This window comes from Streptomyces sp. NPDC126499, assembly GCF_040302485.1.
In the GTDB taxonomy this organism is placed as follows: domain Bacteria; phylum Actinomycetota; class Actinomycetes; order Streptomycetales; family Streptomycetaceae; genus Streptomyces.
Map to the genome: position 1 here is coordinate 57,672 of NZ_JBEOUO010000017.1, position 55,888 is coordinate 113,559.

Sequence of the window (55,888 nt, forward strand, 5' to 3'; positions counted from 1 at the left end):
TGCCGGCCGAGCGCATGATCGAGGCGATCGAGCGTCCCCACGGCACACCGGCGGCGCCGGTCGTCGTCAGCATGCAGCCCACCGAGGTGCCCGTCTCCGTCAAGCACGGCGGCGTCGTCGTGGAGCTGCTCGGCGAGCTGCGCAGCGGCGGCTCCTTCAGCGACCTCGCGCTCTTCGTCAACCGGACCGTCGACGGTCCCGAACTGGTCCTGGAGTACAACGCCGACCGTTTCACCGAGGACGACGCGAGGCGCTTCACGGACCGCCTCGTCGGCGTGCTGCGCACCGCCGTCGAGGACCCGGAGCGCCCGGTGAGCGGCTTCGACGTCCTGGAGGCCGGCGAGAAGCGGTCGCTGCTCGAGGCGGGCACCGGCGAGGTCCACGACGGGGCCGTCGGCACCCTGGTGCCCACCGTCCTGGAGCCTGCCCGCACCTCGCCCGACGCCATCGCCGTGACCGGTCCGGAGGGACAGCTCACGTACCGGGAGCTCGACGACGTCTCGGCACGGCTCGCCGCCTTCCTGACCGCCGAGGGCTTCGGCCGCGGCCACGTCGTGGCCGTCTGCATGGAACCCGGGCACCGGCTGCCCGCCGCCCTGCTCGGCGTCGCCCGCTCCGGCGCCGCCTATCTGCCGCTCGACCTCGAACACCCCGCGGACCGTCTGGTCTACCAGCTCACCGACAGCGGCGCCCGCCTCGTCGTGGCCGCCGGCGCCGGTCTGGCCGCCGCCCGGGCGCTCGCCTCCGGCGAGGACGGCATACGGATCGTCGACCTCGACGAGATCGTCGCCACGGCGAACCCCGACGGCGCCCCGCGGCAGGACCCCGCCCCGGAGGACACCGCCTACCTGCTCTACACCTCCGGTTCCACCGGCCGTCCCAAGGGCGTGGAGGTCACCCACGGCAACCTCGCCGTCCATCTGGACGCGATGCGGCGGGAGTTCGGACTGGCGCCCGCCGACGTGATGCTCACCGTCGCCGGCGTCTCCTTCGACGTCGCCCACCTCGGCATCTGGTTCCCGCTGACCACCGGGGCACGCTGCGTCATGGTCGAGCAGGCCTGCGCCGTCGACGGCTACCTGCTCGCCGACCGGATCGCCGCTACCGGCGTCACCGTCCTCCAGGGCACGCCCACGCTGCTGCGGACCCTCGCGGCCGTCGAGTGGCCCGGCGGCGCGCACCTGAGGGTGATGAGCGGCGGGGAGGCCCTCGACCCGTCCCTCGCCGGGCGCCTGCTGCCCCGCGTGGCCGAGCTGTGGAACATGTACGGCCCGACCGAGGCCACCATCTGGGCCACCGCCCATCGCATCACCGACGCCGACGTCGCCTCCGGGACCATCCCGCTCGGCCGACCGCTGCCCCACTACCGCGTCCACGTCCTCGACGACAGCGGCCGGCTCACGCCGTACGGCGTCACCGGTGAGCTGTGGATCGCCGGCCCCGGTGTCGCGGTCGGCTACCGCAACCGGCCCGACCTGACCGAGGCCGCCTTCCAGGCCGACCCCCTGTGCCCGGGGGAGCGGCGCTACCGTACCGGCGACCTCGCCCGGTGGCTCCCCGACGGCCGGCTGGAGATCCTGGGCCGCCGCGACCACCAGGTGAAGCTGCGCGGATACCGCGTCGAACTCGGCGAGGTGGAGACCGCGATCCGTGCGCACGCCGCCGTCGCCGATGCCGTCGTCACCGTCGTACGGGACGGGGACGCGCACCTCGCCGGCTACGTCGTGTGGCGTGACGGACAGGCGGACCTGCGCGGCCTGGAGGGATTCCTGCGCGAACGGCTCCCCTCCTACATGGTCCCGCACCGCTGGCTGGAGATGGACACCCTGCCGACGCTGCCCAGCGGCAAGGTCGACCGCGCCCGGCTGCCCGAGCCCGCCGCGGCCGAGGAGCACGTGGCCACCGGTCCCAGGCCGCTGCCGGAGGGCCCGGTCGCCGAACTCGTCGCCTCCGTCTGGTGCGAGATCCTCAAGCTCGAACAGGTCTACGCGGACGACGACTTCTTCGCGCTCGGCGGGCACTCCTTCGCCGCCACCATGGTGATGGGACGGCTGCGCACCGCCCTCGGCGTCCGGATGCCGGTGAGGCTCCTGTTCGACCACAGGGTCCTGGCCGCGTTCGCCGCCGCCGTCGAGGAGCGCGCCCTCGCCGCGCTCGAGGAGGACCAGGCCACGGGCGGTGAGGCATGACCGCCCCGGCCCGTCCCGACCTGCGCGCGCTGCTCGCCGCCCGTGTCGCCTCGGCCCTGAAGCCGGACGCCCACGTCATCCCGCGCCGGCCGGACCCCGAGGCTCCCGCGCCGCTCACGGCCGCGCAGCGCGCCATGTGGCTGCTGTCGCAGTACGACCCGGACAGCCCCGCGTACAACGTCCCCTTCGTGCTGCGGTTCACCGGTGCCCTCGACGCGGCGGCCATGACGGCCGCCGTGCGCGGGCTCGCCGACCTGCACCCGGTGCTGCGCAGCACCGTCACGGCGGCCCCGGACGGCTCCGTACGGTCGCTGCGCCGGGCCCCGGACAGCGTGCCCGTCGAGCAGCGCACCGTCACCGCGGACCAGCTGGACCAGGCGATCCACGACGTCCTCGCCCGGCCGTTCGACCTCGCCCGCGACGTGCCGCTGCGCGGGGCGCTGCTGCGGGTGACGGCCGACGACCACGTCCTGGTCCTGGCCGTGCACCACATCGCCGCGGACGCGTACTCCCGCGCCACGATCCTGGACGACCTCGCCCGCGGCTACGCGGCGGCCCTGGGCGGCCCCGCCCCGCGGCGCCCGGAGGTGACGTACGAGGACTACGCCGCGTGGCGGGCGGCGAAGGACGACTCGCATGCCGAGGAACTCGACTGGTGGGCGGCCCGGCTCGCCGGGCTGCCGCCCCTCCTCGAACTGCCCACCGCACGCCCGCACGAGCAGGCCGGCTGGCGGGCCCGCGAGGTGCCCCTGGTGCTCGACGGGGCGACCGCCGAGCGCGTCCGCGCCTTCGCCGCCTCGGCCGGCTGCTCGCCGTTCATGGTGGTGCTGACCGTCCTCCAGGTGCTCCTGGGCCGCCTGTCCGGCAGCGACGACATTCCCGTGGGCGTACCGGAGGCAGGCCGGCACCACCCGGCGACCCAGGGAATGATCGGCTGCTTCCTCAACACCCTGGTCATCCGGACCGACCTGTCGGGCGAGCCGACCTGGTACGAGCTGCTGTCCCGCGTCCGGGACACCTGCCTCGACGCCTTCGCCCACGCGGAGACCCCGTTCGGCGACGTGGTCGCGCACCTGCGACCCGAGCGTCCCGCGGGAACGACGCCGCTGTTCCAGGTCATGCTCAACGTCTTCGACGCGGCCCGCACCGAGGCGCGGTTCCCCGGTCTCACCGTGGAGGAGCGGGCGAGCCGCATCACCACGGCCAAGTTCGACCTGGCCTGGCACCTCGTCGACCACGGCCCCGAGGGGCTGAAGGGCGCCCTGGTGTACCGGGCGGAGCTCTTCGACGCAGGCTTCGCCGTCCGGCTCACCGAGTGGTTCCACACCCTCCTGCGTTCGCTCCTCGACCGTCCCGACCAGCCGCTCTCCGAGGTCACGCTGGGCTCGGTCGCCGGTCCCGCCACGGTGGGCCCGGCGCTGGAGCGTCCCGTCACCGACCCCGTGCACCGGCTCGTCGAGCAGTGGGCCGAGCGCACCCCGGACGCCGTCGCCGTCGTCGGCTCCGACGCCACCCTCACGTACGCCGAACTGGACCGCGCGGCCCGTGACGTCGCGCGCCGCGTCACCGAGCTCACGGGCGGCGCCCGGCTCCCGGTCGGCGTGATGATGGAACGCGGCAGCCGGCTCACCGCGGCGCTGCTCGGCGTGCTCAAGGCGGGCGCGCCGTACGTCGCCGTGGACCCGGCCTACCCCGCGCGGCGGACCCGCCGGATGCTCACCGCCGCCGGCGCGCGCGTGCTGCTCACCGACGGCAGCCGCGACGCCGGCGAGGACTACGGGGTGCCGCACGTGCTCACCCTGGCGGCGGGCGCGCCCGCGCACGCCCCCGGCGGCGAACGGGAGACGGCCCCCGTCCGCCTGGACGACCCCGTCTACGTGCTGTTCACCTCGGGATCCACCGGCGAACCGAAGGGCGTCGTCGTCGAGCACCGTCATCTGGCCCACTACCTCGGGGCGTTCCGGCAGCTCATGGGCGGCACGCTCGACGGATCCCCGTCCTTCGCGCTGGTCTCCACCATCGCCGCCGACCTCGGGCTGACCAACGTCTTCGGCGCCCTCACCGGCGGCGGCACGCTGCACATGCCGGACCGGGAGACGGCGACCGACCCCGCCGCCTACGCCGCGTACCTCGCCACGCACCGTGTCGACGCCGTCAAGATGGTGCCCAGCCACCTGGAGATGCTGGCCGCGCACGGCGACCTGGCGGCGCTGCTCCCGAAGCGGCTGCTGGTCCTCGCGGGGGAACCCTGCCCGTGGCAGCTCGTGGACCGGATCCGCGAGGCGCGGCCCGACCTGACCGTGCACGTGCACTACGGGCCGACGGAGACCACCGTGTCCGTCCTCGGCGGGGACGTCCGGGACGTCCCCGCCGAGGCCAGGCGGGGCGCCGTACCGCTGGGCCGTCCGCTGGCCGGCGTGCGCTGCCACGTCGTCGACCGCGCGGGACACCCCCTGCCGGTGGGCGTGCCCGGGGAGCTGTGGATCGGCGGCCCGTCGGTCAGCCGCGGCTACCTGGGCCGTGAGGACCTGACCGCCGAACGGTTCGTGGCCGATCCGGTCACGCAAGAGGGCGTCTGCTACCGCACCGGTGACCGCGTCCGGGTCCGCGAGGACGGTCTCGTGGAGTTCCTCGGCCGTCTCGACGACCAGGTGAAGGTACGCGGATTCCGGGTCGAACTCACCGAGGTGGCCTCCGCGTTGCGGGACGTTCCCGGTGTGGAGGAGGCGGTGGTCCTTCCGGTGGGCGAGGCCCACGACCGCCGGCTCGCCGCGTGGACCACCGGCCCGGCCGATCCCGCGTCCGTCAGGGAGGCGCTGCGCGGCAGGCTGCCCGACTACATGGTGCCGGCCACCGTGACGCCGCTGGCCGCGCTGCCCCTGAACCCCAACGGCAAGGTGGACCGCGCGGCGCTGCCGGTGCCCGCGGTGGCCGCCGACCGCGCGGACCGGGAACCTCCGGCGACACCCACGGAGAAGCACGTCGCACAGGTGTGGCGGCGCGTCCTCGACGTCCCGGACGTGGGAGCGCAGGACGACTTCTTCGCGCTCGGCGGGACCTCCTTCCAAGCGGTCCTGGCCGTCCGCGACACCCACCCGTCCCTGCGCGTCATCGACCTGTTCACCCACCCCACGGTGCGCGGCCTGTCCGCTCTGCTGGACCGGCGCGACCGCGGCCGGGCGAACGGGACGGCCACACCCTCCGATGCGCCCACACCGATGCTGCACCGCCTGGGTTCCGCCGTCGTGGACGGTGCCGCGCCCACGCTCGTGTGCCTGCCGTACGCGGGCGGTTCGGCCGCCGCGTACCAACCGCTCGCCGAGGCGCTCGGCGTCCGGGCGGCCGTCCTGGCCGCGGAGCTCCCGGGGCACGATCCGGCGGCCGGGGACCAGGACCTGCTGCCCCTCGACGCCGCCGCCGACCTGCTCGCGGACGAGATCACGGGGCTCGGCCTCCGGCCCGTCCTGTACGGACACAGCGCCGGGGCGGCCCTGGCCACGGCCGTCGCCCTGCGGCTGCAGGAGCGCGGCACTCCGGCCCGTGCCCTCGTCGTCGGGGCGAAGCTCCCCGATCGCGGACCGGAGGAGGCGGACCCGTCGGAGGTGACCGACGAGGCGTACCTCGCGGATCTCCGTACCGCCGGGGCCCTGCCGGCGGACGCCGACGGGGCGTTCCTGGCCACCGTCCTGCGGGCTCTGCGGCACGACGCCCAGCAGGCCCGCGACTGGTTCGACCGCACCGGGCGGGTCGACGCCCCCCTGACCTCGCCGGTGCTGTGCGTGGTCGGCGACCGGGACGAGGGCACCGCCGGGCACGAGGAGCGCCACCACGCATGGCTGCGCTACGCCCCCTCCGTCACGTGCTCCGTCCTCCCGGGCGGCGACCACTACTTCCTCAAGCATCGTGCCGACGCGCTCGCCTCCCTGATCGCCGGCCGGCTCGCCGCCTGGTACGACGTCCCGCCCCACGACCTCGAAGAGCCGCACGATGACCACTGAGACGAGCGCCGCGAGGCGCACCAAGAACCAGGTGGCCGTACCGGTCGTCCTCGACTACCTGCTGTCCCACCTCGGGTTCTACTGCCTGCTGCCGGTGCTGCCGGTCCTGCTGGGCCGCATGCACCAGGGCGTGGGGCCGCTGCTGATCGGCACGTCCCTTTTCACGTTCACCTTCACGTACAAGGGCGCGTCGCTGTTCTGCGCCGGGCTCCTCCAGCGGCTGCCGATCCGGCTGGCGATACCCGGCGGGCTGACCCTCGCCGGCCTGGGCTTCGCCCTGCTCCCGCTCTCGCCCCACCCCCTCGTCACGCTGCTGTTCCTCGTGGTCGCGGGCGTCGGCATCAGCGTGAACGGCATCACCGCACGCATGTACGTGGCGATGGCCCTGGAGTCGGCGGGCGAGCGCAACTCCGTGTTCGCCGGTATCCAGGTGGCGATCAACGTCTCCGCCGCGGTGGGGCCGATCGTCGCCAACTTCCTGGTCGACGGCCCGCACGAGAAGCGGCTCCTGCTGCTGGTCGCCGCCATCTACTGGGTCTCCGCGGCCGTCATGAGCCTGTGCGTGCCCAGCGGCCTGCGTCCGGGTGACGGGGACGCGCGCAAGCCGCTGCGGCTCGGGTTGATCAAGGCCATGGTCACCGACCGGAGGGTCCGCACCGTCTCCCTGGTCACCCTGGCCGGGAGTTTCCTGTACGGGCAGTTCTTCTCGGCCTTCGCCATCCACGTCACGCACATCGCGGACTCCGCGACCGCCAGGGCGAGTTTCTTCACCCTGAACGCGGTGCTGATCGTCGTGCTGCAGATGGCGGTGTCCGCCTTCACCAACCGGGGTCTTGAACGCGGCGCGTCGCCGATGCGCTTCCTCGTGCTGGGCATCGCGGTGTTCGCGGCGGCGTTCGTCCCGCTCGGGGCGAGCACCACCGCGCTGACCACCGCCTACCTCGCGGTCGTCCTGTTCTCCGTGGCGGAGATGCTCTTCACCCCGATGGTGAGCACCGCCTTCGCGGAGTTCGGTTCCGAACGCCCCATGGTGGAGGTGTTCAACTTCCGTCAGGTCGCCTCCACCGCCGGCGAGTCCCTCGGCGGCTTCGCGGGCGGCGCCCTCTTCACGTACGCCGCCCAGCACGGCGCGGGCGGCGCCTACTGGTGGGGCGTGGCCGCCGTGGGCACGGTCGTCCCGGTCGCCGCCCTGGCCCGAGCCCGTCGGCGCGCCGAGCCCGCCGGAGCGGGAGCGGGCGAACAGCGACCGGAGGCGGTGCTCGACGGGGCCTCGTGAGCGGGCCGCTTCGCCCGACGTGGCCGCGGCGACTGCGCGCGAGAGCGCCGGCGTCGCCGCGCGTCACGTTTCGGGCACCGGCCCAAGGCCGCGTCCGGCCCCGGTGACGACGAGCCGGCGACCCGGTACCGCGGACGGTCTCATGTCGCGCGGAACCGCCCTTCCTCCACCTCCGTCACAAGCCCGCCGCTCATCAGCCGGTCCAGGTGCTGCACCGCCGTCCTCCGCTCCGCCGGATTCACGTGCGGTCCCTGGACGTGGGGGCGGTAGACCAGCCGGTGTTCGACGATCTCCTCGACGGTCCGCGGCTCGCCGAGGAACGCGAGGAGCGTCGCGTCCCGCCTCTCCACCACGCCGACGAAGGCGTCGAGCCGGCGCCGGAACTCCGCGGCCCCCTCGATGACGCCCTTCTGGTGGGACGTGCCGTACCAGCGCGCGTCGATCTCTCGGCACCGGCGCACCGACGCCTCGAAATCCACGAGGCTGCTGCCGACATCACCGTAGTACGGGCCGAACGACGTCAGGTCGATGTCCGCGACGAAGAGGAAGCCGTCCGGCTCGATCAGGAAGCCGCTGTGGCCCGCGGTATGGCCCGGCAGATGGACGACGGTCACCGTGCGCCCGCCGAGATCGAACACGGCACCGTCCTCGAATCCCCGCGCGTCCGGACGTCCCCGCACGTGGAACCGGTCCCGCATCGCCTTGTCGGCCTCGGCGGCCGCGTCGGGCGGAAGCCCGAACCCGGCGACGAGAACGTCGCGGGACCGCAGCGCTTCGAGGTCGCCCGTGTGCACGTGGACCGGCACCTCGTAGCTTCCGAGACCGGCGATGTGGTCCTCGTGCGCGTGGCTCACGAGGACCAGGTCCGCGGGCGGCGCCGCGTCGACGAGCGAGAGCGACGGATCCACGACCAGCGATGCGTTCGTGCCGTGCACGAGCAGCGAGTTGCCGTACGGGTAGGCGCCCCGCTCGGGGCCGACGAGCACGGTGACCCGGCCGTATTCCGCTGGTGCGTATCCCGTGGTGTGCGTGTTCATGATGAGTGGTCTCTCCCCCCGTGTGACACCGATTGAACGTCCGCGTCGCGGCCGCTCCGGCTACTTCGCCGTACCGAGCCCGTCGGCGGCGACGACCTCCGGCAAGGAGGCGGTGTGAGTCCTTCAACACCCCGCGACAGCTGACCGGACGTGTCCGTCGATGTACTCTCCCGACAACGCCCTTGACCTGCAGAAGCAGGCAGGGAGCAGACGAATCGGGAGTAACTTCGTGTTCCGTACGGTATTCAAGTCCAAGATCCACCGTGCCACCGTCACCCAGGCCGACCTCCACTACGTCGGTTCCGTGACGATCGACGCCGAGCTGATGGAAGCCGCCGACCTGCTGCCCGGCGAGCTGGTGCACATCGTCGACATCGACAACGGCGCCCGCCTGGAGACGTACGTCATCGAGGGCGAGCGCGGCTCCGGTGTGATCGGGATCAACGGGGCGGCGGCCCATCTGGTGCACCCCGGCGACCTCGTGATCCTCATCAGCTACGCGCAGGTGACGGACGCCGAGGCGCGCAGCCTCGTGCCGCGCGTCGTGCACGTCGACGCCGACAACCGGATCGTGGAACTCGGCGGTGACGCCTCCGCCCCCGTGCCGGGCAGCGACACCGTCCGCCCGCCGCACGCGGTACCCGCGCAGGTCTGACCCCGCCCCGGCCGCGCCCGCCCGGCGGGTGCGGCGTCCCGCGCCACCCGAATGAATGGGTCCTGGGGGCGGGGGCACACGGACCGGGTGAAGCTTGGAGCCGAGACCCGTCCCCGAGTGCCGGAGTGCGTCATGACCCAGCCCCCCGTCCCCGACCCGATGCCGCCGTCGCCCACCCCGCCGCCCGGCCCGTCGCCGGTGCCCCCGCCCGTGCCGCCGCCCAGCCCCGTACCGCCGCCGAACCCGGCCCCCGTACCCGAGCCGGAACCGCAGCCTCAGCCGGGGCCCGCCGGGCTGTGACGCGTGGGAGGTGACGACAAGCGGCCGGGATTGCCCCGAAGCCCTTGTCACGCACGGTTGCCCGCCCCTACCGTGGGCGACTGCCGATGCGTTCGAGGGGGGCCCATGGCCGTACGCGGGACACGCGGGAAACACCGCCGGTACCAGCCGAGCCGGATCAACCGTGCCTCGCTGACCGTCACCGCCGGCGGCGCGGGCATGGCCCTGCCGCTGATCGGCGCGGGCACGGCGCAGGCCGCCTCGCTGGACGTCTGGGAGAAGCTCGCGTCCTGCGAGTCCTCGTCCAACTGGCAGATCAACACCGGCAACGGCTACTTCGGCGGTCTGCAGTTCAGCCAGGCCACCTGGGAGCGCTACGGCGGCACCCACTTCGCGCCGCGCGCCGACCTCGCCTCCAAGGACCAGCAGATCGCCGTCGCCGAACGCGTGCTCAAGGGTCAGGGGCCCGGCGCCTGGCCCGCCTGCGCCCCGGGCGCCGGACTCGACCGCGCCGGACTCGACCGCGGCGACGAGGCCCCCGGGGCCGCTCCCCAGACGGCGGGCGTCCGCCCCCTGACGCAGGTCGCGTTACCCGCCCAGCGGACCGGGCCGGCCGGCGGGGGAGCGCCCGCGAGCCCGACCACCGTGCCGACCGTCCGCGAGATGTACACGGTCACTCCCGGCGACTCCCTGTCCAAGATCGCCCGCGATCAGCATGTACGCGGCGGTTGGCCCCGGCTGTACGAGGCGAACCGCACGGTGGTCGGCGACGACCCCGACCTGATCCACCCCGGCCAGCGCCTCACGCTGCGCATCGCCGTCCCGGCCGCGCCCCCCTCCGCCCGGCCCGACACGCGACCGCAGCAGAAGCCGTCCCCGCGGCCGTCCACGCAGCCGCCCGCCCCGCCGAAGCAGCTCCCCAAGCCGACACCCGAGCCGAAGACGACGGCGAAGCCGCCCACCGCGCCGCCCGCGCGGCCCTCCACCGCGCCCACCGCCAAGCCGGCGCCCAGCGCCCCCGCCGCCCGGCCGACGCCCACCCGCCCGGCCGCGCAGCCGGTCCACCGCCCCGCGCCGAAGCCCGTCACCAAGCCGGCCGCCAGGCCCCCGGCGAAGCCCTCCGCCAAGCCCCCGGCCCGCCCGGCCGTCCGGCCCGCGCCCAAGCCGCCCGTCCGGCCCGCGCCGAAGCCACCGGCCGCCGGCTTCACCTCACCCGTCGCCGACTCCGACGTCGGCACCCGCTACCGCAAGCAGGGCTCCTCCTGGTCCAGCGGCTACCACACGGGCGTCGACTTCCCCGTCCCCACGGGCACCTCCGTACGGGCCGTGGCCACCGGCCGGGTCGTCTCGGCCGGATGGGGCGGCGCCTACGGCTACGAGGTCGTCATCCGCCACCAGGACGGGCGCTACAGCCAGTACGCCCACCTCTCCGCCCTCACCGTCCGCGAGGGCCAGCGGGTCAACACCGGTCAACGGATCGGCCGGTCAGGGTCGACCGGCAACAGTTCGGGACCGCATCTCCACTTCGAGGTGCGCACGGGTCCCGGGTACGGGTCCGACATCGACCCGCTGGCCTACCTCAGGGCCCGTGGCGTGTCGATCTGACACCGACGGCGAGCCCGGGGGCGGGGCCGGGCGGTCGGCGCCCGGCCGGGCGGTGGTCGCCGACTGCCGCCCAGCCGCCGGGTCCTCGCTCTGCCGGTCGGCCGTCAGGCGGTGGACCGTGAGCTGCACCAGGCCGCCCGCCGCCACCGCGCCGCAGATCAACGCGGCGACGGTGCCGGCCGCCCCGTAGCGGAACGACTCGCCGAACAGGGTCAGTCCCACCACGGCGGCGATCACCGGGTTCACCACGGTGACGGTCGCCAGCGGCGCGGCCAGGCCCGCGTCGCGGTACGACGCCTGGGACAGCAGCAGCCCCGTGATCGCGAGCGCCGAGAGGACCAGCAGACTGGTCCACTCGGCCAGCGGGGCGTTCGCCGTCCACTCCTCGGCCACCGTCTTCGTGAAGACCGAGGCGAGGCCGAAGGCCACTCCGGCCGCGGCGGCGAGGACCACGCTGTGCAGCACCGCGCGCCGCACCACGACGTGGGCGAACACGAACAGCAGCGCCACCGCTCCGAAGGTGCCGAGCGCCAGCAGGTGCCGGGCGTCGTCGGACAGGGACCGCACCCCGTCGCCGCCCGTGAGACTGAGCAGCCCGGCCAGGCCGACGGTCGCCATGACGGCGCCCCGCCACGCGGTACGGCCGGCCCGGCGGCCCACGAACAGCGCCGCCATCGGCAGCGCGAACACGATCGTGAGGGCGCCCAGGGGCTGGACCAGGCTGAGCGGCCCGTACGCCAGCGCCGCGACGTGCAGGGCCGCGCCGAGACCGTTGAGCAGCACGGCGACCCACCACGCCGGACGGCGCAGCGGGGCGTAGCGCGGACCCGCGGCCGAGGCCGCGACCCGTTCCTGCACGATCGCCGCCGCCGCGTAGGCGACTGCGGAGACCAGGGAGAGCAGGACGGACAGCACGAGGGGGCTCATACCTCCACGATCTCTCTTCCGGGCGTCCGCGTCGTCGTACCCGGGAACGCGATCACCCGTACCGCGGATGGAGTACGCGGCCCGCTCGTACGCCCAGGGATGTACGCCGCCGAGGTCAGGACGGGTGGAACGTGACTTTTCCGGTGTCCAGGTCGAAGCGGGCACCGACCACGAGGGCCCGCGAGAAGGCCGCGTCCCGGGCCAGCCCGCGCCGCACCCGGTCGACCTGGGCCCGCACCGTGTTCTCCACCCAGTCGCCCGGCAGGCCGCGGGCCGACCGCGCGGCCGGCGTCAGCTCCTCGACCACCCGCGCCAGATGCCCAGAGACCGGCTTCCCGGTCCGTACGTGCTCCACGGCCGCCGCCGCGGCCCCGCAGCGCTCGTGGCCGAGGACGACGATCAGCCGGACGCCCAGCTCGTCCACGCCGAACTGGAGCGAGCCGAGCACCGCCTCGTCCAGGGCCTGGCCCGCGGAGCGCACGGTCAGCAGGTCACCGAGGCCCTGGTCGAAGACGAGCTCGGGCGGGACGCGCGAGTCGACGCAGCCCAGCACGGTGGCGAAGGGGTGCTGGGCCACCGCTATGCTCGCGCGCCACGCCGCGTCCTCGTGGGGGTGCCGCTGCCGGAGCGCGGTGTAACGGGCGTTGCCGGCCCGGAGCTCGGCGAGCCCGGCGGCCGGAGGAAGGGGACCGTCGGGACGGCGCGGGGCGGGTAGGGGGACGGGGGCCGGGCCGGCGGGCGCGGCGGCGGCCGGCGCGGCGGCGGCCGGGGCGGCGGCGGTCGTCAGCGCGGCGAGACCGAGGGCGAGCAGCCCGCGGCGGCCGCGGGAGGGGCGAGGTGTCATGGCGTCCATGGCCCGAGCGTCGTGGGGCCTCCCGGCACCCGGCGGTAGGTTTGGTCGAGTCATGACCGGTTGCTGACCGAGAGCGTCCGAGTCCATGAACCGCCCATGGACCGTTCATGAGCCGCTGCATACGCGAGCGGCCGGCGGCAGGCGGCAGATGACGCACAGGGGAAGGGGCACAGGGGTGGGTGACACGGGGGCGAAGGACACCGGAGCGGAGCACAACGGCGCGGGGGACGCCGGGGCGGAGGACGTCCGCCTGGACCTCGACGTCACGGCGTCCATCGGCGGCTTCTTCGCCCTGCGCACCACGCCTCCCGAGTGCGGCGGCGCCCACCGCCCCCTCGCCCTCCTCTACTCCGGCGCCGACGACACCCCGCTGGCCGCCCGCGTCGACCGGGTCGCCGCCCGGCTGGGCGCGCCCGAGCGGCGGGTCGGCGCGTCCGTCGCCCATCTCGGCCTGGCCGCCCGGCTCTGGTCGACGGCCCTCGGCCCCGCCGCCCTGCACGGCCGCTTCCCCGACCTGACCCCCGGCACCCTGCACTGGGACGGCGCCCTGACCTCGCCCGACGACCTGTGGTGGTCCGGCACCGGGACCCGGCCCGGCACCGTCGCCGAACTGCGCGCCGCCGTCCACGAGGCCCACCTCGTCCCGCTGCACGCGGCCTTCGCCCGCGACGGCCGGATCTCCCCGCGCCTGCTGTGGGGCAACGCGGGCTCCGCGCTCGCCGGCGCCCTGCGCGAACTCCTCCGCTGGGCCCGGGCCCACGACCGCCCCGAGGCCGCCGAACGGGCCGCCGCGCTCGTCCAGGGGCTCTTCGACCACCCCGACCTGGCCCGCACCGTCCGGGGCCCCGCCCTGCGCCGTACCAGCTGCTGCCTCTACTACCGCTGCCCCTCCGGAGGACTGTGCGGCGACTGTGTGTTCGACCACCCGCCCCGAACGGGTTTGGAGCGGCGGCCCCCCGCTCCGTAAAGTTGCGGATTCGGGAGTACCGACGTAATGCAGGCGCGAGCGATCGAGGAACGACGAAGGCCATGACGGTGACTGAAGAGACCCAGGATTACGGGCCGGGCATCGACCCCGAGCGCCTGGCCGTCTGCCTGAGCGTGCTCGACGAGCTCGACAAGCTGGAGGTCGACCACCCGGACGCGATCGCCGTCCGCCGCGCCACCGCCGGCATCTACCGGACGGTGAAGCAGCGCCGCCGCCAGGAGCGCCGGGCCGCCAAGACCGCCCACGACAAGGCGGTCACCGAGGCCACCGCGACCGGCTCCGCCCAGCGCATCGACGACGAGACCGAGGGCCTCCTGCCCTCCTCGGTCACGGAGGAAGGCCGGATCGCGGGAATACTCCAGCGCCCCCGCTCCTGCTACGTCTGCAAGACGCGCTACGTCGAGGTCGACTACTTCTACCACCAGCTCTGCCAGAAGTGCGCCGCCGAGAACCGGGCCCGGCGCGACGCCCGCGCCGACCTCACCGGCAAGCGCGCCCTGCTCACCGGCGGCCGGGCCAAGATCGGCATGTACATCGCGCTGCGGCTGCTCCGCGACGGCGCGCACACCACCATCACCACCCGCTTCCCCAAGGACGCCATCCGCCGCTTCAAGGCGATGGAGGACTCCGCGGACTGGATGCACCGCCTGGAGGTCGTCGGCATCGACCTGCGCGACCCCGCGCAGGCCGTGGCCCTCGCCGACCAGGTCGCCGAGGCCGGGCCGCTCGACATCCTGGTGAACAACGCGACCCAGACCGTGCGCCGGCTGCCCACCGCGTACGCCGCCCTGGTCGAGGGCGAGAACGCCCCGCTGCCCGCCGGCGAGCTGCCCGCCCACCACGTCATCGGCGCCTTCAACTCCGGCGCCGTCGGCGAGCTCGTCGGCCCGGCCGGGCTGCCGGCCGGCGTCAGCGGCCTGGACGCGCAGGCGGTCGCGGACCTCGCGCTGGTCGCGGGCAACGCCAGCGTCGCCCGGCACCTCGACGGCACGGCCATCGACGCGGGCGGCCTGGTGCCGGACGTCGTCGACACCAACACCTGGGTGCAGACCATCGAGCAGATCTCCCCGGTGGAGCTCCTCGAGACCCAGCTGTGCAACTACACGGCCCCGTTCATCCTGATCAGCAAGCTGCGCTCGGCGATGGCCGAGGCGGCGGCGAAGGCGGCCAGCCGCCGCGCGTACGTCGTCAACGTCTCCGCGATGGAGGGCGTCTTCAGCCGCGGCTACAAGGGCGCCGGCCACCCCAACACCAACGCCGCGAAGGCCGCGATCAACATGGTGACGCGGACCAGCGCCCAGGAGATGTTCGAGACCGACGGCATCCTCATGACCTCGGTCGACACCGGCTGGATCACCGACGAGCGCCCCCACTTCGACAAGCTGCGCCTCGCCGAGGAGGGCTTCCACGCCCCGCTCGACCTGGTCGACGGCGCCGCCCGGGTCTACGACCCGATCGTGCGCGGCGAGCAGGGCGAGGACCTGTACGGCGTCTTCCTCAAGGACTACGCCCCGGGCAACTGGTGATCGGACCGTCGTCAGCCGACCGTGCTCATCGGACGGTGCTCATCTGAGCGCCGTCCGATCGATCATCGGGCGTCTGAGCTCGGCAAACGGGCCAATGTCACCCGATCGCGTCACACTTTTGTGCCCCATAGAGCGCTGACGCGCTCATCTGGTTAGTCTGATGTCCACGGTCGGCCACCAGGGTTTCACCGAACCCTCACGGCCGGCCAGGGGACAGGCCTTCCACCAGGGCCGCGGTCCCGCCCACAGAACGGCGCCACCGCGACCGAACGGCCTCTCGTCCCTCTTGTACGCGACACAAAGGAGTGCGCGGTGACACCAGAACTGACCAAGCAGGACCAGCCTCCGGCCGAACCGACCGAGCGTCCGCGCCGGTCCGGAGAACTCGGCAGCCTCGAAGTGTGGGCCCGCTCGGCCCCCATCCGCCTCGCCGGCTACGAGGACGACCTCGCCGAGCCACACATCCTGCCCGGCATCGACTGAGTCGCGACTGCCGCCCCGCCCGTGCCCCCGACCGATCCCTCGGCCGGGGGCACGGGCGTGTCCGGCGGAGAGCTCTCGGCCGTCAGTCCCGCAGCCGCACCGGCGGCATGTACTCCCTCAGGAGCGTCCGGTGCCACCACGCCCGGGTCGTCCGCAGCTCGTGCCAGGTCGTGAACCGGTAGCGGTAGAGGCGCGCCCGGACGTGGGTGGGCGGCGCGTCGGGGAAGGGGTTGTGGCGCAGCAGGCGCAGGGTGTCGCGGTCGCCGGCGAGCAGGCGCTCGACGAACGGGCCGAACCAGTCGCGGGCGTAGGCGGGGGAGAGCGCCGCGAACCACATCAGCCAGTCCAGGCGCAGGTGGTACGGGGCGTACTGGCGCGGGAGCCGGCGGGGATCGCCCGGCTTGCCCTTGAAGCCGTACTCCTTCCACTCGGTGTCCGGGCCGGGGTCCGGATCGTCCGTGCCCTCGATGACGATCTCGTCCCGCACCCGGCCGACCGTGCCGAAGGCGCCGTAGGTGTTGACCAGGTGCAGCGGGTCGTACGAGCGGTTCATCGCCTGCCGCCGCGAGAGCAGGTTGCGCGCCGGGTGGTAGCTGCGGAAGAGGATCAGGGCCGCGGCGGCGCACACCACGACCACGTACCAGAGCGGCGGCTCGGGCTGCGGGTGGTCGCCGACCAGGAGCGAGCCGTCCACCGCCGAGAGCGCGAGCACGATGGTCAGCCAGTTCAGCCAGGCGAAGTTCCCGGAGAGCACCAGCCAGAGCTGGGTCACCACCATCAGCCCGGCCGCGGCCGTCGCCACCGGCTGCGGGGCGAAGAGCAGGACGGGCACCCCGAGCTGGACGACGTGGTTGGCCGCGCACTCGACCTTGTGCAGGGGCCCCGGCAGGTGGTGGAAGAACCAGCTCAGCGGGCCGGGCATCGGCTGGGTCTCGTGATGGTGGTGCAGGCAGGTCAGGTCGCGCCAGCAGCGGTCGCCGCGGATCTTGATGAGTCCGGCGCCGAACTCCACCCGGAACAGCAGCCAGCGCAGCAGGAACAGCACGATGACGGGCGGCCCCGTGTCGTCGTTGCCGAGCAGCACGGCCAGGAAGCCGGTCTCCAGGAGCAGGGACTCCCAGCCGAAGGAGTACCAGGTCTGCCCCACGTTGACGATCGACAGGTACATCGCCCAGATCAGCAGCCACAGAAGCATCGACACGGGCAGCGGCACCGCGTCGCCCGCGCCTGCCATCAGGGCCAGGGCGAGCGCCGCCCCGGTCCACGCCACCGTCGCGAAGAGCCGGTCCGAGTAGCGCCACTGGAACAGGCTCGGCGCGCGTCGCGCCGGGACGACGCGCACGAAGTCCGGCACCGGCAGCATGCCGCGCTCGCCGATGAGGGCCCGGAACTGCAGCCCGGCCGAGACGAAGGCGACCAGGTACAGTCCGGCGAGCCCCCGCTGGAAGACGATCCGGCTCAGCCAGTAGTCAGGGGCGGTGAACCACTCCACGGTGTCCGCGTCCGGCGCGGGGCGTCAGCGCTTCTCGTCGTCCGTCGCCGTGCGCTCACCCTCTGCCTGGGACGGGGTCGTGCGGGTCACCATCGGATGGATGTGCGCCTTCTGCTGCGCGTCCATGTCCTCGTCGAGACGCTCGCCCTCGGCCTGTGAGGGGCTGGTGTACTCGTCGTACTGGCTCATGGCCGCCTCCTTCGAGGAGCACGCGGGAGTACAGAAGGAGCGTAACTCTCATCGGCGTCCGTCTCTCATCGGCGCCTGACTGTGATCGGTGGCCGTCTGTGATCGGCGCCTGTCCGTGATCGGCACCCGTCCGTCATCGGCGCCGGTCTCATCGACGGCCGTCTGCCATCGGTGGCGTCTCGACGTCGTGGCCCGGCTCCGGCGGCTCGGCGGCCCGCTCCGCGCGGCTCGCGACCAGGGCGGCCAGGCGGCTCCCGAGGCGGCGGGCGTAGGCGAGCTGGAGGGCGCGTACGAGGGGGCCGCCGAGCCGGGTGTACCAGGCCGCGGCGCGGCTGAACGCGGTGACCGTGAACCAGACCGTGCCGTCCTCGTGCAGGTCCACGACGAAGGACTCCTCGCCGCGCTCCGGGTGTCCGGCGAGGGTGCCGTAGGCGAAGCCGGTGGCGCTGTCGGTGTACGCCGTCCATATCACCTGGCAGGGGGCGGTGAACCGGACCGGTCCGAGGCCCATCGAGACCTCCAGGGTGACGCCCGGCTCGGCGCGCACGGCCGTGCTGTCCACCCGGGCGCCGGTCGCGCGGTGCATGGCCCAGGTGGTGACGGCGGCCCCGGCGGCGGCGAAGTCGGCCCGGCCGTGGCCGACCCGGACGGTGTGGTGGAGGTGGTGGTATCCGGAGGGCAGCGGCCCGGTGCGGGTGGCGCCGACCTCGGGGTAGTTCGGGCCGGCGGCCGCACGGGGACCCGGCGTGCCGAGGGTGTCCGAGAGGCTGCGGACGAGACGGGTCATGACGCGAGCTCCGTTCGGTGGGCGGTGGGACGGGAAGCGGTGAGGGCTGGGGCGGGTGGGACGGATGTGCTCGTACGAGTCCGGGGCCGGCGCCCGCGCCTGGGCGTGGGCGTGGGCGTGAACCTGGCTGCGGTCGTGCGCGTGGCCCTGGGCGTGGTCCTGGGGCTGAACCTGGGCGTGGGCCCGGCTGTGGTCCTCGGCGTGGGCCTCGGCCGCAGCCGGCGCCAGGCGAGCAGCGAGCAGAGCGCGAAGCCGATCGCGTTGCCCAGACCGTGGGTGGCGGCCATCCAGGTCAGGCTCGGGTGCGGAAGCCCGGTGGCCTCGCCCAGCGCCCAGCTGAGCGCGAGCAGCATGGTGGCGACGAGGACGGCCGCCGAGACCGCGAAGAGCGCGCGGGTGACCCGGTCGGGCGCGCCCGGTCGCAGCTCGCGCCAGGTGGCGAGCGCGACGGCCCACATGCCGGCGGTGAGGACGAGGGCCCCGGCCAGCTCGGCCCAGTCGTCGACGAAGTAGCCGAGCAGGACGAGCAGGGTGCCGAGGGGGACGCTGACGGCGGCGAACCGGGTCGCGCGGCTCTCGGCCGTACGGCAGACGAGGCCCGCCACCAGGGCGGCGGCGAAGCCCGCGAAGTGGAAGTGGGGCACGGTCAGGGCGAGGATCCCGAGCTCGAAGCCGAACAGTTCGTGTCCGGCGCGTTCGGCGACCAGGGCGAGTCCCGCGACGGACGGTGTGGCGAGGGCGGTGAGCACCGCGATCTCGGCCGGGGCCAGGGACCGGGTGCGCGCGAGGCGGGCCGGGGCGTGCAGCGCGAGCGCCAGGGTGGCGAGGGCGTAGCAGCCGGCCAGGGCGGCGGCCAGGGGTGAGCGGGGGAGCCAGAGGGAGACGGCACCGGGGACGGCCAGCAGAGGCCAGGCCCGGCCCAGGAGGCGCAGGCCGGTCGGCCGGGGGCCGTCGACGAGCCGGAGCCCGGCCGGGACCACGACCAGCATCCCGAGCATCACGATCGCTCCGACGAGGACGGACATGACGGCACCCCCTGTTGAACATGTTCAATGCATTCGGGATGAGCGTAGAGGGTTCCTTGAACGTGTTCAAGGGAGGGGTCGGTGACGAGGTGACGACGGGCGGACCGTTCGGACGCGCCCCGATTGCGGCCCCCTCGCCCCTGCGGCAGACATGAAGCAACGACACGGGGCGAACAGGCGGGAGACCCAGGTGCGCGACGCAATCCGACGATGGCCCTCGCGGTCCGCTGCCGGCGCGGTCACCGCGCTGGCCTCGGCCCTGCTGCTCGCCGGCTGCTCCGCCGGCGATGGGGGCGAACCGGGCGCGCGGCAGACCGCGGCGGCGGCCGCCGCCGACCAGGTGCTGCTCCAGCCGGCCGACTCCCCGGGCCCCGCCCCCTTCACCCCGTCCACCGTCCTGGAGGGACCGCCCGCGCACCCGGGCGCCCCGCCCGCCGCCGGCGTCGGCGAGCCGGCACCCGCCGGCCGCGCGCTCACCGGCGCCACCCCCGGCCTCTACGGCGGCACCCGCTCCGTCGCCAGCTGCGACGTCGAGAAGCAGATCGCCCTCCTCACCGCCGACGGCGGCCGGGCCCGCGCCTTCGCCGAGGCCGCCGGCATCCCCGAGAACAACATCGCCGGCTGGCTGCGGGGGCTCACCCCGGTCCTGCTGCGCGCCGACACCCGGGTCACCAGCCACGGCTTCCGCGACGGCGGCCCCACCGCCTTCCAGTCCGTCCTCCAGGCCGGCACGGCCGTCCTCGTCGACCCGTACGGAACCCCGCGCGTCCGCTGCGGCTGCGGCAACCCGCTGCGCTCCCCGGCCGACGCCCAGGGGGCCGCGCACTCCGGGAAGCCCTGGCCCGGCTACCGCCCCGACCGGGTCCTCGCCATCACCCCGACCAGCACCGTCGTCACCCGCCTGGTGATCGCGAACAACGCCGACAACACCTGGATCGAGCGGAGGACCGGCAGCCGCGGAGACCAGGACCGCAGGCCAAACGTCCTGCCGCCGTGCGCCCCCGCCTCCTGCGACCTCGTCGCCGCACCGCCCGCGCCCCTGCCGGACGGCGCCGCCGAGCCGCCCACGGCGCCCACGGCACCCGGGGACCCCACCGGCCCCACCGACCCCACCGCACCGGTGCAGCCCGACGTGCCGGCGCCGGACGACGGCATGACCCACCCCGTCCCCGAGGCACCGGACGACGGCGGGACCGCGCCCGCCCCCGACGAGCCCGTCATGCCGGACGTGCCCGACGCGCCCGTGCCGCCCGACGGCCCCCAGGAGTACCCGCCGCACGAGCCGCCGCCCTCCTTCGAGGAGCTGTTCCCGGACGAGACCGCCCCGCAGCAGCCCGAGACCTTCGAGGGCTGACGGACCCGTGGACGCGTTGTTGCGAACCTGTTGCCGATCTTCGCCGTGCGCGGTGGCGGGGCTGCGCCTAGCGTGGCCCCCATGAACGCGGGCAGAGGGGGCGGGGAGGCGGCCGAGCGGTGCCGCTGCGCAGCGGGGGCGGACCAGCCGGCCTGCTGCTTCCTCCATGATTTCGGCCGGGAATTCGGCATGGGCAGCTTCGACTGGGACCTGGTCACCGGCCGGATGACCATGGACGAGGGCGCCCTGAACGTCTTCGACATGGCACCGGGCGAGTACGACGGGGACCCGGCGACCCTCGGCTCGCGGGTCCTGTCCGACGAGGGGCGGCGCCTCGACGCCCTGGTCGCCCAGGCGCTGAAGGACGGCAGCGAACGCTACGGCGCCTACTTCCGGATCCGCACCCGCGCCGGCGTCCAGCGCTGGACCCACACGCAGGGGCTCGTACGGCGTGACGAGGAGGGCCGCCCGTACCGCATCGTCGGAGTCGTACGCGACGCCTCCGAGGAACTCACCGAGTCCGCCGCCCGGCTCGGCCTCGACGAGGGCCGCCGGCAGCGCACCAGCGTCGTCGAGGGCATGACGGCCGCCCTCGCCCACGCCCGGACCGTGCAGGACATCATCGACCTGCTCAACGACTCCCAGGGCCTTGAGCACTTCGGCGCCGCCAGCCTCGTCATGGGCCTGTTGGAGGCCGGCCGGATCCACCTCGTGGCCGAGGGACCCGACGGCGCGTTCGTCCCGGGCACCCGCTTCACCCGCGTGGACGAGCCGTACCCGATGAGCGAGGTCATCCGCACCCTGCGGCCCCGCTTCATCGAGTCGCCCGAGGACTTCGCGAGCTCCTACCCGATCCTGTGGCCGCACATCAGCGGACTCGGTGTCACCTCCGCCGCCTACCTCCCGCTGATCGCCCAGGCCCGCCCCATCGGCGCCCTCGGCCTGCTCTACAGCGACCGCACCGGCTTCAGCGCCGACGAGCGCAACCTCCTCGTCGCCCTCGGCAGCTCCATCGCGCAGAGCCTCCAGCGCGCCATGCTGTACGAGCAGGAGCACGACCTCGCCGAGGGCCTCCAGCAGGCGATGCTGCCCCGCCGCATCCCCGACGTGCCCGGCACCCAGATAGCCGTCCGCTACCGCTCCGCCCGGCTCGGCCGCGACATCGGCGGAGACTGGTACGACATCATCCCGCTCCCCGGCGGCCGCGTCGGCGCCGTCATCGGCGACGTCCAGGGCCACGACACCCACGCCTCCGCCGTGATGGGCCAGCTGAGGATCGTCCTGCGCGCCTACGCCGCCGAGGGCCACACCCCCGCCACCGTCATGGCCCGCGCCTCCGTCTTCCTCCACGAGCTCGACACCGAGCGCTTCGCCACCTGCACCTACGCGGAGGCCGACCCCGCCACCGGACTCGTCCAGATCGTCCGCGCCGGCCACGTCGACCCGCTCGTCCAGGACCCCGACGGCACCGCGCACCGCGTCCCCGTCGAGGGCGGCCTCCCGCTCGGCCTCTCCGCCGAGTTCGGCCGGCTCGACTACCCGGTCACCACCGTCGAACTCGACCCCGGCCACACCCTCGTGCTGTACACCGACGGCCTGGTCGAGAAGCCGGGTGCCGACCTCGACGAGGGCCTCCAGTGGCTGTCCTCGCTGGTCAGGCGCGGCCCGCGGAACCTCGCCGAGCTCGCCGACCACCTCTGCGACGTCGTCGACGAACGCGGCGGCGAGGACGACGTGGCCGTCCTGCTGCTCCGCCGCGAGGGCGCCCACCCGCCCCCGTCCGGCGGCCGCCTCCAACAGCACGTGGGCCAGAACGACCCCGAGGCCCTCCGCTCCGCCCGGCACATGATCCGCGCCGCCGTCCGGGCCTGGGGCGCCGCCGCCCGCGCCGACGAGGTCGAGCTGGTCGCCGACGAACTGACCACCAACGCCCTCATGCACACCGACGGCGGCGCCATCCTCACCCTCCGCATGCTCGCCGGCCCCGACCGCCGCCTCCGCGTCGAGGTCGAAGACCGCTCCAGTGCCCTTCCCCGCCGCCGCGAAGCCGGCGACTCCGGCGTCTCGGGCCGCGGCCTGCTGCTCGTCGACCGCCTCGCGGACCTGTGGGGCGTGGAGCCCCGCGGCACCGGAAAGTGCGTGTGGTGCGAGTTCGTGACGGAGCCCCGGGGGACGTGACCGCGGGCCCGCCCCGCCCGGCTGCCGTCCCCCGCCCGGCCGCCGTCCCCCGCAGGCCGGCCCCCCTCCCGCCCTGTTGCCCCCCGCAGGCCGGCCCCCCTCCCGCCCTGTTGCCCCCCGCAGGCCGGCCCCCCCCCTTCCGCCCGGCCGCCGTCCTCCGACGCGCGCCCGCCCCTCCCGTGCGGCAGGCTGTTGGCATGCCCGAGTTGCCCGAGGTGGAAGCCCTTCGCGTGTTCCTCGACGAGCAGCTCGTGGGCAAGGAGATCGCCCACGTGCTGCCCGTCGCCATCAGCGTGCTCAAGACCTACGACCCGCCGCTGAGCGCGCTCGACGGGACGCGGGTGACCGGGGTCGCCCGGTACGGGAAGTTCCTCGGCGTCGAGGCGGGCGGACTGCACCTGCTCACGCATCTGGCGCGGGCCGGGTGGCTGCAGTGGAAGGACGTGCTGCCCTCCGGGGCGCCCCGGCCCGGGAAGGGGCCGCTCGCGCTGCGGGTCGCGCTCACCGGGGGCGACGGTTTCGACCTCACGGAGGCCGGCACCACCAAACGGCTCGCCGTCCACCTCGTCCGGGACCCCGCCGAGGTGCCCGGCGTGGCGCGCCTCGGACCCGACCCGCTCGGCGAGGACTTCGACCTCGCCGCCTTCACCGCCCTCCTCGCCGGCGAACGCCGCCAGATCAAGGGCGCCCTGCGCGACCAGAGCCTCATCGCCGGCATCGGCAACGCCTACAGCGACGAGATCCTCCACGCCGCGAAGATGTCCCCCTTCAAACCCACCCAGAACCTCACCGAGGAAGAGACCGCCGCCCTCTACACGGCGATGCGCACCACCCTCGCCGAGGCCGTCGAACGCTCCCACGGCCTCGCCGCCGGCCGGCTCAAGGCCGAGAAGAAGAGCGGACTGCGCGTCCACGGCCGCACCGGCGAGCCCTGCCCGGTCTGCGGCGACACCATCCGCGAGGTCTCCTTCAGCGACTCCTCCCTGCAGTACTGCCCCACCTGCCAGACCGGCGGCAAGCCGCTCGCCGACCGCCGCCTGTCGAAGCTCCTCAAGTAAGGCCGGACACGGCCGGCCCGAAGCGGCCTGAAATAGACTCCCGCGCATGCTGCGCGTACTGGCCGTCGACGACGAGGCGCCGGCCCTCGGGGAACTGCTCTACCTGCTGCGGGCCGACCCACGCGTGCGCAGCGCCGAGGGCGCGGCGGACGCCACCGAGGCGCTGCGCAGGATCGGCCGCGCCCTGGAGGCCGGCCCCGACGGGGACGAGGGCATCGACGTCGTCTTCCTCGACATCCACATGCCCGGCCTCGGCGGACTCGACCTCGCCCGGCTGCTCGGCGGCTTCGCCCGGCCGCCGCTGATCGTGTTCGTCACCGCCCACGAGGGCTTCGCCGTCCAGGCCTTCGACCTGGAGGCCGTCGACTACGTGCTCAAGCCCGTGCGCCGCGAACGCCTCGCCGAGGCCGTGCGCCGCGCCCACGAACTGGTCCACGCGCAGACCGCGCACCAGACGCCCGCACCCGAGCAGATCCCGGTGGAACTCGGCGGCGTCACCCGCTTCGTGTCCGTCGACGACATCGCGTACGTGGAGGCACACGGCGACTACGCGCGCCTGCACACCGACCACGGCAGCCATCTCGTGCGCATCCCGCTGTCCACCCTCGAAGAGCGCTGGGCCGCCCGCGGCTTCGTCCGCATCCACCGCCGCCACCTCGTCGCCCTGAGCCGCGTCGACGAGCTCCGCCTCGACGGCGGCGCGACCTCCGTCCGGGTCGGCGACGCCGAACTCGCCGTCTCCCGCCGCCACGCCCGCCACCTGCGCGACCTGCTGATGCGCAGGGCCCGCGGCTGACCGGCGGCCCCTACCGGGCCCGTACCCCTTCCACGTACACTCCTCGGACCCACCGGACCGTGAGAGAGCGGACGCCCATGTCCGAGGACCCCCAGCGCCGGCCCCGGCGCGAGACCGTCACGTACGCGACGGCGCTCGGCGGCGGCCCCGTGCCCCGGCCGCGTCCCCCTCACGCGCCCGCCCGCTTCGAGATCAGCGAGCAGACCACCCTCGGCCACACCTACGTCCGCTCCCTGATGCGCAGCCAGCTCCGCGCCGCCCTCACCGGACTGTGCGCGCTCGCCCTGCTCGTCGGCTCCCTGCCGCTGCTGCTCGCCCTGCCCGCCCCCGAGGCCGTGGTCTGGGGCGTGCTCGGCGTCGGCGTCCACCCGGTCGTCTGGGCCGTCGCCCGCTGGTACGTGCGCCGCGCCGAACGCAACGAACGCGACTTCACCGTCCTCGTCGAACGGTGACCCGCGCCCGATGAGCCAGGTCCCGTGAACCAAGCCCACGCGGTCGTCGCCGTCACCGCCGTCGTCCTCGCCACCGTCCTCATCGGCGGTCTCGGCCTGCGGATCTCCCGCACCACCTCCGACTTCTACGTGGCCTCCCGCACCGTCGGTCCCCGGCTCAACGCGGCCGCCATCAGCGGCGAGTACCTCTCCGCCGCCTCCTTCCTCGGCATCGCCGGGCTCGTCCTCGTCCAGGGCCCCGACATGCTCTGGTACCCGGTCGGCTACACCGCCGGCTACCTCGTCCTGCTGCTCCTCGTCGCCGCCCCGCTGCGCCGCTCCGGCGCGTACACGCTGTCCGACTTCGCCGAGGCGCGCCTCGAATCGCCGAGGGCCCGCCGCCTCGCGAGCCTCTTCGTCGTCGGCATCGGCTGGCTCTACCTGCTGCCCCAGCTCCAGGGCGCCGGGCTCACCCTGGAGATCCTCACCGGGGCCCCCGACTGGCTCGGCGGGCTCGTCGTCGCCCTCGTCGTCACCGGCATCGTCGCCGCCGGCGGCATGCGCAGCATCACCTTCGTCCAGGCCTTCCAGTACTGGCTCAAGCTCACCGCCCTGCTCGTCCCGGCCCTCTTCCTGCTCACCGCCTGGTACGGGGACGGCGCCCCGCGCGCCCGCTTCGACGCCCCCGCCGTCTTCCGCGAGCACACCGCCGTCCGGGTCGCCGACACGGTACGGATCGAGGTCGACGCACCCCTGACGCTCACCGTCACCGGCCGCGTCGACGGCCGCCCGTACGACGGGGACACGGTCACGCTGCGCCCCGGCACCCACCGCGTCGACGGCGGCACGGCGCTCGCCTTCCCCGCCGGCGCGCCCGTCCCCGGGCGGGCGACCAGCGGTGCCGACCCCCTCGGCTGGTCCCAGCCGCTGGCCGGCGGCCGCGACGGCCACCAGCTGTACGCCACGTACGGGCTGATCCTCGCCACCTTCCTCGGCACCATGGGCCTGCCGCACGTCGCCGTCCGCTTCTACACCAGCCCGCACGGCCGGGCCGCCCGCCGCACCACCCTCGTCGTCCTCGGCCTGGTCGGCGGGTTCTATCTGCTGCCGCCGCTGTACGGGGCGCTCGGCCGGATCTACGCCCCCGAACTCGCCCTCACCGGCGCCGCCGACGCCGCCGTGCTGGTCCTGCCGGAACGGATGCTCGGCGGCGTCCTCGGCGACCTGCTCGGCGCGCTCCTCGCGGGCGGCGCCTTCGCGGCGTTCCTGTCGACCGCCTCGGGCCTGACCATGTCCGTCGCCGGCGTCCTCGCCCAGGACGTGCTGCCCTCCCGCGGCCCCCGCCACTTCCGGCTCGACTTCCGGCTCGCGAGCCTGCTCGCCACCGCCGTGCCGCTGAGCGCCGGGATCCTCGCCTCCAAGGTGCCGGTCGCCGACGCCGTCGGTCTCGCCTTCGCCGTGTCCGCCTCGTCGTTCTGCCCGCTGCTCGTCCTCGGCATCTGGTGGCGGCGGCTCACCCCGCCCGGCGCCGTCGCCGGACTGCTGCTCGGCGGCGGCTCGGCGCTCGCCGCCGTCATGGCCACCCGGGCCGGGCTGCCGCCGCAGGGCTGGCCGCACACCCTGATGGCGTGGCCGGCCGTCTGGTCGGTGCCGCTCGGCTTCCTCAGCATGATCCTCGTGTCCCTCGCCACCCCGGGCAGCGTCCCGGCCGGAACGCCGGCGATCCTGGCCCGGCTGCACCTGCCGGAGGAGCTCAGCGGCAAGGCGCTCGGCGGGGGAGGCGAGCGGTGACCGGCATCGAACTGGCCGCGGCGGCCGCCGCCGCGGTGGTGCTGCTCGCCGCCGGGTTCGTCCTCGGCCGGCTCGCCGCCCGCCGGGGACGCCGCTTCGCCGACCTGGACCTCGGCACCCCCGTCGAACGGGCCACCTTCCACACCCTGCACACCGCCTCGCTCGCCGCGCCCCCGCTGCGCGCCGGGCTCACCGAGGACACCGCCCGCAAGGCGGCCGGCCGGCTGCGCTCCCTGCTCGGCACCGAGGCGCTGTGCCTCACCGACCGCGGCGCGGTCCTCGCCTGGGACGGCCCCGGCGAGGCACACCACCGCGAGCGGGTCATGGACCTGGTCGCCGGGACCCTCGCCTCCGGGCGCGGCCGTTCCGCCCACACCGGGTGCGCCGAGGACCGCGCCGACGCCGAGTGCCCGCTGCGCTGGGCGGTGGTCGCGCCGCTCACCGGCGAGGACGGGGTGCTCGGCGCGCTCGTCGCCTACGGCTCGCGGGAGTCGGCGGTCCTGGTGCGGGCGGCGACGGAGGTGGCCCGCTGGGTCTCCGTCCAGCTCGAACTGGCCGAGCTGGACCGCTCCCGCACCCGGATCGTGGAGGCCGAGATCCGCGCCCTGCGCGCCCAGATCTCCCCGCACTTCATCTTCAACTCGCTCGCCGCGATCGCCTCGTTCGTCCGCACCGACCCCGAGCGGGCCCGTGAACTTCTCCTGGAGTTCGCCGACTTCACCCGCTACTCCTTCCGCCGGCACGGTGACTTCGCCCAGCTCGCCGACGAACTGCGCGCCATCGAGCAGTATCTGGCGCTCGCCGGTGCCCGGTTCGGGGACCGGCTCAAGGTGACCTTGCGGATCGCGCCCGAAGTGCTGCCGGTGGCGCTGCCGTTCCTGTGTCTGCAGCCGCTGGTGGAGAACGCGGTCAAGCACGGTCTGGAGGACTCCGCCGAGGGCTGCCGGGTGGTGATCTCGGCCCGGGACGCGGGCGCCGAGGCCGTCGTCACCGTCGAGGACGACGGCGTGGGCATGGACCCCGAGGTGCTCCGCCAGATCCTGCGCGGCGAGCGGCCCTCCGCCTCGGGCCTCGGGCTCTCCAACGTGGACGAACGGCTGCGCCAGGTGTACGGGCCGGAGCACGGCCTGGTCATCGAGACCGGGATCGGCGCGGGCATGAAGGTGACGGTACGGATTCCCAAGTACCGGCCGGGCGTGCATCCCACGGCGTGACCGGCGCCGCCCGCGTGCGGCCCGTCAGCACAGGTGCAGCGCGAGATGGCCGAGGGCCACCCCCACCTGCCAGGCGGGCAGCCACACCTGCCGGTCCTCGTCGACGCCGCCGAGCCCCGTGAGCCCGGCCAGGTCCGCGGCCCGCAGCTCGGTCGCCCGCAGCCGCCGCCAGGTGCCCCGGGCGAGCGCGAGATCCGGCCCGCCGGCCGCCGCCTCGTCGAGGCGGGCGGTGACCCAGGCGGACCAGGGATGGTCGTGGGCGGTCCGGCGCAGCCAGCCGTCCCTCCCGGCGCCGGACAGCAGGATGGTGAGCGCCAGGGTCTGCACCCCGGCCCGGAACTCCAGCGAACCGGGCCCGGCGAGCCCGCTGGTCCGCATCACGTCGTCGGCGACGTACTCGGCGCACAGCCAGTCCATGGGGACGGCGAGACCGCCTCCGCCGGCGCCGTTCGTGCTTTCGGGCAGCACCGTTTCCACCTTCTCCCGGACGTCCTGGTCGAGGCCCCGGTGACGAGCCTCCTCCGAGAAGGGCGCGCGCGGGGCGCATTCGCTCAACTCGCCCGGACGGATTCGGACACGGGCTGTTCCGCATCGATGCAGGTGGGAGCCGTGTGACGAAGGTGAAGCCGAGGGGCGCGCGGGGCCGACCCGGCCGGCCGGTGCGCGAGGCCGGTCCGGCCTGGGCGTGCGTGAGGCCGGTCCGGCCCGGACCACGCGGCCCCGTTCAGCCGAGCAGCGCGTACACCGCCGTGGCGTGGGCGGCCGTCTCCTCGGTGCCCTCGGCGGTCATCGTGATGTCCGCGAAGGCCATCCGCTTGCCCGCCTTGGTCAGCCGCGCCCGCACCAGGACGTCCGCGCCGACCACCGCGCGCTGGAAGCTGATCGACTGCTGGACCGTGGTCATCGGGACGAAGCCGCCGCGGGCCGCGGCCACCGCGATCACCGTCGCCGTGTCGGCGGCGGCCATCAGCGCCTGACCGGAGAGCCCGCCGCCCTCCCGGGCGAGCCGGTCCGACCAGGGGAGCCGGAGGACGGCCTCCTGGCCGTCGACGGAGTCCACGGAGAGCCCCAGGTCGAGCACCCAGGGGGCGAAGTTGTCGGAGAGGATCTTTTCGGCGGCGGCGAGAGTGAGCGTCACGACGTCATTGTGGGGCGGCGGCGGTGGACCGGGCAACGGCCCCGCGCCGCGACGGCCGGTAGCCGGGGAGCCGGTGGCCGAGCTGGCGCAGCGCGTAGTGCGAGCGGGACTTGACGGTGCCGGCCGGGATGCCGAGGTCGGCGGCGGCCTCGTTGACGGTCTGCCCGTGGAAGTAGAGCCGGACGAGGACCGCGCGGTGCTCCGGGCTCAGGCCCCGCACCGCCGCCCGGACGTCGAGCGCGGCGTCGCAGGACTCGGTGGGGTCGGCCGGGGCGGGGGTGAGCGCGAGCATCCCGTCGCCGATCTCGGTGGGCCGGGACAGCCGGGCGCGGCGCGCGTCGATGGCGAGCCGCCGGGCGACGGTGAACAGCCAGGGCCGCATCGACTCGTACGGGGAGTCGAAGGCCTCGGGGTGCAGCCATGCCCTGACGAGGGTCTCCTGCGCCAGGTCCTCGGCGCGCTGCCGGTCGCCGTGGGTGAGTCCGAGGAGGAAGGCGAACAGGGCCCCGCCGTGTTCGCGCTGGAGTTCCTTCAGGGCCCGCTCGTCGGTGGTCGCCGTTGCCGTCGTCATGCGCCGTATACGAACGCATCCGTACGGCGGGGGACAGGGCGCGGACGGATGTCTGCGACGAACGGTCGCACCGAGCGGTGAACGGTACGGCGAGCGGTCGGGCGGAAGCGTTGCGTCCGATTCAGCGGGTTTATAGCGATCTGCGGCAATGACCCTTGACTGGGGCCTTTGTCCGCTGTGAATTCGCATGAACAGATGTTCATCCCATTTATCAGCGGAGTTCGGCAGATGACCCCACGCACCAGACCCGGCGCGGCGGCCCTCGCCGCCGTCCTGCTCGCCGCCGCCACCGGCTGCGCCGCCGCGGACCGTACGCCTCCCGCCCCGGCGGCCACGGGCAAGGCGCCGCAACCGCCCGCCGCGCCCGGGGGAGCGTCCGCGCCGGCCCCCTTCACCCTCGTCGCCTCCGGTGACGTCCTCCCGCACGCCTCGATCATCCGCCAGGCCGCCGCCGACGCCGGCGGCCAGGGCTACGACTTCCGCCCCATGCTCTCCGGTGTCAAACCGGTCGTCTCCACCGCCGACCTGGCGATCTGCCACATGGAGACCGTCTACGGCGAGCCGGGCGGCCCCTACACCGGCTACCCCGCCTTCAAGTCGCCGCCCGAGGTTGCCGAGGCCCTCAAGGAAACCGGCTACGACTCCTGCTCCACCGCCTCCAACCACACCCTGGACGACGGCGCCGCCGGACTGCGCCGCACCCTCGACGCCCTCGACCAGGCCGGTGTCCGGCACGCCGGCTCCGCCCGTACCGCCGAGGAGGCGGCCCGGCCCACCCTCCTCAAGGCGGGCGGCGCCACCGTCGCCCAGCTCGCCTACACCTACGGCACCAACGGTTATCCGCTGCCCGAGGGACAGCCCTGGGCCGTCAACCTCATCGACGAGCAGAAGATCCTCGCCGACGCCCGCGCCGCCCGGCAGGCCGGCGCCGACGTCGTGGTCGTCTCCGTCCACTGGGGCACCGAGTGGCAGACCGCACCCGACGAGACCCAGCTCGGCCTCGGCCGCGCCCTCACCGCCTCCCGCACCGGCGGCCGTCCCGATATCGACCTCCTGCTCGGCACCCACGCCCATGTGCCCCAGGCGTACGAGAAGGTCAACGGCACCTGGATCGTCTACGGCATGGGCGACCAGATCGCCGGCGACATGATCAACTACGCGGGCTCCTACGACCGCCGCGGCAACCAGGGCACCCTGGCCCGCTTCACGTTCGGCCCGCCCACCGCACCCGGCGGCCGGTGGGAGGTGACCAGGGCCGAGTTCGTCCCCCAGTACTTCGACACCGCACGCGGGCGTGTGGTGAACCTCAACGCCGCCATCGGGCAGGGCGAGCAGCAGTACACCGAGATCCGCGACACCATCCGCGAGGTCGCCGAGAGCCGGGGCGCCGCCGCCGACGGACTCGTCATGGGGCAGTAGCCGCGCAGCGGCCCGTCCTATCGGCTCATCAGGTGCTTTCGGGCGGACGGCCGGTGTCGCTGCGCGGGCCGCGCCGTCCTCCGTTCGCACCATTGGTCATGAAAAAGGATGAGACGACCACAGGGCGGCGGTCGCTGCTGCGCCTCGCCGCCGCCCTCGGCGCCACCACGGCCGTCGGAGTCTTCACCACCGACCGGCTGACCGGCCCCGACGGCCCACCCGCCGCCGGTCCCGGCGGCGCACCCCCGCCCGGCCGCCCCGCACCCGCCCCGCCCGGCGCGGCGGCCGGACCCCAGGCCCAGGCCGCCCGGCTCAGACCCTCCGCGTACCGGCTCCAGCCGATGACCGGCTACGCGCCGCCCGCCTTCCGCAAGGCGATCCCCCCGGTCCGGACCCGTCCCTTCCTCCATCTGACCGGCGTCGGACGCTCGATGGTGCTCACCTTCGACGACGGACCCGACCCGCGCTACACCCCGCAGATCCTCGCCACCCTGCGCCGCTACGGCTGCCGGGCGATGTTCTTCGTCTGCGGCGAGATGGTGGTCGGCCAGGAGGACCTGCTCAAGGAGATGGCCGAGGACGGCCATGTGGTCGGCAACCACTCCTGGTCCCATCCCCTCGTGCCCAGGCTGCGGCCCTCCCGCATCCGCCAGGAGCTCGGCTCCACCAGCGACGTCATCGAACGGGCCCTCGGCGCCCCGCCCCTGTGGTACCGGGCGCCCTACGGGGCCTGGAACCGCCACTCGTTCGAGATCGGCGCCGAACTCGGCATGGAACCGCTGGCCTGGACCGTCGACACCCTCGACTGGAAGGAGCCGCCCACCGACAGCATCGTGCGCCGCGTCCTCGACGGGGCCGGGCCCGGCGTGGTCGTCCTCAACCACGACGCCGGCGGCAACCGCTCCCACACGGTCGCCGCCCTGCGGCGCTATCTGCCCGAACTCCTCGACGCGGGCTACAGCATCACCGTCCCGCGCCGCTGAGCCCGGCGGCGGTACGACGAGGGCCCCGGCGCCGTCCGTGCGCCGGGGCCCTCCTCCCGTCCGCGGCCGCGCCTACCGCGAGCCGACCATCCGGGCGTAGACGACCACGTTGCCGTCGTAACCGTGGGCGCGCGAGTAGCCGCCGCCGCAGGTGATCACCCGCAGTTCGGGCTGCCCGGTGTCGCCGTAGACCTGGACGCCGGGGAAGTTGTTCTTCTCGTATACCTCGACCCCGTAGATCTCGAAGACCGCCACCCGGCCGTCGTAACGGTCCACCTCGATGTGCTGGCCCTTCTCCAGGGAGCCGAGGCCGTAGAAGACCGCCGGACCCGCCGTGTTGTCGACATGGCCCACGACGACCGCGGTGCCGCGCTGGCCCGGCGCGATGCCGTTCTGGTACCAGCCGGCGAGGTTGGCGTCCTGCGGCGGCGGGGCGGCGATCCAGCCGTTCTGGTCGAGGCCCACGTCCATGATCGGGGCGGCCACCCGGATCGCCGGGATCCTGATCCGCGAGGCCGGGGCGAAGGGCAGCTCCTGGAGGCCGGCGGTGGTGGGCGCCGGGCCGACCGGACGGGCCACCGGGCGGGAGGCCGCCGTGGGCTGGGGCGGACCGGACTCGAAGCCGACCCCGTTGCGCATTATCGCCAGGCCGGAGAGCATGACGAGGGCCAGGGCGCCCCAGGGTTGGCGTCTCCTGGCGGCTTCGAAGAGGCTGAAGTCCTTGGGGCTCATGGTCCTCCCTTGGTGGCGTCACGTGGAACGGTAAGGGCGGGGACGCGAACCCGCGATCAGAGCGGGGCGAACGGGTGGCGGGACCCTCCGGCGGGTGCGCCGGGGCCCGGAGGCCGGGTGCGCGGGGCCGCGGGCCGGGTGCGCGGGGGCCCCGGGCCGGGTGAACGGCGGATGACCCATCCGAGTATTCGTCAGATCATCGCTCCGACGCCGCGTGACCTGCGGCTCCGTCAGATTCCCACCCCCGTTCGGCCGGTATCGGGCCTCACCGGGGTGGCCCATTGCCGAAATGCGCAGGCCGTCCGCACTTGTGATGGTTCGTCATGGAAGGCGTACTCGTCGAATCTCCCGGAGCACCGCTTTGGGGCGTCTTCCACTGGAGGTTCAACCATGCGTGCTGCACGCACTCTGGCGGTGACGGCGACCGCGTTCGCGGCGCTCGGGCTCGCGGCCCCCCTCGCCACCGCCACCAACGGGCCCAGCAGTGTCACCGTCGGTTCCTCCGCGGTGCAGCGGGGAGGTGACGGCATCCACGTCAACGTCATCCCCTCCGCGGTCCACCAGGGGTCGACTCTCACGATCACCGTCAAGGGCTGCGGCGGTGGCATCGTCTCCTCCGCGGCCTTCCCGACCGTCAGCCTTTCCGCGCCCTTCGGCGGGGTCTCCAGCGCCGTCGCCCGCGTCTACAACCACGCCACGCCCGGCGAGCACACCCTGACCGTCCACTGCACGAGCCCCAACAAGGTGCTCACCCACCGGTTCCGTGTGCTGGCCGGCCAGGGCACGTCGGGCGGTCTGGGCGGCGCGCTCGCCCCCAGCTCCACCGAGATGGCGGTGGGCGGCAGCCTCGTCGCCGCCGCGGCCCTTGGCGGCGGCCTGTTCGTCATCCGCCGGCGCCGCATGTCCGGCGCGGGGGCCTGACCGGTCGAACCTCCCGGTCGGCCCGCAACGCCCGTCGCCCCCGGATCCTCAAGGATCCGGGGGCGACGGGCGTCATGGCGGGACGGGTCGTCGTGGCGGGTGCCGGCGGTGCGGATCGGGGCACCGTCCGCGCCGTCAGCCGCGCCGGCCGGCGGCCGCCCTGCGACGGACCACGAAGACCGCGCCGCCCGCCGCCGCGAGCACCATGGCGCCACCGGCCGCGAGCGTCCAGGCGCCCGGCCCGACCGAGCCGCCGAGACCGCCCTGCACCCCGCGCGGCGGCGGGAGCAGCGTCGAGCTCGCCGTCGGGGTGGGGGTCGGTGTCGGGGTCGGCATGCCGCTGATGGTGAGGTCGACGGAGCCCTGAATGCCGCCCGTGCAGTTGAAGGAGACCGTGTAGACGGCGCCCCGCTTGGCGTCGAAGTCCACCGTGGCGGTGGCGGCCGAACCGGGGGCGATCGTGACGGTGTCGAAGATGCCGGCCGAGGCCGTCGCCGTGCTCGCGCAGCCGGGGGCACTCAGGGTGACCCGGCCCCCGGGTGCGACGACGGGGGGAGAGACGACGAAATCGCCCGGTGCCTTCGCTCTGGCCGCCTTGGGGTTCGGCGCCGGGGCGCCGTCGGCGGCGACGGAGGGGGGAGCGGCCAGGGCGAGGGTGGCCGCTCCCAGCAGAGCGGTGGAAACGGCACGTATCGCGTGCATGGGTGAGTCCTCCGGATTCCGAGGAGCAGCTGCGGAAGGGTTTTCCGCAAAGGGCGCGGAATGCACCTCGATGTCCGAAACGGTAGGAGCCCTCTACCACAACCGCGATCCCAGACCGGCGAATGGGGCACGCGTGTCGCCCGCACGGCCCACGGGCCGTCCGCCCCTCATTTCGTGAGCTGCGGGAACAGGTCGGTGAACGGCCCGGCGGTCGCCGAGATGCCCCGGCCGTACGGAGCGTCGAAGTTCCAGATCAGGAACAGCAGGAAGGCGATGAGCGCGCTGAACAGACCGGCCAGCAGCAGTTCCCTTCCGGTGCGCCGGATCTGGAGCGTGAAGATGAGCCCCACCGTCACCAGGGCCCCGATGATGAGGCCGAACCACACCACCCCCGGCATCGTCTCGCCGGCGCTCTGCCCGCGCGCCCCGCGGGCGTCGTCGGCGACGGCCACCTGGTCCACCAGCGGCTGGTAGGCCTGGCCCTCGAAGTCGTTGGCGGGCTGGTAGTCGGTCACGCTGCGGCGGACCTTCTCCAGGAGCTCCGTCCCCCGGTCGGTCAGCTCGCCGTGCTCCGCCATGTGCGGGAACTCGTCCCCGACGACGTACGACACGTACGCGTCGACGTCGGAGCGGATCCGCTCCCGCACGGCCTGCGGGTAGACCTCGGCCCGTGCGGAGATCTCGTGCAGCGCCTGCGCCTCCTGGCGCACGGTCTCCTGGGCCGCGCTGCGCGCCTCCCAGACGCCGGCGATGGCGAGACCGAGGACGATGGCGTACACCACACCGATCATCATCGTCATGTACTCGATGACGTCCGGGGTCTCGCTGGGGTCGTCGTCCTCGGGGAGCCGGCGGTTGTTGATGACGACGATGGTGAGCACGACGGCGCACGCGGCGGCCATCGCAAGGGTCAGAACAAGCCATTCGGACACGTGTGCACTCCGGGAGGGATCAGCGGGAGAGGGGCAAGGGGGTCACGGGGGTCAACGGGAACGGGAGCGCAGGATCGCGGTCGCGAGCACTGCGGGGGCGGTGATGAGCAGGGTGGTGCTGAGCACGTTCGGGGCGCTCTTCGGCTTGACCCGGGCGGTGCGCCGGTAGTGCGGCAGGGCGACCGGGGCCGGCGGCCGGGGGCGCAGGGTCGGCGCGGGGGACGGCGAAGGGGGCGCGGGCGGCTCGGGCTCCGGGGCGGGCGCGGGGGGCGCGGGGCGCGGTGGCGCGGGCTTCGGCGCCGGCCTGGGCGGGGGAGCGGGCCGGGTGGTGGGCGGCGGCTCCGGGGCGGGCGGGCGCGGCTTGGCCGTCGGCGTGGGCGTCGGCTTGGGTGGCTTGGGGGTCGGTTTCTGGGTCGGCTTCGGCGGCTTGCTGGGGTGGGGCGGGTGTGTGGGGTGAGGAGGATGGGTCGGGTGTGGCGGGTGGCTCGGGAAGCAGGGCCCCGGCCCGGCGGACACGATCGCGACGCTCGAACCGTCGGGACCGGTCGAGGCGTACGCGCACGCGTCGGCGGCGGCGGGCACGGGTGCGGCGAGCAGCCACACCAGCGCGCCGGCCGCGAGGGGCCGTGACAGGAGCGATCCGTACTGAGGCGACAGAGACACGCCTCGCAGCCTGATCATATGGATCGGCCCCCAGGGCCGGAACGGCCCCGGATTCGCCGGATGGAGGGGATCTCGCGGTGCGGGGGTTTGACGTTTCCGTGCGTTCTGTCGTCTCACGCGTACCCAACGCCGCCAACGCCCCCGCCGTTTCGCTCCGTTCGGAAGAGAACGGAAGGAATGTGTGAGCGGCCGACCCCGTCGGAACTCCTCACGCCGGGTAGTGGCCGGTTGCCGCCTCACGTTGCCCCGCACGCTCCGCCCCCCCCGGGCTTTCCGGGCTGCGTCTGACGCTACGTCGGCTCCGCGCACGGCCATCCGCACGTGCAGGCGCACGGGACGGAGGCGTGAAATCCTCCGTCCCGGGAGCACGTGCCAATGGCGTGTGACCAAGAACGGATCGTGAATTTCCGTTTCTACTCGCTCTCTCGGCGGGCGATCAGTAGCCTCAGCTCGAACGTCGGCGGCGAACACCTGGCCGCATCCCGTGGCGACTTGTTGGAGACTTTGATGGAGCGTCCCGCCTGGGCTCCGCCGGGCATCGATATCTCGGTCCCGAGCGTGTCCCGTATGTACGACTTCTATCTGGGCGGCTCGCACAACTTCGAAGTGGACCGGGAAGCGGCCCGCAAGGCCATGGAGTTCCTCCCGGGACTCCCCAAGATCATGCAGGCGAACCGGGCCTTCATGCGGCGCGCCGTCCGCCACGCCGTCGCGGAGGGCGTCACCCAGTTCCTCGACATCGGCTCCGGCATACCGACCTTCGGCAACGTCCACGAGGTCGCCCAGGCCGCGAGCGACCGGGCGCGCGTCGTCTACGTCGACCACGACCCGGTCGCCGTCGCCCACAGCCGGGCCGTGCTCGACGGCGACGACCGTTCGGGCGTGGTCGCCGCCGACCTGCGCAAGCCGCGCGAGATCCTGCACAGCCCCGAGGTCGGCGAACTCCTCGACCTGGACCGCCCGGTGGCCCTGCTCCTCGTCGCGGTCCTGCACTTCCTCGAGGACGCGGACGAGCCGTACGAGGCGGTCGCCGAACTCCTCGACGCGCTCGCCCCCGGCAGCCTCCTCGTCCTCACCCACGCCTCCTACGAGGGCATCCCGGTCCCCCCGGAGCGTGCCGGCGGCGCCGTCGGCGTCTACCGCGACATCCGCAACCCGCTGGTGATGCGCTCCCGCGAGGAGGTCACCCGCTTCTTCGACGGCACCGAGCTCGTCGCACCCGGAGTCGTGCCCATGCCCCGGTGGCGGCCCGACCACCCGGACGAGGAGGAGGACCCCTTCGCCTTCTCCGGCTTCGCCGGGGTGGGGCGCAAGGCGTGAACCTGCCGCCCCAGCCGGCCGGTTCCGTCGCCGACGGACCGGAGGACAGACTCAGACGCTTCGTGACCATCTGGAGCCGGGCCGTCTTCCCGGTCACGGCCACCTCGATGACCCGGCAGGAACTCGAGCGGCACCTGCTGCCGCCGGCCCGCGAGCTGTCCGAGGCGCTGCACGCCCGGCCGTTCGACGCCGCCCCCGCCCACCGGGTCGGACAGGCCCTGGTGGCCGCCCACTGCACCGATCCCGAAGCGCTCGCCCGCAGCCTCGGAGTGGTCGACGCCTACCTGGTGCTGTACTGCGCGGGCGCCGGGGACGGTGACGAGCGGGGCACCGAAGCGCGGGGCACCGAAGGGCGGGAGCCGGGGGCGCGGCGTACCGGGGCGCGGGAGACCGGGGCGCGGGACCCCGCCCTGTCGGGAGAGGAGCTGCGGGCCCGCTGCTCCAAGCTCCAGCACGCCATGGCGGCCGGCTTCGCCCAGGCGCTGCGCGAGAGGACCCTCGCCGAGCAGGAGTCCATCGCCCACTCGGCGCTCGCCGCCCGCAGCGCCGCCGAACTCGCCCTGCACGCCACCGAGAGCCGCTTCCGCGCCGTCTTCGACGGCGCCGCCATCGGCATCGGCATCGCCGACCTCCAGGGCAACGTCCTGGAGGTCAACGAGACCCTCACCCGGATGTTCGGCGGCATCGAACAGCACGTCGTCAGCCGCAACATCGCCGAATGGGCCCATCCCGAGGACGGCCCGCACGTCTGGCGGCTCTACGACGAGCTGGTCCGCGGCGAACGCGAGCACTACCGGGTCGAGAAGCCCTTCCAGCGCGGCGACGGCAGCGTCCTGTGGACCAACCTCACCGTCTCCCTGCTGCGCGACGCCGACGGCGTCCCCCAGTACCAGCTGGCACTCATGGAGGACACCACCGAGCGGCGCCTGCTCAACCTGCGGCTGCGGTACGAGGCCACGCACGACGCGCTCACCGGGCTGCCCAACCGGACGCTGTTCTTCGAGCGCCTGGAGAAGACCCTCGCACCGGCCGACGGCAGCCGCTTCGGCCTGTGCTACCTCGACCTCGACGGCTTCAAGGTCATCAACGACAGCCTCGGCCACGCCACCGGCGACCGGCTGCTCGTGGAGGTCGCCGACCGCCTGCAGACCTGCGTCACCGCGCCGGGCGAGATGGTGGCGCGGCTCGGCGGCGACGAGTTCGTCGCCCTCACCACCGGCCCCGGCACCGAGCGCAAGGTCGCCGAACTCGCCGACCGGATGCTCGCCGCCCTGGCCACCCCCATCCTCATCGACGGCCGCGAACTGCCCGTCCGCGGCAGCGTCGGCGTCGTCGAGGGCGCCGCGGGGGAGCGGACCGCGGCCGAGGTGCTGCGCAGCGCCGACATCACCATGTACCGGGCCAAGTCGGCGGGCGGCAACCGCTTCGAGTTCGCCGACGCCGAGGCCGACGCCCGGGCCATCACCCGGCACGGCCTCACCACCGCCCTGCCGGCCGCCCTGGAGCGCGGCGAGTTCTTCATCGAGTACCAGCCGCTCGTGCACCTCGGCGACGGCAGCGTCCACGGCGCCGAAGCGCTCGTACGGTGGTGCCACCCGCAGCACGGCGTCCTCGGCCCGGACCGGTTCATCCCGCTCGCCGAGAACACCGGACTCATCGTGCCGCTCGGCCGCTGGGTGCTCCAGGAGGCCGTCCGCCAGGCCAGGTTCTGGCAGGACGGCGCCCCCGGCGGCCGCAGGGCGACCGGTCCGCTACGGGTCAACGTCAACCTGTCGCCGACGCAGCTGCACCACCCGGGCCTGGTCGCGGAGACCGTCGACGTCCTGGAGCGCTCCGGACTCGAACCGGGCGCGCTCTGCCTGGAGGTGACCGAGTCGGCGCTCATCGGCGCCGACGACGACCTGCTCAAGCCGCTGCGGCAGCTGGCGGAGATGGGCGTGGACATCGCCCTCGACGACTTCGGCACCGGCTACTCCAACCTGGCCAACCTGCGCCGGCTCCCGGTGAGCGTCCTCAAGCTCGACCGCTCCTTCACCCGGGGCATGCAGCAGCACCCGGCGGACCCGGTCGACCTCAAGATCGTCGAAGGGATCGTGCACCTCGCCCACAGCCTGGAGCTCGCGGTCACCGTCGAGGGCGTGGAGACCGGAGCCCAGGCGCAGCAGCTGCGCGAGCTGGGCTGCGACACGGCCCAGGGCTGGTACTACGCCCGCCCCGGCGCCCCGGACCGGATCCACTCCCTGGTCCTGGCGGACGCGGTGTAGCGCCACCCGTCCGGCCGGCGGGACACCCCCGGTCAGCCGGTGGGTGTCCCGCGCCGGGAGGCCATGAGCAGCTTCTGCAGCTCGCGCGCCGCCCGCGGGGGCGCCACGTCGCTGCGGTGGGCCAGTGCGATGGTCCGGCGCAGGCCGGGCCGTGCCAGGGCGGTGACCCGCAGGTCGCGGCCCGCCCGGGCGGCCACCATCGTGGGCACGACGGCGAGGCCGAGACCGGCCCGTACAAAACCGAGCACGGCGTCCATCTCACCGCCCTCCACCGTGAACGACGGCTCGAAGCCCTCCGCCCGGCAGGCCGCGACCGTCAGCTCCCGCAGGTCGTAGCCGTGCCGGAACATCACCAGCGGCTGGTCGCGCAGATCCGCGATCCGCACCGGCCGCCGGGGCGCCGGGGCGGACGCCGCGGAGACCACCACCAGGTCCTCGGTCAGCAGCTCCACCGTCGTCAGCGCGGGCGAGGGCGTGGGCAGGGGCAGCACCACCAGCGCCAGATCCAGCGCGCCGCGCGCCAGCTCCCGTACGAGGTCGTGCGAGCCGCCCTCCTCGATGAGCAGCCGGATCCCCGGATGCAGGTCGTGGAAGGCGCGCAGCACGTCCGGCAGCAGCCCCGTGCACAGGCTGGGCGTCGCCCCGAGCCGCACCCGGCCGCGCCGGAGCTGCACCAGCTCCTGCACCTCCTGCCGCGCGGTGTCGGTGTCGGCGAGGATCCGGCGGGCCAGCGGCAGCAGGGCCTCGCCGGCGTCGGTCAGGGCGATGTTGCCCCGGGCCCGGCTGAACAGCTCCGCGCCCAGCTCCTGCTCCAGGGCCTTGATCTGCTGCGACAGCGAGGGCTGTGACACATGGACGCGCTCGGCGGCCCGGGTGAAGTGACGGGTCTCGGCGACGGCCACGAAATAGAGGAGCTGCTGGAACTGCATGCCACCACCCTACCCAGATCCATAGAGCACGCCTATCGAGATCAGCCGAACCATGTCTTGGACCTCTCAGGCCCTCCGGCCCTACCGTCGCTGGCATGGCTCTGGCAACCAAGACCGACCGGCGCTCCGGCCGGAAGTCCGACCGGTCCTCCGGCCGGCCGCCCTCCCCCATGCCGACCCGCGGATTCTGGGCGTCGACGATCGGCAAGAAGACGGTCATGGCCGTGAGCGGCCTGATCATGCTCGCGTACCTCGTCGCCCACGTGGCCGGCAACCTCAAGGTCTTCTTCGGCCCCGAGGAGTTCAACGCCTACGGCCACTGGCTCCGCGTCATGGGCGCCCCCGTCCTGCACCACCACTGGGGCCTGTGGATCGCCCGGATCGTGCTGCTCGCCTCCGTCGTGGCCCACGCCGTCTCCGCGTACCAGCTCAGCCGCCGCGACATCAAGGCCCGCCCCACCCCGTACGTCCACCGCCGCAAGGGCGCCTCCTACGCCACCCGCACCATGCGCTGGGGCGGCGTCATCCTCGCCCTGTTCATCGTGTGGCACGTCCTCGACCTCACCACCGGCACCGTCCACCCCGGCGGCTTCGAGGAGGGCAAGCCGTACCAGAACGTCGTCGACACCTTCTCCACCTGGTACGGCAACGTCATCTACATCGTCGCCATGCTCGCCGTCGGACTCCACGTCCGGCACGGCTTCTGGAGCGCCGCCCAGACCCTCGGCGTCGGCAACGCCCGCCGCGAACGCCTCCTCAAGGCCACGGCCAACACCCTCGCCCTCGTGCTGACCGCGGGCTTCGTCTCCGTCCCCGTCGCCGTCATGACCGGAGTGGTGAGCTGACATGACCTCCCCCGACCGCCTCCCCGACTACCGCGTCGGCGAACCCATCGCCGACACCAAGGCCCCCGCGGGCCCCATCGCCGAACGCTGGGACACCCGCCGCTTCCAGGCCAAGCTGGTCAACCCCGCCAACCGCCGCGGCCACCGCGTCATCGTCGTCGGCACCGGCCTCGCCGGCGGCTCCGCCGGCGCCACCCTCGCCGAACAGGGCTACCAGGTCGTCCAGTTCTGCTACCAGGACTCACCGCGCCGCGCCCACTCCATCGCCGCCCAGGGTGGCATCAACGCCGCCAAGAACTACCGCAACGACGGCGACTCCGTCCACCGCCTCTTCTACGACACCGTCAAGGGCGGCGACTTCCGCGCCCGCGAGTCCAACGTCCACCGCCTGGCCCAGATCTCCGTCGAGATCATCGACCAGTGCGTCGCGCAGGGCGTGCCCTTCGCCCGCGAGTACGGCGGGCTCCTCGACACCCGTTCCTTCGGCGGCGTCCAGGTCTCCCGCACCTTCTACGCCCGCGGCCAGACCGGCCAGCAGCTCCTCCTCGGCGCCTACCAGGCCCTGTCCCGGCAGATCGCCGCCGGCAACGTCGAGATGCACCCGCGCACCGAGATGCTCGACCTGATCGTCGTCGACGGCCGCGCCCGCGGCATCGTCGCCCGCGACCTCGTCACCGGCCGGATCTCCACGCACTACGCCGACGCCGTCGTCCTCGCCACCGGCGGCTACGGCAACGTCTTCTACCTGTCCACCAACGCCATGAACTCCAACGCCACCGCCGTGTGGCGGGCCCACCGGCGCGGCGCGTACTTCGCCAACCCCTGCTTCACCCAGATCCACCCCACCTGCATCCCGCGCACCGGCGACCACCAGTCCAAGCTCACCCTGATGAGCGAGTCCCTGCGCAACGACGGCCGCATCTGGGTCCCCAAGGCGAAGGGCGACACCCGGCCGCCGCACGAGATCCCCGAGGACGAGCGGGACTACTACCTGGAGCGCATCTACCCCTCCTTCGGCAACCTCGTCCCGCGCGACATCGCCTCCCGCGCCGCCAAGAACGTCTGCGACGAGGGCAGGGGAGTGGGACCCGGCGGCCAGGGCGTCTACCTCGACTTCGCCGACGCCATCAGGCGGATGGGCCGCGCCAAGGTCGAGGAGAAGTACGGCAACCTCTTCGACATGTACGAGCGGATCACCGCGGAGAACCCGTACGAGACGCCCATGCGGATCTATCCGGCCGTGCACTACACCATGGGCGGACTCTGGGTCGACTACGACCTCCAGACCACCGTCCCCGGCCTCTTCGCCATCGGCGAGGCCAACTTCTCCGACCACGGCGCCAACCGGCTCGGCGCCTCCGCCCTCATGCAAGGTCTCGCCGACGGCTACTTCGTGCTGCCCGCCACCATCAACGACTACCTCGCCCGCCACCCGCACGCCCAGCCCGTCACCGACGAGCACCCGGCCGTCCGGGAGGTCCTCGCCGAGACCGAGGACCGCCTCCACCTCCTCCTCGCCGTCGACGGCGACCGCACCCCCGACTCCTTCCACCGCGAACTCGGCGAGCTCATGTGGGAGTTCTGCGGCATGGCCCGCACCGAGCAGGGCCTGCGCAAGGCGCTGCGCCGCATCCCCGAGATCCGGGACGAGTTCTGGCGGCGCATCAAGGTCCCCGGCACCGGGGAGGAGTTCAACCAGTCCCTGGAGAAGGCCAACCGGATCGTCGACTACCTGGAGCTCGCCGAGCTCATGTGCCTCGACGCCCTCCACCGCGAGGAGTCCTGCGGCGGCCACTTCCGCGAGGAGTCCCAGACGCCGGACGGCGAGGCCGCGCGGCGCGACGAGGAGTTCTCGTACGCCGCGGCCTGGGAGTTCGCCGCCGACGGCACCCCGGTGCTCCACAAGGAGGACCTGACCTTCGAGTACGTCCACCCCACCCAGCGGAGCTACGCATGAGGCTCACCCTGCGCGTCTGGCGCCAGAAGAACGCCGACGCCGAAGGCGCCATGACCGTCTACGAAGTGGACGGCATCTCCTCCGACATGTCCTTCCTGGAGATGCTGGACACCCTCAACGAGGACCTCATCCTGCGCGGCGAGGACCCCGTCGCCTTCGACCACGACTGCCGCGAGGGCATCTGCGGCGCCTGCAGCCTCGTCATCAACGGCGACGCCCACGGCCCCGAACGCACCACCACCTGCCAGCTCCACATGCGGTCCTTCCGCGACGGCGACGCCATCGACATCGAACCCTGGCGCGCCGCCGCCTTCCCCGTCGTCAAGGACCTGGTCGTCGACCGCTCCGCCTTCGACCGGGTCATCCAGGCCGGCGGCTACATCAGCGTCCCCACCGGCTCCGCGCCCGACGCACACGCCACCCCGGTCCCCAAGGCGGACGCCGACTTCGCCTTCGAACACGCCGAGTGCATCGGCTGCGGCGCCTGCGTCGCCGCCTGCCCCAACGGCTCCGCGATGCTCTTCACCTCGGCCAAGGTCAACCACCTCGGCGTCCTGCCCCAGGGCGCCCCCGAACGCGAGACCCGCGTGCTCGACATGGTCGCCCAGATGGACGCCGAGGGCTTCGGCGGCTGCACCCTCACCGGCGAGTGCGCCACCGCCTGCCCCAAGGGCATCCCGCTGCCGTCCATCGCGGCCATGAACAAGGAATGGCTCAGGGCGAGGCGGAAGGCCGCACGGCGTCAGACACAGGGGTGACGGGGTGCCGCGCGCCGGGCGGGCATCGTCGGGGCGCCACAGGGTAGACGGTGGAACACACGGACGACCCAGGGAGGACCCCATGCCCGGTTTGATCACGCGTCTCAAGGAGTTCGCCCGCAGCCCCCAGGGCCGGCGCGCGGTCGAGTCGGCCCGCCGCGCCGCCGCCGACCCGCGCAAGCGCGCCCAGGCCCGCAGTCTGCTCACGCGGCTGCGCGGGCGCCGGTGACGGCGTCGGAAGCGGAGGCGGCGTCGGCGTCAGGGTCGGAGGCTGAGGCGGCGTCGGCGTGGGAGGCGGCGAGGGACGGAGACGAGCATGGCTTGGCAGACACTGACACGGTGGGAACGAGCCCTGGAGCGGTGGCAGAGCACGCTCGTCTCCCGGCTGCGTCCCACCCGTGAGCCGGTGGAACTGCTCGACGCGCTGCACCAGGAGTGCGACCGCCACGCCGTGGTGTGCAGCGAGAGCCGCGTGGTGGTCCCGAACGCCTTCGAGGTCGAGCTGGACACCGGCGTGTTCGCGGAGCTGGTGCGGCACGGCTGCGGCGACGTGGGAGTGATGCTGACGGACAACCTCGCGCGCCACGGGCGGCGCCGGGGATACGAGTGGGCGGGGCCGCTGACCGTACACGTCACCCCGACGTCCCTGCCCTCCGGCAACCCGTATCGCGTGTACAGCGGCCCGATGACCCACGTACGCGCCGACGCCTTCCCGCCGGAGGGCTGACCCGGTCGGCGGTGCGCCCCGGGGGCCCCTCGACCCTAGGAGCCCTCGGTCCCCGGCGCCCGGCTCGCGGGCCCGGCCGCACCGTTCCGGTCGCGGATGGCCTCCAGACGTTCGAGGTGCTGCTCGCCCCACTCGCCGAGCGGGACGAGCGCGGCGACGAGCGACCGGCCGAAGTCGGTCAGGGAGTACTCCACCTTCGGCGGCACCTGGTGGTGGACCTCCCGGTGCACCAGGCCGCCGGCCTCCAGCTCCCGGAGCTGCAGGATGAGCATGCGCTCACTGATGCCGTCCACGGCCCGCCGCAGTTCGCCGAAGCGCAGCGGGCCTTCGCCGAGCCAGAACAGGATCAGCCCCTTCCATTTTCCGCCCATGACGTCGATGGCGGCGTCCAGGCCACAGGTGTAGCTCCGCTTCTTCATCAGCCCGCCCTTCAATACTTACAAAAGTGTGGGTACCTGAGAAAATTGTAGGTACTTGTACAAAAGTTGGTGCCCTCGCAGCATGGACCGGTAACCACCGGGACGTGAGGCAGGAGAGACCATGAGCGGGCATGACCGCACCCCCGTGACCGTCGTAGGGCTCGGCTCGATGGGCAGCGCGCTCGCCGGGGCGTTCCTCGAGGCCGGGCACCCGACCACCGTCTGGAACAGAACGCCGTCGAAGGCCGAACCGCTGGTGTCCAGGGGCGCCGTCCACGCGCCGGCCATCGGCGAGGCGATCGCGGCGGGTCCGCTGATCGTCGCCTGCCTGACCACGTACGAGGACACCATCGAGGCCCTGGAACCGGCGGCGGCCGCGCTGTCGGGACGGGCGCTCGTCACCCTGAACAGCGGGTCGCCGTCCGGCGCCCGCCGGATGGCCGCCTGGGCACTCGGCCACGGCATGCGGTACCTGGACGGGGCGGTCAAGGACGTGCCGTCCGCGGTGGGAGCCGACGACACCCTCCTGTACTACGGCGGCGACCCGGCCGTCTTCGACGAGTTCGCCTCCACGCTGCGGGTGTTGGGCGGCGACACCGTCCACCTCGGGTCCGCCCCCGACCTCGCCGCCCTCTACGAGACGGCCGTGGGCGGCACCCTGCTGCCGGCGCTGGTCGGCTTCTTCCAGGGCGCCGCCGCTGTGCGGGCGCGGGGCCTGGAGGCGGCGACGATGGTGCGCTTCACGGCCAGGTGGTTCGAGATGATCAACTCGGTGCTGCCGGTCCTCGCGTCGGAGATCGACCGCGGCGACTACAGCGACGGCGCCTCCTCGGTGAACCTGTTCCTGGCCGGAGCGGAGCACGACCTGGAACTCGGCGAGGAGGCCGGCCTCGACGTCGCCTGGCACCAGCCCTTCCACGACCTTCTGCGGCGAGCCGCCGACGCCGGTCACGGCGACCACAGCATCTCCGCCCTGACGGAGGTGCTCAGGAAGCCGGCGCCGGTCGGCGCGTCCAAAGGCCCCGCAGGAGAGTGAGGGCGGGCCACCGGCCGGCCGCTCCACCCGGCAGGTCCGGTGCCGCCCGGGGGCAGCCCTCCAGGCCGCCCCCGGTCAGGCGTTTCCGGTCCGTCGTCCCCCCGGTCAACCATCCCCCCGGTCAACCGCCCCGGGTCATGCCCGGGTCAGGCCGGGGTGAGACCGGCCAGGCGGGCGAGCCTGCGGTACGAGTCGATCAGTGCGGCCCGGTCGTACGTGCTCGTCGTCACCAGCACCTCCTGCGCCCCGGTCTCCCGCACCGCCCGCGCCAGCTCGTCGGCGACCTGTTCCTCGGTGCCGTACACGTGGCCCCGCAGCCCCGACTCGTAGAAGCCGCGCTGCTTGTCGGTCATCTCCAGGGCATCGATCCGCTCCGGCGGCGCGAGCGGCGGGAAGACGCCGCGGGTGCGGGAGTACGCCAGCGACCACGCCTCCGGCATCAGCATCCGACGGGCCTCCTCCTCCGTGCCGGCCACCGCGACCGTGCCGGCCACGACGACGTACGGTTCGGCCGACCAGACGGAGGGGCGGAAGCCGGACCGGTAGCCGTCGATCGCCTCACGCAGCCGGGTCCGCCCCTTCAGGTCCCCGATGACCAGCGGCAGGCCCGCCGCCGCGGCGATCGTCGCGCCCTCGCCGGTCGCCAGCACGTACGGCGGCACCCGCAGCCCCTCGGCGGGACGGGCGTGCACCTGCGGGTGGGCGGTCTGCTCGCCGGTGAACCAGCCGAGCAGCTCGTCCAGTTGGGAGGCGAACCGGTCGGCGTCCTCCTTGTCGCGCCCGAGGGCCCGCCGGATGCCGTCGGTGAAGCCGACCGAACGGCCGAGGCCCATGTCGATCCGGCCCGGGAACAGCGACTCCAGGACGCCGAACTGCTCCGCCACCACCATCGGCTGGTGGTTCGGCAGCATCACCCCGCCCGTGCCGACCCGGATACGCGTGGTCGCCCCCGCCACGGCCGCGGCGAGCACGGTCGGCGCCGACCCGGCCACGCCGGGCACACTGTGGTGCTCCGACACCCAGAACCGGTGGTAGCCGAGCGCCTCGGCCTCCCGGGCCAGGCGCACCGTGTCCCGCAGCGCCTGGCCGCCGTCCTCACCCTCCCGGGTGCGGGAGCGGTCGAGGACGGAGAGGCGGATACCTTCGAGGGGCGTCGTCATGGTGCTCACGCAGGGTTCAACACCGCGGAGCGCCGGGGATTCCCGCGCTGCCCGGCCGGCCTCCCAGACGACCGACGTCCGCTGCGCGGAGCGCGCGGGCATACAGCATGCGCTGACGTGTATGGGGCAACCCATCTCGGCCTGCGCGGAGACCACCTCGTCGAGGTATCCGCCGGCCAGGCCGTGCACGACCCACCTCCGCCTGCGCGGAGACCACAGGGACGCGGGCGAGCGGATCTCGTCGTCCCACGGCCCACCTCCGCCTGCGCAGAGACCACTCGAGCTCGCCCGCGCGCAGGACTGGGCCGGGCGACCCACCTCCGCCTGCGCGGAGACCACTCGAGGATGGACAGGACGGGGTCGGTTTGCCGCGACCCACCTCCGCCTGCGCGGAGACCACCGGGCCTGCCACCGTTTGCCCTTGCCGTGCGACGACCCACCTCCGCCTGCGCGAGACCACGGCGGGATCATCGAGGCCCGCGAGTTGGCCGGCGACCCACCTCCGCCTGCGCGGAGACCACCGCGCCCCGCAAAGCCGCCGCCTGGAGTTCGGCGACCCACCTCCACCTGCGCGGAGACAACATCAGCGACGTGGACGGGGTCCTGGTCCTCAACGACCCACCTCCGCCTGCGCGGAGACAACCTCCCTGGTGCCCACCATCTACAGCGCCGCCCTGACCCACCTCCGCCTGCGCGGAGACCACACTTCCTGATCTGCGATTCTATAAGGGCTTTGCCGTTTCTTGACCCTGCCTCTCGAAGGCCATCAGCGTCAGCCCGTCGAAGTCCTTCGGTACACGGCGACGGCTGCCTACGGTCCTCAGAGTGAAGCCTTGTTCGTTGGCGGTGGGGTAGGCAAGGACGGCGGCGCCGTCGGCGGTGCAGGCGGTTACGGCTGTCCAGAGTTCGTCACGGACCCGGGCGGAGACGGTGCCGACGTACAGCTCGGGTGTGACTTCGAGGAGCCAGCGGGTGAGGGCGCCGCGGAGGTGGTCGGGTACGGCGGTGGCGGAGATGACGATCATCGAGGGCATGGTGGTGAATCTCCCGTGCGCGCGGTCAGGGGTCGAGGGTGTGGTTGGTGCCGCCGGGGACGGTTCCTGTGATGGGGTCCCAGAGGTCCACGAGCTGCTCTTCGGGGTCGGGGATGTCGGCGGAGTGGCCGGGTGCGAGGAGGGTCTGGATGTCGGTGACGATGCGGGGGAGCAGTTTGAACAGCCGCAGACCGTCTCGGAAGGAGCGGCGGGCTGCGCCTTCGGGATCGGTCGAGTTGTGGAGGGAGAAGGCGAGCGGGATGGTGAGGTCTGCCTTGTAGAGGTCGGCGATGTCGTACACGAACGCTTGCTGGTTGCCGCTGTGAACGAAGCCCAGGGCGGGGGAGCAGCCGAGGGCGAGGATCGCGGCGTGGACGATGCCGTACAGGCAGGTGTTGGCGGAGGAAAGGGCGAGGTTGACGGGATCCTGGGTGTCCCAGGAGGCCGGATCGTAGGCGCGTCGGAAGCGGCCGATCTTGTACTGGCGAGCGAGGAGCTGGTACTGGGCCTTGACGCGCTGCCCTTCGAAGCCGCGGAGTTGGTTGAAATTGGTGCCGACAGGCACGGTGCCGGGGCCGAAGCGCTTTTCATACATGGCGGTGGCGACGGCGAGCCGTCGGGTGTCGTCGGCCCAGGCGCGTGTCTGGTGTTCCAGCCAGGTGGTCGTGAGGGAGTCGGGCACGGCGGCGGCATAGCAGCGGACGCCGCCGGAGCCGGTGATCAGGACCGTGGTTCCGTGGCGGGCGAAGGTGGCGAGCGCGCGGGCGGTGATGGAGGTTCCGGGACCCAGGAGGACACAGGAGAGGGCGGCGGTGGGGAGGTAGACGGTTTCCGTGCCGCGTCGTTCGCTGGTGACCTCGGCGCAGACGCCGGTGTCGTCCTGCTGGACGCGGACGATGTCCAGGTAGAGGAAGGAGAGCGAGTCCGCGACTCGGGGCAGCATGGCGACGGTGGGCGCGGCAAGGCGACGCCGCCCGTGAGAGCGGGCGGCGTTCGGTGCTGGGTCGAGACCGGTCATTGGGGACCTCGTGCCGGGGCGATGGTGAGGAGGCCGCAGCCGTAGGCCTTGCCACGTCCGATGCCTTCGATGATCTTCGTGCGGAGCGAGTCCGGGTCCTGAATGGTCGCGGTGCCGTCGAAGCGGGTCCGGGCGTGGCGGACGAGGGCGCGGGTAGCGGTTGCGCCGCGTTCGCCGTGGCGTCCGCCGGCGGCGTCGAGGGAGGTGGATTCGATGGTGTGGGGTGTGAGGCCGGCGGCTTGCGCCTGGCGTTCCCACCAGGTGTCGGCCGCGGCGCCGTGGAGGGGGACGACGGCGGGGAGGTTGTAGTGGGCGCGCGTGGTGTGCCCGGGGCGGCGGACGGCGTTGGCGATGCAGCGGTATCGGATGGTGAGGCCGGGACGCAGGGCGTCCAGGAGTGCGTCGAGGGGGCGCGAGAGGCCGGTTCCGTAGTTCTCGGGGAGCCGGGAGAGGTCGGGCAGGTGGGTGCTCTGCATCAGCAGGTGCAGTCCGTGGGGGGTGTCCTCGGTGCGGAAGAGTACGTTGAACCGGGCCCGCGGGTCAGGTCCGGCCGCCGGCGGGAAGAGGGCCATGAGGCGGTGGTGGAGCGCGAGGCCCAGGCGCGTGCCGGTGGTGTCGCTGCGGGCCTGGGCCGAGCGCGGGTCGGGGGCGATACGGGTGAGCCAGACCGTCACGGGCGGTGTCCTTCCTCGGTTTCCGGCAGGTGGCGGGTCAGGTAGGTGGTCAGGGCGTCGAGGTGCTTCGTGCCCAAGCCCGCGTACTGCTCGGCCGGCAGGTGCACGGAGCGGCGGTAGAGGGGGCGGGCCCGGTAGGCGCGGCGTGTGGTGTGGAAGGTGAGGGGTTCGTCCGTCGCCTGGCCCGAGGGGTGGACGCCGTCGCGCGCGTCGGCGGTGACCAGGTTGTCGGGGACGGGAAGGGTGTGCAGTGGCCGGTCGGAGATGAATTCGATGCCGGAGGGCGCGGGAGTGCTCGCGGCCAGGGGAAGGCGTACCAAGTGGTGCAGTGCGTCGTCGGTGCGGGCCAGAAGGAGCGGGCCTTCCGGCGGGCAGGAGCGGCGGCCGAGGTAGAGCGGCCACTGCGGAAAACGCAGGGCGCTCTCACAGCGCGCGAGCAGGTCGTGGGCGTCGGCGTGTTCCGCTTCTGTCGTGTCCGGGATGCGGGGCGTGGTCAGAGCGATGGTGAAGGCGGCATCGGCGAGGTAGTGGCGGTGGCTGAGGAGTGTGGCGGTCTCGCCGCTGCGCTTCTTGCCTTCGGCAGTGGTGACGGTGGCTTTGGCGGGCAGGCCGCCGCCGACGGTGTGCAGGTCGCGCAGGCGGACGCCGGGCCGGTCGGCCCGTACGGTCAGCGACAGGCGGGCAAGGTCGGCGATGGATTCGCCACGGCGGCGGCCGAGGGCGGCGGCCAGCAGTCCGATGACTCCCGAGCGGGTGGGGAAGGCCGCGGTGTCGCGGTCGGTGAAGTGGCTGTGCTCACCCCAGGACTGCAAGGGAGCCGCCAGCCGCAAAAGCAGGCCGGACTCGGGCAGCGGCAGGGGCAGGGCGGGGCCGCTCATGCGCTGGTTCCGGCGGGGGCAGGGCTGAGTGCGGTGGCGAGGACAGCCTCCAGAAGCTCGTCGAGAGAGCCGTAGCGGATGCCGAAGCCGGACAGGTCCTTGGAGTCGACGCTGAAGAACCCGGAGGTGAGGATCCGCCCGCTGCCCAGCATGGCGTTGGCAGCCTGGGCGTAGGCGCTGAGCTGGTCGGCGGAGGGTTCGGCCAGACCACTGGTTTCGGTGGCGCGGACCGGCTTCTCGAAGGCTCCCGCATAGGAGACCGGACGGTCGGCCCGCACGGAGATGTGGATCAGGCTGGGCAGGGTGTGCGGCGCGGTGGAGTTCTTCTTGGCGCGCGGCACCGATTCGATGAAGGCGGACAGGAAGGCGCCCGTGAGCTCGCGCAGCGCATCCGGCTCGTTGCCGATGTTCGCCGACAGGTCACGCAGGTCGACGGTGGCGAACCGGTAGAAGGTGCCGGCACTGTACTCGGCGTGCCCCATGTGGCCGCTGCCGGTGCTGTCCTTCCAGGCCGCGGTGATGTCGTCGACCGCGCTGAAGTAGTCCACCTCGACGTCGGTGGTGTGGGTGGTCAGGGCGTGGGCGACCTGGACGGCGCCGTCGACGCCGGCTTCGTCGACCTCGGCGAGCATGCGGCCGAACAGGTTGATCACCCCGTTGCGGGAGCGCAGGACCGTATCGATGCGGTCCTTGGGCACCACACTTTTGTCCGCGGGCTTCCTGATGTCCTTGGCTGCCTCCAGCTGCGGAAGAAACTCCTCGGCGAGGTCGCAGAGTTCACCGACGGCCGTTTCGGGGACGTAGACCATGGCGTTGGTCAGGACCTGGTTGGGGATGATCTGCTTTTCCTTGTCCTTGGCCAGTTCGAACTTGATGCTGCTGCCCGCTGCGACGTGACCGCCGGCCCGCAGCGCCAGGTCGGCCGGCCATCCCCGCTCCTGCAGTTCGCGCGCGACCCGCTCACCGATGCGCCGGGTGCGCAGGGCGGCCTGCCCGATATGCGTCTGGAACTCCTCGCGTGCCGCGCGCTTCCAACACTGGCTGCTGACCCGCGTGCGCAGCGTGCCTCCGTACTGCACGGTCTTGACGGCGTTGGCGTCGTCCCGGTTCAGGTTCGAGAACGGGACGGGGTGAAGGACGTGGACGTCGATGAAGCGGGCGGTGCTCGATGTCATGGTCGGTCGCATTCTGTGGTGGTGGCGTGCAGTGGAGGGCGGGCCGTGGGACACCTCGGCGAGAGGCGGTTACGGGGCACTGTCCAGGAGGTCGTTCCGGTCCTCCTGGTCACTCTGGGCATCGCGGCTTCTGTGGGTCTCCCGGTAGTAGTCCTGGAGCCAGCGGCGACTGATGCGTCCTGAGAACACCGGCCAGGCGATCAGGTCGTCCATCAGCCGGACCCAGTCGACATCGATGCCGGTCTGCCTCAGGTAGCGCACGGTGGCCGGCAGGTGGCGGTGCAGTCCAGCGGCGCTCTGCCGTGTCAGCAGGTGCAGCCGGGCTTCGGCGGTGGAGGCCCGCATCTCGCGTTCACGGCCGGGGCTTCGGACGACTGCCTGCGCGAGGCAGTGGCCCAGGCTTCGGCCCCAGCACTCGGACTGCGTGCTCTTGCCCCCACGCGCCGAGACCGGGCCGGTGTCATCTGCCGCTGAGCGGGCGGGGGCTGGTTCCTCGGCGGCCTCAGCGGCCTCAGAGGGTTCGTCGTCGGTCGCGAACGTGTGCCGCGGCCGGTCGGCGATCATCGACGCGATCAGGTAGAAGGCGCGTTCCTCCGTCTCGGGCACGTGGCGTCGGCTGGGAAGCCAGGGGGCCACGATGCGGTGCATCGGGCGCACGTGGTCGAGGTTCCGGCGCAGACCTGCGCGAAGCGCGCTTCGGGTGCCGGGGTCACGACATGCGTCCGTGATCCCGGCGATGTACTTGTGCAGATGCTCTCGACGAGAGCCGACAACGGCTCCTGGTGACTCGGTGGTCATACGGAAACTCCCTCATCCGATCCGGTGGGCTCGAGGCGGGGAAGGGCTGCGCTGCCGCTTCCTGCGTCCTTGGCGGTGCGTCGACCCCCGTACAGCTCGATACGGGCCTCGGCTACGGCTCTGGCACCGCGCAGGTGGGACGTGAGGGGTGCGGTGACCGTGTCGTAGCTGCGCTCTGCCAAGGCGAGGAAGGCCTTGCGCGTCGCCTTTCGGTCCAGGCCCGCGTCGAGCGAGGCTGAGGAACGGTCGAGCCGGCGGTAGCGCGACCAGAACTCCGTCTCGGCCTGTGGCCAGTAGCGGGCGCCGGCCTCGGCGGACCAGGTGGCATGTTCTGCCTTGGGGTCGTTCACGTAGAGGGCCCAGGCCTTGCGCACCGCACGGTCCAGCCTGCGGCCGTACAGCTCACCGAGCCGGCGCAGCCTGCCGACCGCGGCTTCGGTGCGCGGAGCGTGTTCCTCCACGAAGCCCAGCAGGGGAGGGGTGGATCCCTCGACGAACTGCCGGTCCTTGGCCTGGCCCTCCTGCTCGAACCCCAGCGCCCTCACCCGCAGCGTCTCCGCGACCTCGAAGGCGGTGTTGAACACCTTCGGCCGTCGGGGTTGTGCCGGTCCGCCCGCCTCGTACAGCAGCAGGGCGTCCACGTCACGCCACAGTGCCCGCCCGGAGTCGGCGGGCCGGGGGTAGCGGTTGCCCTGTTGGCTGACCTGCCAGATCAGGTAGGCGTCGTCCCGGGGGATGCGCTCGCCGCGGTACGCCCACGTGATGAATGCGTCCGCCACCGTGTCCGGCCGCTCCTCGTCCGCCACGAGCAGCAGAGCGTGGGAGGAGCAGGCGGTGAGCAGCGCCAGCGGTCCGGTTCTGTCGGTGGGAGGGGTCTCGGGGTCGGGCAGTTCCTCCCACTCCCACGGGCACAGGTCGACGTCACGGCGGACCGTGGCCTCCGGCGGGGTGAGCCCTGCCAGGAGGGTCTGGAAGAGCGTTTCGCCCTCGGGGTGGTAGGACAGCGCGGTACGCAGCGGACCGGCGGTGGCACTGGCGGTCTTCACACCCCCCACTTCGCGGGCCGAGCACCTGCCGGAGGGCCCGTAGAAGTGCCAGACCAGCAGATTGAGAACGGCCTCCGACACCGTCGGGGGAGTGGGGGACAGTGCGCTGACGTGGGTGAACCAGGAGTGGTTGTTGCCTGCGGGCCGGGTCACGATCAGCTTGTTCACGCCCGCGGTGTTGCCGGCGTCGCACTGCTGTGCCAGGCGCGGATCCTGCATCCAGGGCCGTCCCCCCTCGGTGTCGAAGACGAAGAAGCGATGCCCCCACACGGCGAAGTACTCCTCGATCGCCTCAGCGGGCAGCTGTCCCGCCTCGACCACGTCCATGCGGCGCTCGCCCCAGTCACCGGGGCCGCTCTCGTCGAGCCGGGTGACCCGTGCCGTCAAGGCGTACAGGATGCGAAGCAGTGCCGAGTGCGCGGGCGGTGCGGCGACCGCGAGGGCCGTGATGTCGTGGCTGCGCAGCAGCAGTTCGCGAAAGCCGACCATCTCGGGAAGAGGCTCGGAGTTGGTGCTTCGCGCGTGCGGTGCCCAGATGACGGGGAAGAAGGGTTCTTCCGCCGTGCTGTGTGAACGTGTGGGCATCAATGCCTCTCAGGAGTCACAATGCGATGGGGTCTTCGTGCAGACGGAGGTGACTCGCCTGCCGCTACTGGGGCGACGGGGGCAATACACCCCCTGCCCGCGCGAGCGGGCGTGCCGTCCGACAGGAGCCGACTTCCTTCGGTCATCGGGCGATGCGTGTCGTGCTGGATGAATCTCACCAAGCCTGCGGCTACAGGAAAAGCACTTGACGGTAGCTGTCTTCAGGTGATCTCAAGTCCTACTGATGAGACGGAAATTGACCGGTTTCCGTGGCGGCCGCGCCAGCTCGTACTGTCCGGCTCGCGGTTCACGGCCACCAGAACGAGCCCGCGAAGGAGCGGCTGCTTCTCCCAGCCGGCGGGGTGGGGCAGGCCTTCGTCCTCGCGCAGCCACGACCCCGGAACGGGAGCGACCTGCGACATGATCAAGCCCAGCTCCTCGCGCGTGGGTGTCGATCCGCGCGTCAGGGTGGACAGGCTCAGCGTGCCTTCCTCGTCGAGCGTCAGCTCGCCGCCGGACTGGGTGTACAGCAGCAGTACGCGTCCGGTGTCCGCTCCCAGCCGGGTCGTCAACAGCTCCTCGGCAACGCCGTCCTGGAGTTCGCTGAGCCTGCCGAGATCGCCTTCGACATCGTGCGGCGCGCAGATCGTCGTCATCCGCGCCAGGTGCGACTCTGCCATCTCCTTCGCGGCGCGCTCCAGATCCATCCGTGCCAGTTCCTGTTTCACCGCCGCGTCCACACCGTCGACGAAGTCGGCCGCGTACACGGCGTCGACCAGTCGCTGCACATCGCCGGGGACCGCGATCCCGTCCTTTTGTTCCCGGCGCAGCAACTCCGCGGTGCGAACGAGCAGCCCGTGGTCGTAGACCGTGCCCCAGGTCGGTGGAACCTTCGTGTGGCCTCCGCTGTCCACCGGCTCCAGGACCACCAACTTGGGACGCTCCTCCGACTGCGCCCAGGAAGGTCGTCCGGCCGGCCCTCGCCGGTGCCGCCGGCCACGGCCCACCCGCTGCAACAACTGGGCGAGAGGAGCGAGATCACTGATAACGAGGTCGAAGTCGAAATCCAGTGA

At 73.2% G+C, this 55,888-nt stretch carries 51 protein-coding genes and 1 pseudogene (2 of these 52 only partly in view); 27 read left to right on the forward strand and 25 right to left on the reverse strand.

All coding sequences use genetic code 11. The features are described 5' to 3' along the window. The 3 genes in view from ABTZ91_RS24170 to ABTZ91_RS24180 are tightly spaced (each overlapping or abutting the next) and all read left to right on the forward strand, a layout consistent with a single transcriptional unit that may run on beyond the window. On the forward strand, positions 1 to 2,189 hold the end of the coding sequence (locus ABTZ91_RS24170) for an amino acid adenylation domain-containing protein (protein WP_352079308.1). It extends 2,785 nt beyond the left edge of the window; only the last 2,189 of its 4,974 coding nucleotides appear in the window; its start codon lies beyond the left edge, outside the window; it ends in the stop codon at positions 2,187 to 2,189. Next, the gene (locus tag ABTZ91_RS24175) at positions 2,186 to 6,187 is read left to right on the forward strand and encodes an amino acid adenylation domain-containing protein (protein ID WP_352079309.1); all 4,002 of its coding nucleotides are present in this window, start codon (positions 2,186 to 2,188) and stop codon (positions 6,185 to 6,187) included. The genes ABTZ91_RS24170 and ABTZ91_RS24175 overlap by 4 nt, the downstream gene beginning before the upstream one ends. Further along, positions 6,177 to 7,463, forward strand: coding sequence for an MFS transporter (locus ABTZ91_RS24180; protein WP_352079310.1), 1,287 nt, complete (start codon positions 6,177 to 6,179; stop codon positions 7,461 to 7,463). Before ABTZ91_RS24175 ends, ABTZ91_RS24180 begins: the two co-directional genes overlap by 11 nt. A 140-nt stretch (positions 7,464 to 7,603) precedes the next feature. Here ABTZ91_RS24180 and ABTZ91_RS24185 read toward each other — a convergent pair whose 3' ends face one another. Continuing rightward, positions 7,604 to 8,500, reverse strand: coding sequence for an MBL fold metallo-hydrolase (locus ABTZ91_RS24185; RefSeq protein WP_352079311.1), 897 nt, complete (start codon positions 8,498 to 8,500; stop codon positions 7,604 to 7,606). A gap of 229 nt (positions 8,501 to 8,729) precedes the next feature. Here ABTZ91_RS24185 and panD point away from each other — a divergent pair, with 229 nt between their 5' ends. The 3 genes from panD (at position 8,730) to ABTZ91_RS24200 (ending at position 11,039) form a co-directional block, all read left to right on the forward strand. Then, on the forward strand, positions 8,730 to 9,155 hold the full coding sequence (gene panD / locus ABTZ91_RS24190) for an aspartate 1-decarboxylase (protein ID WP_352079312.1): 426 nt from the start codon (positions 8,730 to 8,732) through the stop codon (positions 9,153 to 9,155). A gap of 132 nt (positions 9,156 to 9,287) precedes the next feature. Further along, complete coding sequence (locus ABTZ91_RS24195) at positions 9,288 to 9,455, forward strand: hypothetical protein (RefSeq protein WP_352079313.1); 168 nt, start codon at positions 9,288 to 9,290, stop codon at positions 9,453 to 9,455. A 105-nt stretch (positions 9,456 to 9,560) separates the two neighbouring features. Further along, on the forward strand, positions 9,561 to 11,039 hold the full coding sequence (locus ABTZ91_RS24200) for a transglycosylase family protein (protein WP_352079314.1): 1,479 nt from the start codon (positions 9,561 to 9,563) through the stop codon (positions 11,037 to 11,039). Here ABTZ91_RS24200 and ABTZ91_RS24205 read toward each other — a convergent pair. Further along, the gene (locus tag ABTZ91_RS24205) at positions 10,920 to 11,966 is read right to left on the reverse strand and encodes a DMT family transporter (protein ID WP_352079315.1); all 1,047 of its coding nucleotides are present in this window, start codon (positions 11,964 to 11,966) and stop codon (positions 10,920 to 10,922) included. The two genes, ABTZ91_RS24200 and ABTZ91_RS24205, sit on opposite strands and share 120 nt — an antisense overlap. 115 nt (positions 11,967 to 12,081) lie before the next feature. Then, the gene (locus tag ABTZ91_RS24210; protein WP_352079316.1) at positions 12,082 to 12,819 is read right to left on the reverse strand and encodes a carbonic anhydrase; all 738 of its coding nucleotides are present in this window, start codon (positions 12,817 to 12,819) and stop codon (positions 12,082 to 12,084) included. Between the two features lie 250 nt (positions 12,820 to 13,069). Here ABTZ91_RS24210 and ABTZ91_RS24215 point away from each other — a divergent pair, with 250 nt between their 5' ends. The 3 genes from ABTZ91_RS24215 to ABTZ91_RS24225 all read left to right on the forward strand — a co-directional run bounded on the left by ABTZ91_RS24215 (position 13,070) and on the right by ABTZ91_RS24225 (position 15,816). Beyond that, complete coding sequence (locus ABTZ91_RS24215) at positions 13,070 to 13,786, forward strand: IucA/IucC family C-terminal-domain containing protein (RefSeq protein WP_352079384.1); 717 nt, start codon at positions 13,070 to 13,072, stop codon at positions 13,784 to 13,786. A gap of 62 nt (positions 13,787 to 13,848) precedes the next feature. Continuing rightward, positions 13,849 to 15,333 (forward strand): SDR family NAD(P)-dependent oxidoreductase, encoded by a 1,485-nt coding sequence (locus ABTZ91_RS24220; RefSeq protein ID WP_352079317.1) that lies wholly within the window; start codon positions 13,849 to 13,851, stop codon positions 15,331 to 15,333. A gap of 312 nt (positions 15,334 to 15,645) precedes the next feature. Continuing rightward, positions 15,646 to 15,816, forward strand: coding sequence for a hypothetical protein (locus ABTZ91_RS24225; RefSeq protein WP_352079318.1), 171 nt, complete (start codon positions 15,646 to 15,648; stop codon positions 15,814 to 15,816). Positions 15,817 to 15,898: 82 nt separating this feature from the next. On the opposite strand, the gene ABTZ91_RS24230 is transcribed toward ABTZ91_RS24225, so the two are convergent. The 4 genes and pseudogenes from ABTZ91_RS24230 to ABTZ91_RS24245 all read right to left on the reverse strand — a co-directional run. Next, positions 15,899 to 17,308, reverse strand: coding sequence for a lipase maturation factor family protein (locus ABTZ91_RS24230; protein ID WP_352079319.1), 1,410 nt, complete (start codon positions 17,306 to 17,308; stop codon positions 15,899 to 15,901). Positions 17,309 to 17,332: 24 nt separating this feature from the next. Next, on the reverse strand, positions 17,333 to 17,497 hold the full coding sequence (locus ABTZ91_RS24235; RefSeq protein WP_352079320.1) for a hypothetical protein: 165 nt from the start codon (positions 17,495 to 17,497) through the stop codon (positions 17,333 to 17,335). Between the two features lie 148 nt (positions 17,498 to 17,645). Beyond that, positions 17,646 to 18,284, reverse strand: coding sequence for a DUF1990 domain-containing protein (locus ABTZ91_RS24240; protein WP_352079321.1), 639 nt, complete (start codon positions 18,282 to 18,284; stop codon positions 17,646 to 17,648). 197 nt (positions 18,285 to 18,481) lie between these two features. After that, positions 18,482 to 19,309: pseudogene (locus ABTZ91_RS24245) on the reverse strand (YndJ family protein); the annotation flags it as partial. Positions 19,310 to 19,499: 190 nt separating this feature from the next. Between ABTZ91_RS24245 and ABTZ91_RS24250 the strand changes: the two are divergent. The 7 genes from ABTZ91_RS24250 (at position 19,500) to ABTZ91_RS24280 (ending at position 28,131) form a co-directional block, all read left to right on the forward strand. Continuing rightward, on the forward strand, positions 19,500 to 20,663 hold the full coding sequence (locus ABTZ91_RS24250; RefSeq protein ID WP_352079322.1) for a DUF6777 domain-containing protein: 1,164 nt from the start codon (positions 19,500 to 19,502) through the stop codon (positions 20,661 to 20,663). Positions 20,664 to 20,852: 189 nt separating this feature from the next. Then, complete coding sequence (locus ABTZ91_RS24255) at positions 20,853 to 22,841, forward strand: SpoIIE family protein phosphatase (RefSeq protein WP_352079385.1); 1,989 nt, start codon at positions 20,853 to 20,855, stop codon at positions 22,839 to 22,841. 197 nt (positions 22,842 to 23,038) lie between these two features. Then, entirely contained in the window at positions 23,039 to 23,899 is an 861-nt protein-coding gene (locus ABTZ91_RS24260) for a DNA-formamidopyrimidine glycosylase family protein (protein WP_352079323.1), read from the forward strand. A 46-nt stretch (positions 23,900 to 23,945) separates the two neighbouring features. Further along, the gene (locus ABTZ91_RS24265) at positions 23,946 to 24,695 is read left to right on the forward strand and encodes a LytTR family DNA-binding domain-containing protein (RefSeq protein WP_352079324.1); all 750 of its coding nucleotides are present in this window, start codon (positions 23,946 to 23,948) and stop codon (positions 24,693 to 24,695) included. A 77-nt stretch (positions 24,696 to 24,772) separates the two neighbouring features. Beyond that, a complete protein-coding gene (locus ABTZ91_RS24270; protein ID WP_352079325.1) occupies positions 24,773 to 25,147 on the forward strand; it encodes a hypothetical protein in 375 nt (124 codons plus the stop codon). Positions 25,148 to 25,171: 24 nt separating this feature from the next. After that, entirely contained in the window at positions 25,172 to 26,917 is a 1,746-nt protein-coding gene (locus ABTZ91_RS24275; RefSeq protein WP_352079326.1) for a cation acetate symporter, read from the forward strand. Next, the gene (locus ABTZ91_RS24280) at positions 26,914 to 28,131 is read left to right on the forward strand and encodes a histidine kinase (protein ID WP_352079327.1); all 1,218 of its coding nucleotides are present in this window, start codon (positions 26,914 to 26,916) and stop codon (positions 28,129 to 28,131) included. Before ABTZ91_RS24275 ends, ABTZ91_RS24280 begins: the two co-directional genes overlap by 4 nt. Before the next feature lie 24 nt (positions 28,132 to 28,155). Here the strand turns inward: ABTZ91_RS24280 and ABTZ91_RS24285 are convergent, their stop codons facing one another. The 3 genes from ABTZ91_RS24285 to ABTZ91_RS24295 form a co-directional block, all read right to left on the reverse strand. Beyond that, a complete protein-coding gene (locus ABTZ91_RS24285; protein WP_407078017.1) occupies positions 28,156 to 28,599 on the reverse strand; it encodes a hypothetical protein in 444 nt (147 codons plus the stop codon). Positions 28,600 to 28,855: 256 nt separating this feature from the next. Next, on the reverse strand, positions 28,856 to 29,269 hold the full coding sequence (locus ABTZ91_RS24290) for a PaaI family thioesterase (RefSeq protein ID WP_352079328.1): 414 nt from the start codon (positions 29,267 to 29,269) through the stop codon (positions 28,856 to 28,858). Positions 29,270 to 29,273: 4 nt separating this feature from the next. Continuing rightward, positions 29,274 to 29,840, reverse strand: coding sequence for a sigma-70 family RNA polymerase sigma factor (locus ABTZ91_RS24295; protein ID WP_352079329.1), 567 nt, complete (start codon positions 29,838 to 29,840; stop codon positions 29,274 to 29,276). 228 nt (positions 29,841 to 30,068) lie between these two features. Here ABTZ91_RS24295 and ABTZ91_RS24300 point away from each other — a divergent pair, with 228 nt between their 5' ends. Continuing rightward, positions 30,069 to 31,259: a CapA family protein gene (locus ABTZ91_RS24300; RefSeq protein ID WP_352079330.1), complete on the forward strand. Its 1,191-nt coding sequence runs from the start codon at positions 30,069 to 30,071 to the stop codon at positions 31,257 to 31,259. A 98-nt stretch (positions 31,260 to 31,357) separates the two neighbouring features. After that, positions 31,358 to 32,242 (forward strand): polysaccharide deacetylase family protein, encoded by an 885-nt coding sequence (locus tag ABTZ91_RS24305; RefSeq protein ID WP_352079331.1) that lies wholly within the window; start codon positions 31,358 to 31,360, stop codon positions 32,240 to 32,242. Between the two features lie 72 nt (positions 32,243 to 32,314). On the opposite strand, the gene ABTZ91_RS24310 is transcribed toward ABTZ91_RS24305, so the two are convergent. Next, positions 32,315 to 32,974: a class F sortase gene (locus tag ABTZ91_RS24310; RefSeq protein WP_352079332.1), complete on the reverse strand. Its 660-nt coding sequence runs from the start codon at positions 32,972 to 32,974 to the stop codon at positions 32,315 to 32,317. 390 nt (positions 32,975 to 33,364) lie between these two features. Here ABTZ91_RS24310 and ABTZ91_RS24315 point away from each other — a divergent pair, with 390 nt between their 5' ends. After that, the gene (locus tag ABTZ91_RS24315) at positions 33,365 to 33,895 is read left to right on the forward strand and encodes a hypothetical protein (protein WP_352079333.1); all 531 of its coding nucleotides are present in this window, start codon (positions 33,365 to 33,367) and stop codon (positions 33,893 to 33,895) included. Positions 33,896 to 34,030: 135 nt separating this feature from the next. Here the strand turns inward: ABTZ91_RS24315 and ABTZ91_RS24320 are convergent, their stop codons facing one another. From ABTZ91_RS24320 to ABTZ91_RS24330, 3 genes are all read right to left on the reverse strand, one after another. Then, a complete protein-coding gene (locus ABTZ91_RS24320; RefSeq protein WP_352079334.1) occupies positions 34,031 to 34,597 on the reverse strand; it encodes a hypothetical protein in 567 nt (188 codons plus the stop codon). A gap of 167 nt (positions 34,598 to 34,764) precedes the next feature. Beyond that, positions 34,765 to 35,529, reverse strand: coding sequence for a hypothetical protein (locus tag ABTZ91_RS24325; protein WP_352079335.1), 765 nt, complete (start codon positions 35,527 to 35,529; stop codon positions 34,765 to 34,767). Between the two features lie 51 nt (positions 35,530 to 35,580). Continuing rightward, complete coding sequence (locus ABTZ91_RS24330; RefSeq protein WP_352079336.1) at positions 35,581 to 36,192, reverse strand: hypothetical protein; 612 nt, start codon at positions 36,190 to 36,192, stop codon at positions 35,581 to 35,583. A gap of 507 nt (positions 36,193 to 36,699) precedes the next feature. Between ABTZ91_RS24330 and ABTZ91_RS24335 the strand changes: the two genes are divergently transcribed. Next, positions 36,700 to 37,512, forward strand: a complete 813-nt coding sequence (locus tag ABTZ91_RS24335) for an SAM-dependent methyltransferase (RefSeq protein WP_352079337.1) — start codon at positions 36,700 to 36,702, stop codon at positions 37,510 to 37,512. Then, positions 37,509 to 39,776, forward strand: a complete 2,268-nt coding sequence (locus tag ABTZ91_RS24340; protein ID WP_352079338.1) for an EAL domain-containing protein — start codon at positions 37,509 to 37,511, stop codon at positions 39,774 to 39,776. Before ABTZ91_RS24335 ends, ABTZ91_RS24340 begins: the two co-directional genes overlap by 4 nt. 32 nt (positions 39,777 to 39,808) lie before the next feature. Here the strand turns inward: ABTZ91_RS24340 and ABTZ91_RS24345 are convergent, their stop codons facing one another. Next, positions 39,809 to 40,705, reverse strand: coding sequence for a LysR substrate-binding domain-containing protein (locus ABTZ91_RS24345; protein ID WP_352079339.1), 897 nt, complete (start codon positions 40,703 to 40,705; stop codon positions 39,809 to 39,811). Between the two features lie 95 nt (positions 40,706 to 40,800). Here ABTZ91_RS24345 and ABTZ91_RS24350 point away from each other — a divergent pair, with 95 nt between their 5' ends. From ABTZ91_RS24350 to ABTZ91_RS24370, 5 genes are all read left to right on the forward strand, one after another. After that, positions 40,801 to 41,550 (forward strand): succinate dehydrogenase, encoded by a 750-nt coding sequence (locus ABTZ91_RS24350; RefSeq protein ID WP_407078018.1) that lies wholly within the window; start codon positions 40,801 to 40,803, stop codon positions 41,548 to 41,550. 1 nt (position 41,551) lies between these two features. Beyond that, entirely contained in the window at positions 41,552 to 43,507 is a 1,956-nt protein-coding gene (locus ABTZ91_RS24355; protein WP_352079340.1) for a fumarate reductase/succinate dehydrogenase flavoprotein subunit, read from the forward strand. Further along, positions 43,504 to 44,265, forward strand: a complete 762-nt coding sequence (locus tag ABTZ91_RS24360) for a succinate dehydrogenase/fumarate reductase iron-sulfur subunit (RefSeq protein ID WP_352079341.1) — start codon at positions 43,504 to 43,506, stop codon at positions 44,263 to 44,265. The genes ABTZ91_RS24355 and ABTZ91_RS24360 overlap by 4 nt, the downstream gene beginning before the upstream one ends. An 82-nt stretch (positions 44,266 to 44,347) precedes the next feature. Further along, on the forward strand, positions 44,348 to 44,494 hold the full coding sequence (locus tag ABTZ91_RS24365) for a hypothetical protein (protein WP_352079342.1): 147 nt from the start codon (positions 44,348 to 44,350) through the stop codon (positions 44,492 to 44,494). An 87-nt stretch (positions 44,495 to 44,581) separates the two neighbouring features. Next, positions 44,582 to 44,992 (forward strand): DUF3662 domain-containing protein, encoded by a 411-nt coding sequence (locus ABTZ91_RS24370; RefSeq protein ID WP_352079343.1) that lies wholly within the window; start codon positions 44,582 to 44,584, stop codon positions 44,990 to 44,992. 35 nt (positions 44,993 to 45,027) lie between these two features. On the opposite strand, the gene ABTZ91_RS24375 is transcribed toward ABTZ91_RS24370, so the two are convergent. Continuing rightward, on the reverse strand, positions 45,028 to 45,411 hold the full coding sequence (locus tag ABTZ91_RS24375) for a helix-turn-helix domain-containing protein (RefSeq protein WP_352079344.1): 384 nt from the start codon (positions 45,409 to 45,411) through the stop codon (positions 45,028 to 45,030). Positions 45,412 to 45,532: 121 nt separating this feature from the next. Here ABTZ91_RS24375 and ABTZ91_RS24380 point away from each other — a divergent pair, with 121 nt between their 5' ends. Further along, complete coding sequence (locus ABTZ91_RS24380; RefSeq protein ID WP_352079345.1) at positions 45,533 to 46,447, forward strand: NAD(P)-binding domain-containing protein; 915 nt, start codon at positions 45,533 to 45,535, stop codon at positions 46,445 to 46,447. Positions 46,448 to 46,593: 146 nt separating this feature from the next. On the opposite strand, the gene ABTZ91_RS24385 is transcribed toward ABTZ91_RS24380, so the two are convergent. The 9 genes from ABTZ91_RS24385 to ABTZ91_RS24425 all read right to left on the reverse strand — a co-directional run. Next, entirely contained in the window at positions 46,594 to 47,607 is a 1,014-nt protein-coding gene (locus ABTZ91_RS24385; RefSeq protein WP_352079388.1) for an LLM class flavin-dependent oxidoreductase, read from the reverse strand. A 722-nt stretch (positions 47,608 to 48,329) separates the two neighbouring features. Continuing rightward, positions 48,330 to 48,641 carry a type I-E CRISPR-associated endoribonuclease Cas2e gene (cas2e, locus tag ABTZ91_RS24390; protein ID WP_352079346.1) on the reverse strand — a complete coding sequence of 104 codons (312 nt, stop codon included), beginning with the start codon at positions 48,639 to 48,641 and terminating at the stop codon, positions 48,330 to 48,332. A gap of 25 nt (positions 48,642 to 48,666) precedes the next feature. Then, positions 48,667 to 49,584 carry a type I-E CRISPR-associated endonuclease Cas1e gene (cas1e, locus tag ABTZ91_RS24395; protein ID WP_352079347.1) on the reverse strand — a complete coding sequence of 306 codons (918 nt, stop codon included), beginning with the start codon at positions 49,582 to 49,584 and terminating at the stop codon, positions 48,667 to 48,669. 71 nt (positions 49,585 to 49,655) lie between these two features. After that, positions 49,656 to 50,333, reverse strand: coding sequence for a type I-E CRISPR-associated protein Cas6/Cse3/CasE (gene cas6e, locus ABTZ91_RS24400; protein ID WP_352079348.1), 678 nt, complete (start codon positions 50,331 to 50,333; stop codon positions 49,656 to 49,658). Then, positions 50,330 to 51,211, reverse strand: coding sequence for a type I-E CRISPR-associated protein Cas5/CasD (cas5e, locus tag ABTZ91_RS24405; RefSeq protein WP_352079349.1), 882 nt, complete (start codon positions 51,209 to 51,211; stop codon positions 50,330 to 50,332). The genes cas6e and cas5e overlap by 4 nt, the downstream gene beginning before the upstream one ends. Beyond that, a complete protein-coding gene (gene cas7e / locus ABTZ91_RS24410) occupies positions 51,208 to 52,386 on the reverse strand; it encodes a type I-E CRISPR-associated protein Cas7/Cse4/CasC (RefSeq protein WP_352079350.1) in 1,179 nt (392 codons plus the stop codon). Before cas7e ends, cas5e begins: the two co-directional genes overlap by 4 nt. A gap of 69 nt (positions 52,387 to 52,455) precedes the next feature. Beyond that, complete coding sequence (casB, locus tag ABTZ91_RS24415) at positions 52,456 to 53,184, reverse strand: type I-E CRISPR-associated protein Cse2/CasB (RefSeq protein WP_352079351.1); 729 nt, start codon at positions 53,182 to 53,184, stop codon at positions 52,456 to 52,458. Beyond that, entirely contained in the window at positions 53,181 to 54,815 is a 1,635-nt protein-coding gene (gene casA, locus ABTZ91_RS24420) for a type I-E CRISPR-associated protein Cse1/CasA (RefSeq protein ID WP_352079352.1), read from the reverse strand. Before casA ends, casB begins: the two co-directional genes overlap by 4 nt. Before the next feature lie 221 nt (positions 54,816 to 55,036). Further along, positions 55,037 to 55,888 carry the final stretch of a CRISPR-associated endonuclease Cas3'' gene (locus ABTZ91_RS24425; protein ID WP_352079353.1) on the reverse strand. Its footprint extends 2,016 nt past the window's final position, so only the last 852 of its 2,868 coding nucleotides appear in the window; its start codon lies off the right edge, out of view — the gene reads right to left on this strand; its stop codon occupies positions 55,037 to 55,039.

What these genes read in the sequence shown, in the direction of transcription:
- ABTZ91_RS24175 (WP_352079309.1), top strand. Translation starts at nt 2,186, where the DNA reads ATGACCGCCCCGGCCCGTCCCGACCTGCGCGCGCTGCTCGCCGCCCGT.
- ABTZ91_RS24180 (WP_352079310.1), top strand. Translation starts at nt 6,177, where the DNA reads ATGACCACTGAGACGAGCGCCGCGAGGCGCACCAAGAACCAGGTGGCC.
- ABTZ91_RS24185 (WP_352079311.1), bottom strand. Translation starts at nt 8,500, where the DNA reads ATGAACACGCACACCACGGGATACGCACCAGCGGAATACGGCCGGGTC.
- ABTZ91_RS24195 (WP_352079313.1), top strand. Translation starts at nt 9,288, where the DNA reads ATGACCCAGCCCCCCGTCCCCGACCCGATGCCGCCGTCGCCCACCCCG.
- ABTZ91_RS24200 (WP_352079314.1), top strand. Translation starts at nt 9,561, where the DNA reads ATGGCCGTACGCGGGACACGCGGGAAACACCGCCGGTACCAGCCGAGC.
- ABTZ91_RS24205 (WP_352079315.1), bottom strand. Translation starts at nt 11,966, where the DNA reads ATGAGCCCCCTCGTGCTGTCCGTCCTGCTCTCCCTGGTCTCCGCAGTC.
- ABTZ91_RS24210 (WP_352079316.1), bottom strand. Translation starts at nt 12,819, where the DNA reads ATGGACGCCATGACACCTCGCCCCTCCCGCGGCCGCCGCGGGCTGCTC.
- ABTZ91_RS24220 (WP_352079317.1), top strand. Translation starts at nt 13,849, where the DNA reads ATGACGGTGACTGAAGAGACCCAGGATTACGGGCCGGGCATCGACCCC.
- ABTZ91_RS24235 (WP_352079320.1), bottom strand. Translation starts at nt 17,497, where the DNA reads ATGAGCCAGTACGACGAGTACACCAGCCCCTCACAGGCCGAGGGCGAG.
- ABTZ91_RS24240 (WP_352079321.1), bottom strand. Translation starts at nt 18,284, where the DNA reads ATGACCCGTCTCGTCCGCAGCCTCTCGGACACCCTCGGCACGCCGGGT.
- ABTZ91_RS24255 (WP_352079385.1), top strand. Translation starts at nt 20,853, where the DNA reads ATGGGCAGCTTCGACTGGGACCTGGTCACCGGCCGGATGACCATGGAC.
- ABTZ91_RS24260 (WP_352079323.1), top strand. Translation starts at nt 23,039, where the DNA reads ATGCCCGAGTTGCCCGAGGTGGAAGCCCTTCGCGTGTTCCTCGACGAG.
- ABTZ91_RS24265 (WP_352079324.1), top strand. Translation starts at nt 23,946, where the DNA reads ATGCTGCGCGTACTGGCCGTCGACGACGAGGCGCCGGCCCTCGGGGAA.
- ABTZ91_RS24270 (WP_352079325.1), top strand. Translation starts at nt 24,773, where the DNA reads ATGTCCGAGGACCCCCAGCGCCGGCCCCGGCGCGAGACCGTCACGTAC.
- ABTZ91_RS24295 (WP_352079329.1), bottom strand. Translation starts at nt 29,840, where the DNA reads ATGACGACGGCAACGGCGACCACCGACGAGCGGGCCCTGAAGGAACTC.
- ABTZ91_RS24300 (WP_352079330.1), top strand. Translation starts at nt 30,069, where the DNA reads ATGACCCCACGCACCAGACCCGGCGCGGCGGCCCTCGCCGCCGTCCTG.
- ABTZ91_RS24305 (WP_352079331.1), top strand. Translation starts at nt 31,358, where the DNA reads ATGAAAAAGGATGAGACGACCACAGGGCGGCGGTCGCTGCTGCGCCTC.
- ABTZ91_RS24310 (WP_352079332.1), bottom strand. Translation starts at nt 32,974, where the DNA reads ATGAGCCCCAAGGACTTCAGCCTCTTCGAAGCCGCCAGGAGACGCCAA.
- ABTZ91_RS24315 (WP_352079333.1), top strand. Translation starts at nt 33,365, where the DNA reads ATGCGTGCTGCACGCACTCTGGCGGTGACGGCGACCGCGTTCGCGGCG.
- ABTZ91_RS24320 (WP_352079334.1), bottom strand. Translation starts at nt 34,597, where the DNA reads ATGCACGCGATACGTGCCGTTTCCACCGCTCTGCTGGGAGCGGCCACC.
- ABTZ91_RS24335 (WP_352079337.1), top strand. Translation starts at nt 36,700, where the DNA reads ATGGAGCGTCCCGCCTGGGCTCCGCCGGGCATCGATATCTCGGTCCCG.
- ABTZ91_RS24345 (WP_352079339.1), bottom strand. Translation starts at nt 40,705, where the DNA reads ATGCAGTTCCAGCAGCTCCTCTATTTCGTGGCCGTCGCCGAGACCCGT.
- ABTZ91_RS24350 (WP_407078018.1), top strand. Translation starts at nt 40,801, where the DNA reads ATGGCTCTGGCAACCAAGACCGACCGGCGCTCCGGCCGGAAGTCCGAC.
- ABTZ91_RS24355 (WP_352079340.1), top strand. Translation starts at nt 41,552, where the DNA reads ATGACCTCCCCCGACCGCCTCCCCGACTACCGCGTCGGCGAACCCATC.
- ABTZ91_RS24360 (WP_352079341.1), top strand. Translation starts at nt 43,504, where the DNA reads ATGAGGCTCACCCTGCGCGTCTGGCGCCAGAAGAACGCCGACGCCGAA.
- ABTZ91_RS24365 (WP_352079342.1), top strand. Translation starts at nt 44,348, where the DNA reads ATGCCCGGTTTGATCACGCGTCTCAAGGAGTTCGCCCGCAGCCCCCAG.
- ABTZ91_RS24370 (WP_352079343.1), top strand. Translation starts at nt 44,582, where the DNA reads ATGGCTTGGCAGACACTGACACGGTGGGAACGAGCCCTGGAGCGGTGG.
- ABTZ91_RS24375 (WP_352079344.1), bottom strand. Translation starts at nt 45,411, where the DNA reads ATGAAGAAGCGGAGCTACACCTGTGGCCTGGACGCCGCCATCGACGTC.
- ABTZ91_RS24380 (WP_352079345.1), top strand. Translation starts at nt 45,533, where the DNA reads ATGAGCGGGCATGACCGCACCCCCGTGACCGTCGTAGGGCTCGGCTCG.
- ABTZ91_RS24385 (WP_352079388.1), bottom strand. Translation starts at nt 47,607, where the DNA reads ATGACGACGCCCCTCGAAGGTATCCGCCTCTCCGTCCTCGACCGCTCC.
- cas2e (WP_352079346.1), bottom strand. Translation starts at nt 48,641, where the DNA reads ATGCCCTCGATGATCGTCATCTCCGCCACCGCCGTACCCGACCACCTC.
- cas1e (WP_352079347.1), bottom strand. Translation starts at nt 49,584, where the DNA reads ATGCTGCCCCGAGTCGCGGACTCGCTCTCCTTCCTCTACCTGGACATC.
- cas5e (WP_352079349.1), bottom strand. Translation starts at nt 51,211, where the DNA reads ATGAGCGGCCCCGCCCTGCCCCTGCCGCTGCCCGAGTCCGGCCTGCTT.
- cas7e (WP_352079350.1), bottom strand. Translation starts at nt 52,386, where the DNA reads ATGACATCGAGCACCGCCCGCTTCATCGACGTCCACGTCCTTCACCCC.
- casB (WP_352079351.1), bottom strand. Translation starts at nt 53,184, where the DNA reads ATGACCACCGAGTCACCAGGAGCCGTTGTCGGCTCTCGTCGAGAGCAT.
- casA (WP_352079352.1), bottom strand. Translation starts at nt 54,815, where the DNA reads ATGCCCACACGTTCACACAGCACGGCGGAAGAACCCTTCTTCCCCGTC.